Raw genomic sequence first — 57671 nt, 5'->3', positions numbered from 1 at the left:
TAGGAAAATAAGGTGGTGACCAAGAATAAAGGTCAATCTGTCTGGATCGTCCCACTCGAAGTCGAACTTTTTAGCTCTGGCTGAGTCAGGATAATTACCTAGATCTCCTTCATATCTCATTGAATGCAAGAGTCCTCCTGCACCAAGTACTCCTGAGAAAATGAGGTGTAATACAGCTACTACTGTGCAGCCATAAGGTTCAGTAATAACCCCATTAGAAACACCACCTATGCCAAGTCCAGCAAGATGAGGCAAACAAATAAGGTTTTGATTACCCATCGGAATAGATGAGTCATAACGAGCGAGTTCGAAAAGAGTGAACGCACCTGCCCAGAACATCATCAAACCTGCATGAGCTGCATGAGCGGCGATGAATTTTCCTGAACGGTTTGTCACCCCAGAGTTACCCGCGTACCAGTCATAGGTAACGTTTGGGTTCCCGTAGGTCTGCACGAGAAATAATTATTAAGGGCGTATATAAGATATTTGAGTCTTCAACAAACGTGTAATACCTTCACATTGCTTAGTAATATTGTATTTTTTATACAACCAAACTTATTTATAGTTACCACCAAACTTTAATAGTTGTTACTCTTTTGGAGGTTGTCGTGGTTTATTTGCTATGGGGTAGGATGGTTCCTACGATTTGTCAGTTATAAAATGCTCCAAGACCTAAGAGGTAAAGAGATTTGTGCAATTCAACTATTAAAAAAATCCTACTAGAAAACAAGCAATTTGATCATATTGCAAAGTCGCAAAACAAAAAATTAATTATATGCCTTGGTTTATTGGGAGATTTCGATAGTTTTGAATATGTTCAATCCTTGATGCAGAAATGGGATGAATTGTTAGAGCTAAAAATTGATTTGCTGGTTTTAGCAATTGGAACAGAAGAATCTAAACGAAAATTTTGCTCTTATACAGGTCTTCCATCTAATAAATTATCAGTATTTCAGAATTGCAAGATTCATAAGCAATTAAGGCTTTGTTATGGTCTTAAACTCCCAATAGGAAATCTGAATAATCTTATTTTGATGTGTTTAGGAGTAAACTCTCCTGGAACACTTGCAGAAGTTCTTAGAGGTTATATAGGAGATAAAAGGTCAAGCAGAATTTTTAATGAGGATGATGAAATTTCATTATTTAAATTAATTAAATTTAAAGGTAAGGTTTTTGATTCACTAGGAGATAAGAATTGTATGAGGCCATTTGAATTGGCATCTCTTAGGCTTCTAAACATGATAGAAGTGTTTAAATATTGGAATATTTATATGTTTGACCATAATTTCCTCACAAATCGATCAGCAACTTTTCTTCTAGACCATAATCTTGATTTAATATATCAATACAAATCTAATTCTTTACTTACTTATTCTGAAACAATGTCAAATCCATTATCTTTTCTTAAAAATAAGAACTAGTACTGATGGCTTTTAACAATTGTACCTATTGTGGTTCAGCAAGACTTATCGCCGATAGAGCACTAGCAGGCAAGATAATATGCGCCGACTGTGGCAGGCCATATGTTAAAAATAGATCTCTTTTTATAAGATCAAGAAAAAAAGGAAAAGGCCTAAAATCATCTCTTGCACTTATTTCGCTTGTAATCATTGTACTCATTGTAATAATTAATAATTAGGGGTGCTTCTCCAATAATTATCATGTCTATAAACTTTTATCTTAGTATCAAATAGTTTGCTTAAAGATTCAGAGTTTAGCATTTTATCTGGAGTACCAGAGCTAATAATTACCCCTTGCTTAATAAAAATAACTCTTTGAGTCTCTGGGATAATATTATCTAATGTATTAGTCGTATAAAGAAGAGTAGTATTTGTATTTGCCAGATTGCTCAATAACTTTATTATATCGTAACTTGACTTTAAATCGAGCATTGCTGTCGGTTCATCAAGTACCAAAACCTTTGGATCGTTAGTAATAGCTCTAGCAATGAGAACCTTTCTTTTTTGCCCATCAGATAATTCAGAATATTTTTTATGTGATATTTGCGCAAGATTGAGTTCATCTAATATTTTCGAAGCCTTTGACTCATAAATATCAAGTGGAATTGTATTTTTATTTATACCAATAGTTCCATAAAACCCTGATATAAGTATATCCTTAACCTTTTGACTTCTACTTATCCGCAAGTCAATATCGCTTTTAACAAAAGCTACATTCTTCCTCATATCCCAAATATTAATAAGCTCATTATCAAATATTTTCAAATATGAGCCATTTTTTACTACTGGATAAAATAAACGACCAATGGTATTAATAAGAGTAGATTTTCCAGAACCATTAGGACCTATTACAGCACAATGCTCATTCAAAGCTAATTCTAGTGATAGATCTTTTATTATTGACTCTTCGCCTATTCTTATTTCAACATTTTTAAATTGCAACCAATTAGACTTCATAGGAGTCTTTGGCTCCATATTACGTAAAGTTGCCAACTTGACCAGGCGAAAATTAATAAGTATAACCAATTAAGCCAAGCAGGGCGAGTATTATTTGACATACCTATTCTTTATTTAGATTAATAAGAATGCGAGCCCTATAGGAATAATTAGCCTAGCTATTAACTTAACCACAATTTCCCTGTTGTTTTTTTCTGCTAGTATTTTATTCTCAGGAGGGTATAACATAGCTAATTCTTGATGGACACTATTTGTGTCACTTTTAATTGGATGTATGTCCCATGGCTTATCCTCATTTAGGGAGTTTTTGTACCAATCCCAATAATATTGGATCATTTTATCTTCTCCTAAAAGCTTAACATTGTCCTTTTCTATATATCCCATTTGGTCATTAAATGTTTGAGTCCTTAGAATCATATAGTCTTCGGCAAAAACCTTATAGAATATTCTATGCTGAAGATTTTTAAATAGAATTAAACTATTAAAGAAATTATTTTTAAGGAACTTCCTGTAATGCCGAACTATAACTCTTGCTTGATTCTTAGCAAGGGGAATATGATCCAGAACTTGAATATACCGTGATTCCTCTGGATTACCCTTGTAAATTATAATCCGACCAGGTGGAAGAAATTTGATCCTTATAAATTCACCTTTATCCTTTTCCTTGTATTTATACTTGCTTTCTATTTGATTGCTGTCTCGTGTTATTTCTTGATTGAAACTTGTAATAACATTTCTGTTAACATCGGCATCAGGTATAGTTTCTCCATGAACCCAAAATAAGTGAAGTATGTCTAGGTGATTCTCAACTATTCTAGCCCAATCACATTTAAAATCTACTATAACTTCTTCAAATTTATACTCCTCTGTTTTAAATCCATAGGTGTTAAGTATTTTTGAATCTATATTTTCTTTAACTTCTATTTCTTCAAGGTTTGTAGATGAACTACCAGTATAATTTATAAATATATAGTCTCCTACTTCTTTGCATAAGTACTGATAGAGATGTATCTTAGTTGCATAATTATTGTAATTGCTGTCAACTATATGATTGCAGGTTATCCTACTTAAATTGGTGCACTTTCCTGTAGATGAGAATTTCGCGCCATGGTAAGGACAAACAAGTTCTCCGTCTATAATTTGGCCTCCTCGGAACGAGGCCCCTCTGTGTGGGCATAGATCTTTTATACACCTTAAATTTGAATCTTTATCTTTATATATCATCAACGGTTCATTGAACATAGTAAAGAAATAAGGATCATCCCCACTTATTTCTCGAATACTACAAACTGCATACCAACCAAGAAGACCACTCTTTAACTGATTGGTAGGTTGTTTAGATTTATGAGTCTTTTTCTCATTACTAGTATTTTCGAGCAAATTCTTTGTTATGGAAGCACCATTGCTCAACTTAACTTTATTAAATTGTTGAAACCTGTCATCTTCCATAGCGTTCTGCATTATTAAAGCTAGAGAAAAGCTTTAACAAGGAAATAATACTACCTTTTTGAAGCATAAAAGGTCATATCACCAAGAAAACAGTTGTTTCTGTAGTGTTGTTCAATCTTTTTAGATAATTTATATGTCTGTATGTTTCAATTTGTTTTAACTACAGCTCTCGAACTCTTTTTACAAGTAAATCGTTATACCTCTATTTTGCTTCAATTGATTCTACGTAATCAGTTGCTTCTTCTAGGTTGTTGCAGAATTTACATGTTCCTAGATAACATCCAAGATATCTAAGAAAAGATCTTTTGCCTCCTGTAAGCTGATATTTATGAATGGTTCCTCCTTGAGGTGTTGAAATTACAAGCTGAGGCAGTGGTGACATGAAGAAATTGCTTTTTTAAAAAATGCTATTTATTGACTGGAAAAGCAATAGGTATATTTACCCCCTGAACTTCATGCATTAATTGGAGGACTCTGATTATCTTCATATATATCTAATGGTCTACAGATATCAATAAATTTATTGTAATTGAATTATCAATATTCAAGTAATACTAGTTAATAAAGGCATTTATACGGTAATCCTTGTTTCAGAAATAAAAATAACGCTAGTCAGTGATTAGCGTTTAGTTGGTGGCGGGGGGGAGATTTGAACTCCCGACCTTCGGGTTATGAGCCCGACGAGCTACCAGACTGCTCTACCCCGCGATGCTCTCTAAGCATACATCTGACTTGTTACTTATTCACTGTTAAGTGTGTTTTCCTGAAAACGTAACTCGCCATGTACTTCTAGTTGTACTCCAGTATTAAGACATAGGTTTTTCTCTTGTAATTCTTGCAGTCTTGTTGGAGTAAGCCAATCAAGTTGCTTTAAAAGGTGTAGAGCAACAGCATGCTTTGCCCTTTTAGAGCCATCTTCAACTTTAATTGCTATGCCCATACCTTCTCCATTACGACCTAAACATTGAATACCTTCGGCACCTCCTTTGCTTATGAGTTGACCATGAGCACGCATTATCAATTCAGTATCAAAGCTTTCGTTACCAGCTAAAAGGATTGGATTTGATGTAATTGCTCTGTTTACTTGCTCTAAGTCCGCATTTTGCGAATTACTTAATTGTGCATAAAGCAAAGCCATCTGAGAAATACTTAGTTTCAGGGTTGGTGCTCCACAATCATCTCTTGCTACAACAAATTCGTCAGATGGGATACGTAATAAATCAGAGACTCTTCTAAAAATTTCTTTTTGCAGAGGATGGTCAACTTCTAGGTAATTTTCAAGCGGCCAGTTCATTTTTTTACATGTAGCGAGAAAGGCTGCATGTTTTCCAGAACAATTATGCTCCAACCTGCTTTTCCTACCCTCTGGTATTGGACATTTTAAGGCGTCAACTTCAATTTCAGAATTCCAGAGGATTCGAAAACCTTCTCTTGCATGCAAAGTAGTACCTGAATGAGAGCCACAAGCAATTGCTATGGATTTATCAGAACAACTTGTTTTTTCAACCGTTCCACTATTAATAAAAGGAATAACTTGAAAAGGTTTTAAAGCAGAACGGATAAATGTCTCATAATTTGTATTACCTGCACCCATTAAAACTCTACCTTTGGAGTCACAGACTACTGCATGCACCCTATGGATAGACTCAACTATAGACCCTCGTAATAACCTTACTTCTATTGGTTGAATTGTAGTGCTCATTGGATTAAAAGCGCTCTCTTTATGATAAAGCAGTTAGCTCGTTATTCTTGGTAGAAAGTTGTATATTAGTACTGAAATAAGTAATATAATAAAATTGAATTGAAAGCATTTCTGGACAAAACTAATTATTGGCTTTACTTGAAATTCTGCTATTAAGGCATCTCTCTTTTTCATTTCTGCTGTTTTTTGCCACTTCTGACCATCATGCCAATCTGATTCTTCGTATACCACAATATCTGATTGCAATCTCTTATATATATATGACCACCCTAGATATAACCTAGAGATAAGTAAAAGTGGGATAATACATGAAGATAAAAATACAACAGTTATAAGGTGGGTTATATGAGTATTAAGAATTATACTTCCGGTTGCTATTATATAAGATATAATAATAGATATTATCCATATAATTAGTATAAAACGATATAAATCTCGCTTTTGAGAAACTGGAAGCTTGAAAAACCAGGATTGTTTTATCTCAATAAATTCATTGAGTGGTATCTGTTCCTTAGGAACTGGTGATGGAAAGCTATTTTTCATTACTATATATAGGAGATTCTATATTTAATTTCTCACCATTACTCCAAAATGATTCCAGTTCATAATAACTTCTTTCTTTAGGTTGAAAAATATTTACGAGTACATCTCCATAATCTAGTAATGCCCACTTTCCTTCTGACGTCCCCTCCTTTCGTATAGGGAGTAAATTAGCTTCTTCTTCCAGACGGTCCTCCACTGATTTTGATATTGCTTTGACTTGAACATCTGATAACCCTTCAGTTATTAAAATCCAATCTGCAAGGCTTGACACCTTATCGATATTTATAACTTGAATATTTCTTGCTTTTTTATCCTCACAAGCTTGGATTGCAATGTCCACAATCGATCTGCTATCCATAAACGTTTTCACTAGTTATAGACTGACCAGAGCCTTGTTGATCTGCCATTTCGGCTCTTGCTTTCTCGGCACTTCTTCTTAAGGCCTCTAATCGATCTTCAAAAAAAGCTCTGTTTTTCTTTTTTCTTGTTTTGTCGACTAGTTCCTTCAAGGCTCCGCCTAAACTCTTATACGCGTTTGGAACGCTGTAGCCGAATCTGCAAGCTAAATCTATTGCCCTTTCATCAGCTGCAATTGCATCCTGAAGCCTTTTCTCCGAATTATTTTTTAAGTAAAGCCTATATCCAGCAAACCCCGATAAGCCAAGAGCCATAAGCAATAAAAGGCCATCTTGAACCCATAATTCACCTATTGCACCACCTAAGCCAATGGCCAATGCTGCCATTTCCCATCCATCCCTTGGAATAGTGTCGTTTTGAATGCGACCTACTTCATGCCAAAAAAGTAGATTTCTATGATCAATAGCAAGATTTTCCCATTCCTCTAGATCTAATTGAATTTCTACTTCATCGCTACCAATTTCCTCAAGAGTAATTAAAGGGGGGTCAATAGAAGCAGAAGCTTCAACAAATACCCAGCTTTGATTCTCAGGTGGCAGCAGTCCTTTTAAGCGCTGTAGCTCGCTCATGGTTTCTGGTTTCCAATTTATGCAACTTAGCTAGTATTTATTTGTTACTAGCTTCGTCATTGGGTGATTTGAATCAGTACTTTGTGAAGCTAACCGATTTAGAGCAAATTATTAAATCCAATGCCACGGCGTAAAGATATACGTCGCATTCTCATCCTAGGTTCTGGACCAATTGTGATAGGCCAGGCCTGTGAATTCGATTATTCAGGAACCCAAGCCTGTAAAGCCTTAAAAGAGGAAGGATATGAAGTCGTATTAGTTAATTCTAATCCGGCTTCAATAATGACAGATCCTGAAATTGCCTATAGGACCTATATAGAACCAATAACATCAGATGTCATCGAAAAGGTTATTGAGGTGGAAAGGCCTCAGGCACTCCTTCCGACAATGGGAGGTCAAACGGCTTTAAACATATCTGTAGAACTTGCTGAGAAAGGAATTCTTAAAAAATTTGGCGTAGAACTTATCGGAGCAGATCTAGCCTCAATAAAAAGGGCAGAAGATCGCCAATTATTTAAAGACTCTATGAAGAATATTGGAGTAAATGTATGTCCATCTGGTATTGCATCCAATATTGAGGAGTCTCTTTCTGTAGGAAATACAATATCGACTTTCCCAAGAATTATCCGACCTGCCTTTACCCTTGGTGGAAGTGGCGGAGGCATTGCATATAACAAAGAAGAATTTATATCTATTTGCAAGCAAGGATTGGAAGCTAGTCCAGTTTCTCAAATACTTATTGAAAAGTCTTTATTGGGATGGAAGGAGTTTGAATTGGAAGTAATGAGAGATATTTCAGACAATGTAGTTATTGTTTGCAGTATTGAAAATCTCGATCCTATGGGTATTCACACTGGTGATTCTATAACAGTAGCACCAGCGCAAACATTAACTGACCGTGAATATCAAAGACTAAGGGATTATTCAATAAAAATAATTAGAGAAATTGGAGTAGAAACTGGAGGGAGCAATATTCAATTTGCAGTGAATCCTATTGATGGTGAAGTAATAGTTATTGAAATGAACCCTAGGGTTAGTCGTTCATCAGCTTTGGCAAGTAAAGCTACTGGTTTCCCAATAGCAAAGATCGCAGCATTGTTAGCAGTTGGTTACAGACTCGATGAAATTGTTAACGACATCACAGGTAAAACACCAGCTTGCTTTGAGCCAACAATTGATTATGTAGTCACAAAAATTCCACGATTTGCATTTGAGAAATTCGGTGGAAGTCCTGCAGTTCTGAACACATCAATGAAGTCTGTAGGAGAAGCTATGGCAATAGGCAGATCTTTTGAAGAATCATTTCAGAAAGCATTAAGGTCCCTAGAAGTAGGTCTATCAGGATGGGGATGTGATGGTACTGATCAATTAATTAAGTCAGTTGATTTAGATAAATTATTGAGGACACCTTCACCAGAAAGAATAATGGCAGTTAGAACTGCAATGTTGGAAGGTAGGTCTGATGAAAATATATACAGAATTTCTAATATTGACCCCTGGTTTTTATCTAAACTACGAAACATTATTATAGCTGAACAGTCAATTCTAACAGATAAGAACATAGAGGATGTTAATGAAGAGGAATTATTTTTGCTCAAACAACTAGGATTTTCTGATAGACAAATAGCATGGGCTCTTAGAGTGAATGAATTGCAAATCCGGAGTCTAAGAAAACGGTTTAATATATTGCCAAAATTTAAAACAGTGGATACCTGTGCAGCTGAATTTAGCTCCTCCACTCCCTACCATTATTCAACTTATGAAAGACAAGTTAAAAAAATAGATTTAGACGGAACAATTAATAAGATTGAGCTAGATAGAGAAATTGAGGCAAGCTATACTAATAAAGTTCTTATTTTAGGTGGAGGGCCAAATAGAATAGGGCAAGGGATAGAATTTGATTATTGCTGCTGTCACTCATCATATCAATTTCAGGTAGATGGTTACACAACTATAATGGTTAATAGTAATCCTGAAACTGTTTCCACAGACTATGATACTAGCGATATTCTTTATTTTGAACCATTAACTCTAGAGGATATTTTAAATATTATTGAATATGAGCAACCTAATGGAGTAATCGTTCAATTTGGAGGTCAGACACCACTAAAGTTATCAATACCAATCATGAACTGGCTTAATTCTAGTGATGGAATCAAAACCCAAACAAAAATATTAGGAACATCTCCTATATCTATAGATAAGGCGGAAGATCGTGAGCAATTTGATAAAATTTTAAATGACCTAAAGATTAAACAACCTCGAAATGGTATAGCAAGATCTATTAGTGAAGCTATAGCTATAGCACAAGATATTAAATATCCAATAGTAGTTCGTCCATCTTATGTACTAGGGGGTCGAGCAATGGAAATTGTCTATGAAGATGAGGAATTAGTTAGATATATGAATGAGGCTGTAAAGGTTGAGCCAGATCATCCTGTATTGATAGATCAATATCTACAGAATGCAATTGAAGTTGATGTTGATGCTCTTTGTGATCGTACAGGTAATGTTGTTATTGGCGGTTTGATGGAACATATAGAACCAGCAGGTATTCACTCTGGAGATTCTGCCTGCTGCTTGCCATCTATATCGTTATCAAAAGATTCACAGCTAACTATAAGAAAATGGACCGAGTCCCTATCTAAAGCACTAAATGTTGAAGGTTTAATAAACCTACAATTTGCTGTACAGATAGATACTGAAGGTATAGAGCAAGTTTTTATAATTGAAGCAAATCCAAGAGCATCTAGGACTGTTCCATTCGTCTCTAAGGCTACAGGCTTGCCATTGGCACGTATAGCTACAAGTCTAATTGGAGGCAAAACATTAAATCAACTTGGAGTGACTAAAGAACCAATACCGCCTCTTCAAACAATAAAAGAGGCAGTCATGCCCTTTAAGCGCTTTCCAGGATCAGACAGTGTTCTAGGACCAGAAATGAGATCTACAGGTGAGGTAATGGGCTCGGCTACTGATTTCGGTATGGCATACGCCAAGTCAGAGCTTGCAGCGGGAGAAGCTTTGCCCACGAGTGGGGTAGTGTTTTTATCCACTCATGACAGAGATAAACCTTCCCTCGTTCCTATTGCAAGATCATTGATTGACTTAGGTTTTACCCTGACTGCAACTCTCGGCACTTCAAAATATCTTATGGACGCTGGAGTATTGGTAGAACCTATTCTAAAAGTTCATGAGGGACGACCAAATATAGAAGACCTAATAAGATCTGCACAAATTCAATTAATAATAAATACTCCTATAGGAAGGCAAGCAGCCCACGATGATAAGTATTTAAGAAGAGCAGCTCTTGATTATTCAGTGCCTACATTAACTACTGTTGCAGGAGCGAAGGCAGCTGTCGAAGCTATAACAGCATTGCAAAATCACAAAATAACAATTAATGCATTACAAGACATTCATCATTAATTATTACCATCAATTTATGGGAGTAACTGATTTTAATTTGTCATTTAGTTCTTTTGCCATTGATTGCCTACCATAAGCAATTACTTTGAGAGTGTCTTCATGAAATCTCAGTTGATTATCTGCTATTTGCATACCCTTAATTAATTCTTTAATATTATCTGGTAATGATTTGATGTCGTATCTCTTTCCTTCAAATGTAAGTACTGGCTCTTGATCATTGACAGTTGGATCCTTCATGATGAGTAGATATATTTATGAGTATATATGCTATCCCATATTGCTAATTACATTATCAATCTGCTAAATCTCTTATAAATTGCTTTTCACATAAGTCTCTATACTTTCCTTTCTTACTCATTAATTCATCATGACTCCCGACTTGGACAATACTGCCATTTTCAATATAGACAATTTGATCTGCTTCTTGGACGGTAGATAATCTATGCGCAATTATAAATACAGTCCTACCTTTCATGGCTTGGGACAAACCTGTTTGAACTGCTATTTCTGAGTCTGCATCAAGTGCGCTAGTAGCTTCATCTAATAATAGAATAGAAGGATTACCTAGAATAGCTCTTGCTATAGAGATTCTTTGTAGCTGGCCCCCTGATAAATTTGTTCCTCTTTCTTCTATAAATGTGTTGTATGAGCTACTCATTTCTGATATAAATTTATGGGCATTGGCTAATTTTGCTGCATTGATAATCTCTTCCTCTTTAAATGATCTACCAAAATTAATAGCTTCAGAGATTGTTCCAGATAAAATGTTTACTCTTTGAGGAACTATAGAAATTTTTTTTCTGATATCATTTATTTTTATCCCTTGAAGATCTATATTATTAATAGTTATCGTGCCATGTTTAGGTCTAATAAATCTTAGTAATAATGAGAATATAGTACTTTTACCTGATCCAGAGGGTCCAACAAGGGCTACAATACTACCAGTCTTTATATTTAACTTTATATTATTAATAACTTGTGGACCATTACTATAAGAAAAACATACATTATCAAATATAATATCTGATTGAGAAGAGATAAGGGTTGATCCAATGTGACGATTATCAATGTCCATTGGTTCTGTTTCAATTTCTAATAAACGCTTTAATGATGCTTGGCCTTGTTGAAGCTCATTGAAATTCGTAGTTAAATGACTTATAGGATCAATTAACATAAGTAATGCTGCAAAGAAACTGCTAAACCCTTCTGAATCAATACCTCCATTCTGAATTCTGAAGGCTCCAATAGCTAATATCAATAAGATGCCAAGTGCCTCAATAAAGCCAACTACTGGATGTTGTAGAGCTAATAACTTAAGTGATTTGTATCTTGCTCTTCTATGTTGTTGAACCTGTACATTAAATTTAGATTGAAACCATTCCTCTACGCCAAAGGCTCTTATTAGAGGAAGACTCTGTATACCTTCTCCCAATAATCCAGCAAGAGTACTTACTTGTTTTTGGCTTTTTTCTGAGGCTAGAAGTACTCTCTCTCCAAAATTACCTACTAGTAGTGATATGACAGGAGCTAAAATTAAAGTAGCTAAAGCTAATTTGTAATCTAAATAAAGCATATATCCAAATACTGCGACAAGTTGAAATATACAAGGTGTTGTGTCTTGAATTGTTTTATAAATTACTTCTCCAACTCTATCTGCATCCTCTGTAAGCCTATAAGCAATATCACCTGAAGATAACTTTTCAAGGGATTGAACTTCTATCCTTTGGAGCTTGGCAAATAGATCTTGACGAAGCTCCTGACTGATTTTTAGTGATGGGCCAGCTAAAAGTATATCCTGGCTAAATTGAGCTATTTTTTGGACTAAAAAGACTACTAAAGCTTGAATAATTATCTGTATTACTAATTCCAAATCTCCAATTCCAATCGCTGGTATTAATTTCCCTGCAAGCCATGCAAGAACAGGCCAGCAGATAACATATATAAGCATTGAGATTCCGCCCCAAATCAATTCCTTAGAATGTGGAATTAAACTGGGGAGAAACCTTAGGAAGCTATTAGCAGATTTAGAGATCATTCAATCCAATAAACAATTAGGAGATGTAAGGTACTGCAAATGAAACTATATCAATTTCTTAAATGGAAATGTCTAACCAATAGTGGTGGACAAGCTAAACACCTTATTAGCACAGGGTCCGTAAGTGTTAATGGTCAAATAGAGACCAGACGAGGTAGGAGACTTATACATGGTGATTTAGTATCTTTTGGCAATATTCAGGAGATCTTTTCGGATGAAGATCCTTCAGGCCGTAAGTTGGGTAATTGAGATCAGCAGGTTAGGTGCGTGAGCAAAACGGTAATCGCAGGCAACTGGAAAATGCACATGACATGTGCTCAGGCAAGAGATTTTATATCTGCCTACCTTCCTTTGATTAAGAACGTTCCTAAAGGCCGAGAATTAGTTCTTGCACCTCCATTTACAGCTATATCAACATTGTCTGAAATATTAAAAGGATCCAATGTATCTTTATCCAGTCAAAACGTTCACTGGGAGGACAATGGAGCCTTCACAGCAGAAATATCTCCCAAAATGCTCTTAGAGCATTCCGTGTCATATGCAATAGTTGGCCACAGTGAACCACGAAAATATTTCAGTGAGAGTGATAAACAAATAAATCTAAGAGCTAAATCAGCTCAAGCAAATGGCTTAATACCAATAGTTTGTGTTGGTGAGACTATTGAACAGAGAGAGAGAGGAGAGGCTGAAAGGGTTATAAGAAGACAGGTAGAGCAGGGTCTTGAGGAAACAGATAAGAAGAAGCTCATTGTTGCTTATGAGCCAATTTGGGCAATTGGTACAGGTAAAACATGTGAAGCAAATGAGGCAAACAGAATTTGTGGGTTGATAAGACAATGGGCCAATTGCCCGGAAATATTAATTCAATATGGTGGCTCAGTTAAACCTGGAAACATAGACGAGATTATGGCTATGAGTGATATAGATGGAGTTCTCGTTGGAGGAGCTTCCCTCGATCCTGAAAGTTTCGCAAGGATCTCCAATTACAAAGTTGAATAACAATACGATCTGGCCGTCCGGGTGGGGTCAAAGAACCGCAGTGATGGCAATTATAAATATTACCCCTGACTCATTTAGTGATGGAGGTAAATATTTAATAGAGGAAGAAGCTTTGAAAAGAGCTCTAATGTCAATTAAAGATGGCGCAGACGTAATTGACTTAGGGGCCCAAAGTACTCGTCCAGGTGCAAATATTATTAGCCCAGATGAAGAATTAAAAAGACTATTACCTATACTAAAATCTATACGTTCAAAGTTACCTAATTCAATTATATCTGTAGATACATTTCATTCAAGTGTAGCTGAGAAGGCTTTAGAAGAAGGGGCAGACTGGATAAATGATGTTACTGGTTCTAAATATGATAAAAGAATGGTTGATGTATTATCTAGTGGAAATTTTCCTTACGTTTTAACACATAGCAAGTCTAACAATAAAACCATACACTCTCAGGCAGAATATAACAATGTAGTAGAGGATGTTTATCAGAGTTTAATCGAATTAACTGATAATGCAATCTCGAAGGGCATTCGTGAAAAAAATATTATCTGGGACCCTGGGATTGGGTTTTCTAAAAACAGAGAACATAATATTCAGATATTAACTAACATTGATAAATTTTCTGGCGGAAATTTTCCTTTAATAATAGGAGCTTCCAGGAAAAGGTTTATTGGGGAGATTATTAATGAGAAAAACCCATTAAAAAGAAATGCAGGTAATATTTCAGTTGTTTGTAAATGTGTTGCGTCAAATGTGGATATGGTCAGAGTTCATGATGTCAAAGAAACTATTCAAACTATTCGCCTAGCCAATGAATTATGGAAGTAATTAATATTATTAGGTATTTTCAGTATTAACACCTTCTATTTTATCTTCAACCTCTTGATATAACTCCTTAAGTTGTTCTATGTTTTCTTCGGATGTATCCCAATATCCCCTTCCATTTACCTCTAGAAGTGTGCCAACTATTCTTCTAAAACTATGCGGATTAAGATCCATTAACCTTTTCCTCATTTCGGGATCATTTATAAAGGTCTCATTGGACTCCTCGTATACAAAGTTATCGACTTGACCGCTTGTTGCACTCCATCCAAGTGTGTAATTAAGTCTATTTGATACTTCTCTAACTCCTTCATATCCAGAATTTAGCATTCCTTCGTACCATTTTGGATTCAATAGTTTCGTTCTTGAGTCGAGCCTAATAGTTTCACTTAAAGATCTTACTTGTGCATTAGCTGTAGTAGTGTCGGCTATAAAACTATTGGGCGTTTTACCATCATCTCTTAGACTTTTTATTAGGTTTGTAGGGTCTGAGTCAAAATAGTGACTAACATCTGTTAATGAAATCTCTGATGAATCAAGGTTCTGAAAGGTTACGTCTGCTGTTTTCATGACTGATTCAAATACATTTCTATTCTGATTCATTTCTCCTGGATTATCTGCATTAAAAGCGTATGTTTTCCTAGATAGGTACATCTCTTGCAATTCATTCTCTTCTTCCCAGGTAGAATTCTCAACCGCTAAATTTACATTTGAGCTATAACTTCCACTAGCATTGGAAAAAACTCTACAGGCAGCATCTCTTAACTCGATTCCCTCCCTTTCTGCTTGCTCAAGAGAATGTTTCCTGACAAAATTATTATCTAATGGTTCGTCAGCCTCTGCGGCCATTTTCACAGCTTGGTCAATTAATGCCATTTGGTTTATAAATAAGTCTCTAAATACACCAGAACAATTAACAACTACATCTATTCTTGGCCTACCTAATTCCTCTAAGGGTATTAATTCAAGTTTATTAACTCTACCTACAGAATCTGGCTTAGGTTTTACCCCTACAAACCAAAGTATCTGAGCAAGTGACTCACCATAGGTTTTAATATTATCTGTTCCCCATAAAACACAAGCTATAGTTTCTGGCCATGATCCCTCATCGGATTTCTGTTTCTCAATAAGCTTGTCTACTACACCTTTAGCGGCAGCAACCGCTGCTGTAGTTGGGATAGATTGCGGATCCAATGCATGAATATTCTTGCCGCTAGGTAATACTGAAGGATTCCTAATTGGATCTCCTCCTGGACCTGGTAGGACATAGTCTCCATCTAGAGCCTTTAAGAGACTTTCCATTTCCTTGTCTGCACAAATTTGTTCTAAGCAAAAACGAAGATATTCAAAAAGGTTATCAAGTTCTTTAGAATCGATTTTTCTAAAACCATTCTGCCGGCATTTTCTTGTCCATGGATTCGATATACTAAATCCTAGATTACTCAAGAACTCTAAGAGTCTTGTTATAAGACTTTTTTCTAAAGTTACTCTTCCTCCTTTACCAGTTAAAGAAAGGACTAAGGATCTAACAGCAATTCTACTTGTTTCAGTTATTTTATTATTTAATTCAACATCAGCTAAAACTCCGTCATTATTACCTTTGTAGATTTCTTCAATATTTCTATTAACAGATTCTGCCAATAAACCAGGCAATGATCTTATTTGCTCTTGTTCTCTTTCAAGAGCTGCAATACTAACTAAACTAGCTATAGCTTCCTCAGCTGTAGGTGGCTTGCCAATTGTATGTAAACCACATGGTAGTAATCGACTTTCTATTTCCATTAATTGCCGATATATAGATCCGACAATTAAATCTCTTTTTTCTTGATCTAACTCTGATGCATCTACTTGAGGAAGATCTACATCTTTATCAAGGTTGCATTGTCTAGAAGTTTCTACAATTGCATTCACTATTTGTATACCTCGAGAACTTTCTCTAAGTTGTTGGTATGAACCAACTAATTCACTTAATTCCTTAAGACCTTTATATAAGCCAGCATTTTCAGCTGGAGGTGTTAAATAACTGATAGTTGATGCATATCCTCTTCTCTTTGCTATTGTCGCCTCTGATGGATTATTAGCTGCATAGTAATAAAGATTAGGCAATCCTCCTATTAAAGAATCTGGATAGCAGGATTCACTCATTCCCATCTGCTTACCTGGCATAAATTCTAGGGATCCATGAGTGCCAAAATGAAGTACGGCATCAGCTTTCCAGACTTTTTCTAGATATGTATAATAAGCTGCAAATCCATGATGAGGACTAGCACTTTTAGAATATAAAAGCCTCATAGGATCACCTTCGTAACCAAAAGTTGGTTGAACTCCAACAAATACATTGCCAAAATGGTGACCATAAATTAAAAGATTTTGCCCATCACTATTCAAATTTCCCGGGGGTTTACCCCAATTTTCTTCTAAGCGATCAGCATATGGAGTTAACCTTTCATATTCATCTACAGTCATTTTGTGCGCTATAGATAATTCTGGAGAACCTTCTATTGCTTCAGGATCATTTATTAGCCTTTCCATTAAAGCCTTAGGACTTCTTGGTAAATCATTAACTTGATAGCCTTTTAACTTCATCTCTTCTAAAACTCTATAAATTGACCCAAAAACATCTAAATATGCTGCGGTACCGACATTTCCTTTATCTGGTGGAAAACTAAATACAGTGATTGCAAGTTTTTTATCTTTCCTTTCTTTGATTCTGAGGGATGACCAACGAATAGCCCTCTCTGCAATAGCATCAACTCGGTCTTGAAGTGTATGAGCTTTGCCTGTAGCGTCATCTCTTCCCGATAAAACGATTGGTTCAATTGCACCGTCAAGTTCCGGAATTGCTATTTGTAGTGCAACTTGTACTGGATGAAGGCCTAAATCACTTCCTTCCCATTCTTGAGTAGTTTGGAAAACGAGAGGTAATGCGACCATATAAGGGCGATTTAATTTCTTAAGTGCTTCAATGGCCTTGGGATGATCCTGTCGTGCTGGACCTCCTACTAATGCAAATCCAGTCAAAGAAACAACACCATCTACTAAAGGCTTATTTTTATTGAGTGGATCAAAAAAGAATGTTTCAACAGGCCTTGAGAAATCAAGTCCACCACAAAAAATTGGTATTACCGTTGCTCCTCTAAATTCAAGCTCTTGAATAATTGCTACATAGTGGGCTTCATCACCAGTAACTATGTGGCTTCTTTGTAGCACTAAACCTATAACAGGACCTTCTCTTGATTTAATAGAAAGATCCTTTCTACTTGTTGTCCAATTCTGATATTCCTTAATGTCTTCAAACATCCTAGGAGCCATCGGATGCCAAATACCTAAATCGGGAAATACTTCTGGTTCATCTACTTCTAGTTGTACATTGTCGGTGGACTCATCTATATTAATTACATATTTATTAGCAAGCATTAACATAAAGTTCTTTAGATTGTCAGGAGTACCTCCTAGCCAATATTGAAAGCTTAAAATGAAATTTCTAGCATCTTGTGCCTTATCAATTGGTAGGTACTTAAGAATAGATGGCAAAGTGTTCAATAGTTTTAACATTGAGTCTTGAAATCCAGCTCCTCCAGACTCTTTCTTCTTCTTCATAAAATCCCCAATTATACTTTTGCTTTGACCTAGTTGTGCCATAGAAAAAGACCCTAGCTTATTTAATCTCATCACTTCAGGCATAGAAGGGAAGACGACTGACGCTTTAAGGTTTTCCTTATAAGGAGCTACTGCCTCTACGACCTTTCCTGCTAAATCCTCGATAAATATTAAAGATCCAATAAATATGTCTGCATTTGAAATGTCAGATTTAAAATCTTTATAATTTTGATCATTTCTTAATTCTTCAATTAAATACCCACTTAACTCAATACCTACTACACCATTCATAGAGTTTATTGATTTAGCTGCTTCTGTAAGAGCATTTTGGTACTGCGGTTCTAGAACTACATAGACAGTTTTAACGATATAACTGTGATTATTACCATCATTTGGCACTACTCTTCTATTTGCTGAACGAACCTGAGTAAACATCGCTCTTTCGACAATGTGCTTGGGACAGCCTACTTTTATAAGGGGCGATACTGTGGTTTTTACTTATGTGCTGTTACAACTAATCTAAACAATCCATATGATTCATTAAAAGCTTTTTGTAATGACTTCATCTGCTACGAACCAAATACCGGTTCTTGTCTCTGGAGCACTGGGGAAAATGGGTTCCGAGGTTGTTAAAACCATTCAACAATCAACTAAGTTTCAATTAGAGGCAGCCATAGACACTTCTCCCAGTCATGAGGATCTTGATGTTGGAGACGTTCTAGGTATTGGTAATTTAGGTGTGACAGTAACTTCTGACCTTGAGGGAAGCTTATGTGCAGTCAGTCAAAAATATAGAGATAGTTCAGTTCCAAATGCACCAGTGTTAATAGATTTTACTCAGCCATCAGTTGTTTATGAGAATACACGTTCGGCCATAGCTTATGGCATTCATCCAGTAATAGGAACAACTGGCTTAACCCAAGATCAGATAATAGATTTAAGCGATTTTGCAAGAAAGGCCTCTATTGGTGGAGCCATAATTCCAAACTTTTCTGTAGGTATAGTGCTACTTCAACAAGCTGCAGCGGCTGCCAGCTCCTTTTACGAAAATATTGAATTAATAGAATCTCATCATAATCAAAAAAAAGATGCTCCTAGTGGTACTTGTCTAAAAACTGCTGAGCTCATAGAAGAGACTGGAAAAAAATTCAACACCTCAAATGTTAAAGAGGAAGAGTTAATTGAAGGCTGTAGAGGAGGATTGAGGCAGAGTGGCATTAATATTCATTCAATACGATTACCAGGTATTGTCGCCCGACAGGAAGTTATTTTCGGTGGAGTAGGTGAAACATATGTTCTTAGTCACAATACAGTTGATAGAGCAGCCTATATGCCCGGTGTAAAACTTGTAGCCTCTAAAGTAAGAGAACTAACCACCCTAGTTTATGGGCTAGAAAGGCTTTTATAATGATCTTAAAACTTAGAAAGGGAGAATTAGAAAAATTAATTCCTGCTGTAGCTACAGGAAAACAATTTAATGCTGCTTCTGGAGATCCAAGAAAGATACTTCAACGATTAATGGTTTCTTCAATTGGTGGAGTAATAACCTTACTGATAAGCCAAAGCCAAGTAACAAGTCAATTCTATCCATTCTGGCTGCTACTAGGAGTAAGTTGCCTTCTTTATATACTCTGGGGTCCAATTCTAGAAGCCAGTAGAAAAAATGCAGAAGTACGGCGTTTACCAGTATCAGCATTATTTGAGGGTGAAGTCATAAATATTTTTACTAAAGAAAAGATAGAGAATAGACATGAGCAAGCTAATAAAAAAGGTGAATTAGAGTTAGTTGAGAATAGACGTACATGGATTTTTTTAGAAATAGGCGATGAAGATGGTTACCTGACTGAAATTAAATTTCCTTTAGAAAGCAAGCATCAGTTAATAAGGACAGGCTCCCTAGTAAGATTGATAATATTTAGCAATAATAGTAGGTTTGAATCTATAATTAAAACAAGCGATGCATGGTTTCCACGCGAGAAATTATGGGCTGGAAGTTACCCATACTTATTAAGGCCAGCCTTCGAAGAATTATGCTACTATAGATTTAGGTAATAATAAACTATAAATTTAAACAGATATAAAATAATATGTATAATTCGTCAAAAATTATAGGAGCAGGGCCAACAGGTATTCTAATGGCAATAGCATTATCTAGATTAAATCTAGATATAGATTTATATGATTTAAATTCGTTATCCTCTATTAATAAAAGATCAAGAACATATGCCTTAACACATTCCACCAAAGACCTTCTAATAGATCTTGGGTTATGGGAAAAGTTAAAACCAAAGTTAATATCATTTAGTAGTCTTATAGTGCAAGATACTGTTATCAATAGGAAGGCTATATTCAGGCTTAGCGATTTAAGAGTAGATAATTTAAAAGACAACTCTATAGGCTGGATTATAGAGCATTGCCATTTAATGAATGTCTTAACTACTGAATTACAAAACTCAGAAAATATCAGGTTCAAGAATAAAGAAGAAATTTCACCAGAGTTAGATGGCTACGATTTGTGTATAGCAGCAGACGGTCAAAATTCATTATCACGCAGAAATTGGAATATCCTAAGTATGTCAAGGCTATACAAGCAGACGTGTATTACATTTAAGGTTATTTTAAGAGGAACTAGAACCAGTTCAGCTTATGAAATATTTACTAAGGATGGACCTCTAGCCATTCTACCTCTAGGAGGAGATCATTATCAAATTATTTGGAGCGGTCCAGCTCAAATAAATTCAAGAAGACTTGAATTAGACAGGCAACATTTCTTGGACTTATTATCGACTTGTCTACCTACAGGAATAGAACCAGACATACTCATTGATATTCCTCAACAGTTTAAAACATCTTTGTTATTATCATTTCCAGTTACTAATAATAGAAAAATACTTATTGGTGAAGCATCTCACTCTATCCATCCAGTAGGAGGGCAGGGACTTAACTTATGCTATCGAGATGTAGCATACTTTTATAAGTTAATCCAAAAATCTAAAAGTTCTCCTATTTCAAATACCAGCATACTAACCTCTTATAATCTGAACAGAGTACCAGATGTTGTTTTAACTTCACTAATTACTAATGCTTTGATAGTAATTTTCTCAAATAACTACAAACTTCTTTATCCAATAAAAATAATTATTTTTGCTATTTTAAATAGATATAGAATAATAAAGAAAGTAGCTCTCGCTTTAATGACAGATGGTATATTTAAAATGCTACCGTTCAAGTAGAATTAACTAACACTCTATCTATTTTGATTATAACAAGTCAGCCATCCAAACCTCCAAGCAGGAAATTACTAATATACTTAAAAAGTCACTATGGGATAAGCGATAGTGCCATTGAATTAGGTTTAAAGAAGTCAAAGGAAGAGAATGCTCCACTTCCAATAATTCTTTGGTCGTATGGCATCATATCTGTAACAGACTACCAAAATCTATTGGATTGGCTGGATCAGAGTTAATTTAAAGAGTTATGATCAAAAAATACAATAATAGGTTTACAATAGTGCTGTAAATCTGTGTTCACTTTCCAAATTGATAGATCATAACTACCAATTTATAATCTCTGTGTCATCATTAAACGAGGATTAATAATTAGTCTTTCTTCACCGCACATGAATAAGTTCCATGAAAGTTAGTAGCTTCTTTAGTAGTTTAGGAATACCTGCATCAAAACGTCCTATATCAAGGAAGGGTTTCGAGAGGCTTGATCTTCTATTATTGGCAATTGAGTCGATTGATATTAATGGTCCTCAGCTAATAATTTCAGCAGCTAATCAACTAGGTCTTGATAGATTTTTTCCTAATAAAGTAGAACTGTGGAAATTCCGCTGTAACAACCCAATGCGAAGGGCATCTAAGCCCTCCATTCAAACTCAGGAATCAGCTGAGGCATTGATTTCATTAGTATCATTTATATCAGATTATTTCTACCCAAAAATTAGAATCCTTCTTTCCTCTAAAGAACCAGAGAAAATTAATGCTCAGAGATGGCTTTCCTTTAAAAAAAGGTTTAATGAATTAATTGAAGAGAGGATGAATCTTGGAAAAGGAGCAGTAAAAAAGTATCTAAATACCAACGATACCGAATTCTACCGAGATATTATAATTTCTCTTGCACTAAGCTCTGGCCCTGGAGGAATTAATAGGCTTAGAGCATCACTTCTAGACAATACATGAAACAGAATTACAGGTACGATCAGGCTTCAGCAAGGCTTGAACTAGAAGGAATAGCCGATGCTTCCCTAGGTTTAAGTATAGATACGATTTCAATACTTTTACTATGGAGGTTAAAGCTAATTGGTGGCCCTGAATTAGAAGGTAAAAAAGAGCATCTTCAATGCTTTATGAATTCTGTCCTGCAATATTCACGTTATCGCTTATCAGGCATCAAGAAGAAGATAGGCAAGCAAGGAGATTTCGTTACCATTTCACCAAATAATTCTTCAGGTCATTTACTTGTTCTAACAAGTACTAAAGAAGGAGTATCTCCTGTCGAAATAGTCATCGATGATGCGGAACTGACAGATCTAACAAGATGTTTTGATCAACTCAGAACAGATTCAAGAGTACTTATTAATTGGGATATTCCAAAGGAAAAGGGCCTCAATGCTTCCGAGCTTATTTCTAGCAAGCTTCTTCTAAGGTTTTTTTCTGCACCTATTGTGGCTGTAATTTCATTGGTTATATCCTCAACAAGCTTTCTTTTAATACCAGAATTACAACATCAAAACTCACAATACGAGAATGTAAAATCAGGCACAAATTACATTAAGAAATAGACGTCAAGTTGACTATTTCTATTTAATTGTCAAAATTGTAGAGATCTAACAGATCTATAACATATAGATGTATATGACCTCTTCAGGATCAAAAAGAAAAAGGAAGCTCTCCTCACAATATATTTTCAGAGGCAAGTCCGCAAAAAAAAATAAGACTGTACTTAGAAATTTAATAGAAGCGTTAATAATGCTTGTTACTGGCAGTAACCTTATTTTATTCCTTAATACACTTCCCAATGGTTTTAATCTACAAACCTTCTTTTTAGAAATATGGAAAGAGGTCTCTGATAGCTTGACCCAACTAGTTGAATCATTTGCTAAGATTAGTGGAGCCTTTGTCGTATTACTATTACTAGTTACAAGCCTTATCCTTATAATAGGTGGATCAGTACGATTATTTCGAATCCTAATTATGCTTTTAAATACAAATAAAATTAATAATAGTTAAGAGAACTTATAAAGTAGGTAGTAACTCATTATTGTAAAATTACTTTAAAAGATATAATTCTTATAAATTAATACTTCTATTAAACCTATAAAGTAAAACTGACAATTTTTTACTACTCAATACTATGGTTGACTATAGCCATTCTAGAATTGTAGTTATTCTCTCATTAATATTATCAAGTATTCATTTTATAAATCTATACCTTGCTCAATCGTTTTTATGGGTACCCTTAGGAATATGTCTAATATTAAATTTTATTTATATAACCAATGATCTTCAGAAGTTTAAATCATTTTCCAGGTCTATGCAGATTCCCATTTATTTAACTAGAATAGTATTGAGTTTATCTCTAATAATAGTTCTACTGTCTTCTATTGCTTCACTAATTAACATATCTCTTCTTCTTTTTGGCGAAGGAAGTACTGACCTACTAATATTTCTGTGTATATCATCAATATTACTCTTTGGCTCCTCGTTGGGTTTAATCAAGAAATTATTTGTATGAGAGATAGTTACTAATTTTTAAATTATATTTCAAGTATAATCTATTGATATATAAGATATATAATTTAAAAAACACCAAATTTTATGAAATACTCAGTCATTAAATTTAGCTCAGAGGATTGCGGCACATGTCATAAAATGAGTCACTATGATTCTAAGGTCTCGAATGAACTTGAATGTGAATTCATAAATGTTGTACTTCAAGAAACTCAAGTATATAGAAAATATCGTAGGATTTTATTAAAACAATATCCGAATAAGGAAGGAATGGGATGGCCAACTTATTTAATAGTGAGTAATCCTGAAGAAGAATTTACTATTAAAGGAGAGATCAAAGGTGGAATGCAAAAGGGAGATTTTAGAAGCAAGCTTAAAGCAATTATTTCAAAGTAAATTATAATTCTAGGTTTGTTGTAGCATCCTTCATTTTGGATAGCCATTCAAATAGGATATCCAACTGTTTTTCGATGGGTTGATTCGCAAGTCCTCTAAGTAATACCTCCGAAGAAGAATTGCCTTTCTTATATAGTATCCTACTGTGTAAGCTCTTATCGATTCCATTCCTAAGAACTTTAAAAGTAGATTCCTTCATTTTAGTTTCTAAAATAATATTTGGTTTTATCTGCCGAATACGGGAAAATCCTAAACTTTTACCGACTAGTTTAATTTGCATTACTTGCATTAACGAGGAGACAGGTTTAGGCAAGGCACCATATCTGTCTGACCATGCAAGACCCAATTCAATAAGTTTTCCTGATGTATGGCAATCAGTTGCTGCCTTATAAGCTGAAATTTTTTCTTGGTTATCAACTATCCAATTACCTGGTATAAATGCGTTAATTGGTAAATCTATAAGAGTTTCATCAACTTTTGGTATTTCATGTCCTTCTAGATCTGAAATACATTCTTGTAGCATTTCCATATACATATCAAAACCAATTGCTTCCATCTGTCCACTCTGCTGTAGGCCTATTAAGTTTCCAACCCCTCTTATTTCCATATCACGCATAGACAATTGATACCCACTTCCTAATTGGCTAAATTCCTGGATTGCTTGTAATCGTTGCTTAGCTTTATCATTAATTGTCGTATTACTTGGATAAAGTAGCCAAGCATGAGCCTGAACACCACTGCGACCAACTCTTCCTCTTAATTGATAAAGCTGTGACAGGCCAAACTGCTGAGCATCCTCAATTAATATTGTATTAACTCTAGGAATGTCTAAACCGCTCTCAACTATTGTAGTACAAAGCATTAAGTCTGCTTCCCAGTCATTAAAAGCTATCATTGAGCTTTCTAATTCACCTTCATCCATTTGACCATGTGCTATTAATATTCTTATTTTCGGAATCATATTACTTAATTTTGTAGCAATATCAGTTATACCTTCAATTCGTGGGACGACATAAAATATTTGACCTCCTCTATCAATCTCCTGGCATATAGCACTTCTGATTGCTTCTTCCTCATAGGGAATTAAATGAGTTTTAATAGCCCTTCGTAGAGGAGGGGGGGTAGTAATAAGACTCATTTCTCTAACTCCCGATAGACTCATATACAAAGTCCTAGGAATTGGTGTAGCAGTAAGAGTAAGAACATCTATATTTTTTTTAAATTGTTTAATACGCTCCTTTTGCTTTACACCAAACCGTTGCTCTTCATCAACTACTAATAAACCTAAATCTTTAAAACAAACCTTGTTGGAAAGTATTAAATGGGTACCTACAACTAAATCTATAGTTCCGCTTTTCAGTTCTTCTACAATTGCATTCTTTTCTCTTGAAGTCTTGAATCGATTTAAAAGCGCAATTTTAATTGGATAAGGAGCAAATCGATCAGATAACGTACGCCAATGCTGTTGAGATAGGATAGTTGTTGGAGCGAGTAATGCTGCTTGTTTTCCGGATATAATAGCTTTAAAAAGAGCCCTAATCGCTACTTCCGTTTTTCCATAGCCAACATCGCCACAAACAAGTCTATCCATGGGTTTGGGTTTTTCCATATCATTTTTGACATCCTTAATTGCAGTGAGTTGATCATGAGTAGGCTCATATTGGAATGCATCTTCAAGTTCAGATTGCCAAGGAGCATCAGGAGGGAAACTATAGCCCTCAGTTTTATTCCTCTCTGCGTAAAGCCTAATTAAATCTATAGCAACTTTGTTAATTGATTTTCGTGCTTTTTCCTTTGCATTAAGCCAAGCTGTACCTCCTAACTTTCCAATCCTAGGTGATTTGTCAGAAGATGATCTATAGCGGCCAAGAGAACCAAGTTGATCTGCGGCTACACGTAAAGTACCGTCTTGATACTGGACTAATAAATAATCTCTACTTTCTTGAGAGATAACAAATTTTTCTATTTTAATGAATTTACCTATACCATGATTTCTATGTACAACATAGTCCCCAGTTCTTAATTTATTATGATCAATACTTTTACTAGCTGATCTTTTTCTTCTCCTTACGTAACCACTATGACTGACAAGTTGTTGTCCATAAAATTCCTTATCTGTTAGTAGAAGTATTTTCCAAGGAAGAAAATTAATCCCTTCTAAATCAAAGTTTGATGAACTTCTGAGAGCAACAGGTGTATTTTGATCTAGTAATGTCTTAATGCGTAAGCTATCTTTAGAATTTTCTACGAATACTGAAATACAATCGTGTTCATTTAGCAGAGAGCTAGTTCTACTAGGTTGGGCTGAATAAATAAAGATTTTAAACTTATCATTTTGATATTTCTTGAGCATTTCACTTAACCTTCCGAATTGATTTGGATAGGTAAGAATTTGTTTGGAGGAAATATCAAATATATTCTCTCTATTATATTGATCAATAAAATCTGTAGTATCTAAGCCATAAAATCCATTTAGCAAGTCATAATTAGTAGTAAAAGTAGAATGAAGGTTATTTGGAGGAAGAGCTAAATTATTATCATTTAACTCTAAATTAGTTTCTAATTGATGATAGGTTTCTGAGACATGCTCTGTCCAGGCTGTTGAATGGGAATTACATTGATTTGGTTCATCTGTAATAATTAGTGATGAATTATCTATAAAATCTATAAGGGAAGAAGGGCTTGTCCAGGCTAGTCCTAGATAACGTCTTATACCAGAAGGTATTATATTATTTTTAAGCTTATCGATAGAGTCGGCGTCAAAATATTTAGCCAGAATTTCTGGAGTGAAAGAAGATAGCTTATTCGCTATTAATATATCAAAGTTGACCGGTGAGATTATTACCTGATTTATTTCATCAAGAGAACGTTGAGAAACTGGGTCGAATTCCTTTATTTTATCTATATTATCGCCATAAAATTCTAACCGTATTGGAGATTCATAGTTGACCGGATAAATATCCAAGATATCGCCTCTTCGACTCCATTGACCTTCCTCTTCGGTAGTAGTTGTTTTAGAATATCCAAGGTTTGTTAAATTAATGGCTAACTTATCTAGATCAAATATATTTTCCTTAACTAAAGATAGGCATGATGTTAAAAAAGAGTCCTTTGGAGGTAAATGTGGTTGAAGAGCTCTTTCTGTTGTAACTATGGCGATGTTATTAGTATCATTAGAGCAAAGCTCAGTCAAAACTTGTAATTGTCCCCATAATATCTCAGTTGTCGGTGGTATAGATTCATATGGGGAATTTTCTGATGTTGGATATATATAAAGTGAATCCCAAGAGAAATTATTTAGAATTGAATACCATCTTGTTGTTTCTTCTAATGTTGGAACAATGACTATTAGTGGTAGTTTCTCAGCTTTTGAAATTGTGGTTGATATAATAGTTTTAGCAGTTTTTGAACCTCCCGTTAAGATTAATCTGTTATTTCGTTGTATCCGTTCTATTAATTGAGAAGTTAAAGACGATTCTTTTAATTTGTCAATTATTGGTTCTAATGACATAATAATTAATTTTTATATAGGTTTGTTATAATTAGTTCAAGTAGTTAATTTCTTTTCGTTAGAGAGGATTAGGTTAAACATTAGAAGTTGTTTATTGCTGAGGTCGGATCTTGAATATACATTGAAATTATTAAATAATAGTTGTCTGGCCTTATCTAGAGTTAATTTTAAAGTCTTTAATTTTTCGTTGGAGTCTTTAATAAGATGCTCTCTATTAGATAAATGTGAAAAAGATTGAACTGACTCGCCGGTTCTAACATTTTTTAATAATTGAAGGATTAAGTGCATATCGTTAATGTCAATAATTTTATTTCTATTGTTAAATCCTAGAATATTGTTTAGGAATATACTTTCAGACTCTTTGTCCCAACCAATTCTATTAATCTCTTCATCAAGCTGTATCAGTTCATTACTCCAGTCTTCATTATGTACAATCTGATTATTTGAATGACTAGAAATATTAGTTTTAGTGGGTTGTGAATTGTCAGGAGTCTTATCTAAGTTATTCAAAGAATCGGAGTTCTTACCAATCTGGCTATATTTTATTCCATCTGACTCTCTTAACCTAGATTCTATTCGCTTTAGTGCATTATCTTCCGCTTCTTCAGCCGTTTGTCCCTGGCCTAGAGCGGATCCTATCTTCTGATCTTTAACCACTGCTACAACCTTTACTATGACAACCTGAGAATCTGCATAGGATAGTTCTGAATGGAACTGCATAGTATCTTATATTTAAATAAATGTTAGTCTTAATTGTATTCATAACATACAGTAGCTCCTAACAAGAAGCAGAACTTAATAGTTATGGACTCAGCATCATTAGATTCACTTACACCAATACTTGATGGAATAGACCGCTGGGTAGAAATAGCTCCTTTACTACCTCTGATAATTATTTTGGAGATAGTTTTATCCGCAGATAATGCAGTCGCATTGGCTTCAATCACAAGGCAGTTACGAAATATAGAATTACAACGAAAGGCTTTAAATATTGGCATATTTATTTCTCTAATTCTTAGAATGGTCCTCTTAGTTACAGCCAATTATATAATTAGATACTCTATTGTCCAACTTACTGCATCAATATATCTTTTTACATTAGTAATACGCTTTTTCCTTAGTATTGAGGATTCTACAACAAAGGAATCGAGCAGCAAAGAAACTCTCTCCATGTTACAAATTGTAGTTTTGTTAGCTATAACTGATCTAGCATTTTCTATTGACAGTGTTACAGCAGCTGTAGCAATTAGCGACCAATTATTATTAATAATAACTGGAACTGTTGTTGGAGTAATTGCCCTTAGGTTTACAGCAGATTTCTTTATACGTTGGCTAGAAATCTTTGTAAACTTAGAAGCAGCAGGTTATATCGCTGTAGGACTAGTTGCTCTAAAGTTATTTGTACAATCACTTATTTTATCTATAAATATATCTGATAGTTATTTCTTTATAATATTAGCCTCTATATTCTTATGGGGTTTTTCTAGAAAAATTAAGAAAGAAGATAGTCAATAAATATAAATTCTAATCAAATCTTATGCCTATTGATAGGTCTATCTGCTTAGCTAGTATATCAGCTGAAACACTATTTCTTCCTTCCATTTGACCATTTAAAATAAGAATTGGATAACTGGCTGTCCCTACTATAAATCCAAGCTTAGGAATAACAGCTAAAATCTCTCCAGGATAAGAAGAGGTTGATATATAATCAATAATATAAGAGTCATAATTATTTGAAATATAAGTCGAGAAGCTAGGAGTTAAAGGTATTGAGTTATGAAGTTTAATTCTTTTGCCATTAAGTGATGTATATGCAGCAGGGTATAGGCCCATTATAGTTCTATGGATTTCTTCACTTAGTCTTTTCCAGTCTATTTGAAACTCCTTCTTAGTTAATCTTTTGGCATAAATTGGATCACAATTAACTACATCTTGCTTTATAAGCTTAGGGTAGATTTCTACAAGGTTTTTAGTAAAGTGAGATGAAGTCCTTATTAATTCTAGAGCTTCTATAATTGTTGTGGCGGACAAACTACTTAGATCAGATGATATCTGGTAAGAGTTTCTTAATACATCAATTGGAAATTCCTTTTGTAAAAGTATGGGACCCGTATCTAATCCTTCTTCCATTAACATAATACAAATTCCAGTTAAAATGTCACCTTCCAATATTGCTCGTTGAATAGGGGCTGCTCCTCGCCATCTAGGTAATAAAGAAGCGTGAATATTCCAACTTCCTAAGGGAGGTGAATCCAGAATCAATAAGGGGAGTATTTGCCCAAAAGCTACTACTAAGTTTAAATCTGCTTTTAAGTTAATTATCTTTTGTTGGATTAAGCTTTCTTGCCTAATATTTTGAGGAGTTAGTACTGGGATATTATTTTCTAGTGCGACAGTCTTTACAGGTGAATGTATAAGTTTATTACCTCTAGACCTCCTTCTATCTGGTTGAGTCACAACACCGACAACATCATGGTCAGAGTTAATTAATGCTTCAAGAATAGGTACAGAAAATTCTGGGGTGCCCCAAAAAACAATTTTCACTTTTCACCTGTAATAGACAACCCATCTACCCAAACATGAGGTGATACACCAGCATGCGTTTTTATCTCGTCTGGTTCAATTTCAATTATTTCTTTCAGTAAGGTTTTAAAGTCTCCTGCTATTGTTGCTGATTCGATAGAGATTTTCTCTCTATTATTTACAAGCCAACCATCGAAGGGGAGAGAAAAAGAGCCTTGGCTTGGTTTAATACCTGCATGTAAAGCCTGTAAACCTTCTATTAGGACAAATTGTGTTCTGTTTGTTCGATGGTCCAAAGAAGAAGATATAGGGATCTCTTTATTCCTGCTTATAAGTAGCCAGTCAGGAGAAACTGAAACCTTTGCTCCTAAACCAGCATGTCCAGACGGCGGTACACCAAATTCTCGTGCTGTTGCTTCTGAGTGAATGAGATTCTTTAATACCCCATTTTTTATTAAACATAAATCTTTAGTAGGTGTACCCTCTCCATCAAATGTGACTGCTCCAAAATTAGATGGATCTAGTCCGTTATCATGCAAAGTAAGCAATGGGTTGGCAACTTGTGTATTTATTGTGCTTTTTGTAGAAAGACTAATACCATCTAATATTGATCTAGCATTAAAGATGTTGCTAAAAGCTGTTAAAAGCTCAAGAAACGCTTCGGGTGAAAAGCAAACAAGATATTTTCCCGTTTCGATTGGCTTATAATTAAGGTGACTAATTGTCTTTTCTGCTGCTTCAGCAACACACTTATCAACATCTATTTCCTTACTTCCATGAGCTAATACTATTGAACCTCCGCTTCTGGGCTTCCTACCTTTCTCTTGAGCCTTTGCATAAAGATATATACTAGATTGAGTATTTCTTAATACTCGAGAAGAACCACTGCTATTTAGATAGACCCTTTCATAATCAGACTCTGAAAATCCATTATAGGGTACTGAATCTATACTGTTATGCTTATTCAAGAGATCTGATTCTGCTTGCTTTAAACGTTCATACAAATATTTAACACCTGTAGCATCTCTAATTGGAATGTTAACAACAGGAAGTAATTCATTACATAATGGTGAAAAGTCTGGTGATTCCTGTGAGTTGCCATATTCACTTGCTTGATATGCTGATGTAAAGGCTTGTTTAAGAGCTTTATAAGAAAGATCAGATGTACTTGTAATCCCTACTAAATTCTTATTCCAAACTCGTATAGTTATCGAACTTCTTTGAGAAGATTTTAACTGTTTAGGTTCACCATTAAATACCTGAACAGAGGTATCAATACTTGAGGATACTCCTATATCCCATTTGTCTATTTTTAATTCTGATGATATTTTATCAATTTTTTCTTTAATATTTGCTTTATTAAGTACAATTAAGTCGTCATTAGTTGTTTTAGTCATTATCTTCCACCTACAGTAATTGAATCAACCTTAATGTGTGGTTGTCCAACAGTTACATTAATGTTTCCACTAACGGATCCACAGTAGCCTGCTGCCAAAGCTAGATCATTAGCACACATAGAGATCCTGGGCATTATTTCTTTAGCTTCACCAATAAGAGTTGCTCCCTTAACCGGTTCTTTTAATTTGCCATTTCTAATTAAATAGCCCTCTTCTACTGAAAAATTAAACTGTCCTGTAGCGCCTACACTTCCTCCCCCCATAGATTTGCAATAAATTCCATTATCAATGCTTTGAATGAGATCCTCTGGTAAATATTTACCAGCACTTATATATGTGTTGCGCATTCTGCTCGCTGCAGGATAAGCATAACTTTGTCTGCGACCACTTCCTGTTCTAGAAAAGCCAGTCCTCATTTCTCCAGCTCTATCACTAATGAATTGCTTTAATATTCCATTTTCAATAAGTATGTTTGATTGAGAGGGCATGCCTTCATCATCCATTGAAATAGAACCAAATGCACCCTGAGTAAGTCCTTCATCTATAGCAGTAACGCTTTGATGAGCAATCTTTTTGTTTATTTTGCCAATAAAAGGTGTAGTTCCTCTTTCTATCTGAGTTGTTTCAAGTAAATGTCCACATGCTTCATGAAAAATCACTCCTCCAAATTTATTCGCAAGAACTACTGGCATTTGGCCGGCATCTACATATTTGGCATATAGCATTTTTTGCGCACTTTCAGAGATATCTCTAGCTGAATCTTCTACATCCCATTCAGACAGTTGCGAAGGATTCCCAGTTGAACCATAGCGTCGGCCTAAGCTCGAACGATATTGCTTATCTACGGCTAAAGCATTCAATCCAATGGATTGATAGAGCCTTAAGTCCCTCCCAAATGTTCCATCACTAGCCGCAACAAATACTTCTTGAATTGATTTGGAATATGTTCCCCGACGTACTTCAAGATGCTTGCCAAGTTTATTTAACATAGATGTCCCTTCGAGAATTTTATGCGTTGCTTCTTTTAATCCTGGGCATTTCAGATAAAGATCTGACTTGATGGGTCCATAAACAGAAAGTTCTTTTAAGCCAATAAAGCGTGAATTATTTAATGAAGTAGCCTCCAGACCCAACATGCTTAGAGCCTGGTCAAGTGCGGTTTTTAAGCCTTTCCTTGACAGATCATTAGTAGACACAAATCCATCTTTACCATTAGAAAAAACTCTCAAGCCAACTCCTCTGCCAAATGATGGAGAAACACTTGTAATAAGGTCTTGCTCAGCCAATACGCCTAAATTATCTACATGTTCAAGGAAAATTTCTACAAGATCTGCTCCTGAGGAAACGCCATAAGCTAGTAACTCTTCTAGATTTTGCTTGAGACCTTCGATGGAAGATTCAATATCAAGAAAATCAGCTTCTAAACTTGAGATTGTAATAGTCAAAAATTTTTCTTCTAGCTTTATATATTACGCACACTCAAGCGAAATCTCATTATTAAAAAAAAATTATTTTGAATTAACAATTTTAAGACCTTGCCATCTAGTATTGCAATAGTCAATAAAAGACCAGTCTTTATGGATGAAATCAGAGATTTATATGCATTGCTTGCCCCTATTGGACAGTTAACTGGCAATGGTCAATTAAGAGAAACTGTCTCAGAGCGAAGGAATAGAAAAGGAGAGGATGTTGCTTTTTGGTATCTTTCTCCTGAGTTAGTGAAAAAGTTCAAATTATCTGAATCAACCCAAGAAGCTGTTATAGCAGATGATCCAACTGCTATTGATTGGGTAAGGCTTCGGTTTGGAGGTGAAGTTAAAACTATTAAACTAGATATAAACCAATTACGTCAAAATGCAATGGAACTTCCTCCAGGTCCTACAGTTAGAGACATTAGTGTGTTTAATTAGTTATTAAATACGCACAAGATTTTATGAACAAAAGCCACAAAATAATAGTACACAATAAGCAAATCAATAGAACAATATCTATTGAAGTCCCTCATGGAGAATACATATTGCGATATTTTGAATCTCAGGGTGAAGATTTACCATTTTCTTGTAGAAATGGATGTTGTACAACATGTGCTGTAAAGGTTCTTTCTGGGGACTTAGATCAAAGCCTAGGAATAGGTCTTTCAAAAGAGATGCAAGATAAAGGTTATGCTCTGCTTTGTATTGCCAAGGCTATTGGACCATTAGAAGTAGAGACACAAGATGAAGATGAAGTTTACGAAAAACAATTTGGCAAATTTTTAAGCGATATGGGAACTAAAGCAGGTAATCCTTTTGATATTTAATAAATATATAGAGTTAATTAATAGAATATAAGTAATTTATTCTAGACTTTTAACTAGATATATTAACTATAACGAACAGCTTGTGTCTTCTCCATTGGCAAGGCAAATTGGCGAGCTATCAATGAAACAAACTTAAGGAAGTGTATAGGCTTAGATAATTTTGAAGCTTTCCTCCATGATCTAAATGCATTTAATATTTCCTTTCTCATTTCTAAGAACCTTCCATCTTCAAAATTATAAACCCAAGGAAATGCATTTTTAGATGTGTTATTGGTTTGGATAATTACTTCCTCATCGAATTTAACAGGATCTATAGCGAGTAATTCATAAAAATCTCCTCTTTCACAGACGGTTAAGGTATGAGTAAGAAAGACTGTCCATAGGAAAAATCTGCTAAGAATTTTGCCTCTAAATCCCTTTGTCATTCCAGGCCAACAACGCATCATCATGTTTATACAATCACCATGACGGTTCTCATCCTGACACCATGGTTCAAAGAAATCGAATAATGGAGCACAAGCTTTATCTGGATGGGCTTTTAGGTGTCTATTTATTAGGATATAGCGCCAATATCCGATTTTTTCAGAAAGATAAAGGGAATAAAGGACCCAACTCAATGGGAAAAATGTGGCAGCTCTTTTTTTGGGTAAATTTGGAAGATCTATGTTTATTCCCTCTTCCTTAAGAGCTCTTCCCAAAAATCCAGCATGCCTTGCTTCATCTCTTGCTAGAAATTGGAAGAATTGGCCAAGTTCTGGTCTCTTGGCTTTTTTAAATCTATTGGATATTTCCTTGAAGAGTAAAAATCCTGAAAATTCTGATACTACTGAGCGTACAAGATAGCTTTCATAGACTGATTTATCCTTTGGCGAAAGCTCATTCAGGCGAGCCAATGAAGCTTTCCTATCAAAATGCTTGAGGTTATAATCAGCTTCCATTTCATTAAACATTGCCTGAAAGTCTCTTCTGGCAATTTCTAAATCTGTTTTAGCAGCCTTATCGAATTCAGTTGTATAAAACCTTGGTGTTAAAAGGTTTTCATCAAGATGTGGAGGCAACTCATTCCTACCCAGTGATCCAGAAACACTAGAAGCAGAGGCTGTTGCAGTCATTATCTCTCCATATCAGAGCCACGATCATACTTCTATACCAAGTATTTTTCCAAAAACTTCACGTAATTGATTATTTGATGTATGAAGAAATACTTTGATTGAACCTCAGAGAAACCAACAAAACTTCTAAGGCTAGTTCCTTCCAAGCCATTTCTGGCCATTTAACCTCTGGAGGGTTCTAGAAATTAATAAGGGCAAGGTAGTCTTCCTTTCATCAATCAAAAAAGATTCAAGAAGACTTGGTTCTGCTCCTGATTCGGATATTGCAAAATTTTTTAAAGAAGAGATTTGATTGGTAGAAAAGCAAATCCAAAACTTGCGATCTTTCGGAAGCTTTGCATAAACCATCCAGCATTTTCCGCCTGTAACTGGCCTTTCGTCCTCTTTAAGTGTTATTACGGGTGCAGAAATGCCAAATTTGTGAAGACTACTCTTAAGGCCTGGGATGAAATGATCAAGAATAAAAACATCAAAAGGCTTTTCTTCAATCTTTAGCGGTTTTTCCTTTACTTCTTGAGTAACTACATTGCTAGAGCTTTCTGATAAAGCTTGGCTGTTATCACCTTTAATCTGGTCTTGATGTGATTCTTCCAAGGCTTGAAGATATTGATAAAAGCATTATAAGCAACTTATATAAATAATCAAAGAACTTTTTTTATAACTATCATAAAATAATTACCAGTCTTCATCCAAGGTTGTCAGCCAGTCATCAACTAGAGGGTATGTACCATTTGAATATTTTTCTTCTATATTCCTAGATTCAGAAGATTGACTTTGATCACTATAACTATTAGTCAAATGATTAGAATGAAGATCGACAAACGAATTATTTTTTGGAATGTTTTCTTCAGACTTCTTTATAACCTTAAAAGGTACTGTTAAAGTAGGTGAAGGATCTCTAACATCTCTTTCTACAAAAAAGTTACCTTCATATTTTGCTTCTGGTTCAGAATCGTTGAATTGACTTTCAATCGATTCATAGATGTTGTTTGTAGGTTTAACCTTAACTGTTCTACTAGTTACAAGATGATACCTAGTAAGGAAAAAGTAAGGCAAGTAGCCGATAAAGAAACTAGAGGTTGAAGCTATTGCTAAGGCGGATGATAAAGGAATTTCTGGTGAAGTCCAAATTAAAAATCTAAGAGAAAATCTTTCTCTTGTATTAATTGCTGATATAAATAATACAATCAATAATGGGCTAAGTGATGCTAAAAGTAGGAACTTGTTAAATTTTTTCACTCTAATAATCCTTCCACCGCTTGATCTTTAAAAGATCAAGGTTAAAAGAATCAAAAAGTCTAACGACTAGAAAGTTAATCATGTCCTCTAGAGAATTAGGTGATCCGTACCATGCTGGAATACAAGGAACTATGTGTGCCCCGGCCTCAGCTAACTTAGTCATGTTTCTTAGATGTATTAAATTGAAAGGACTTTCCCTTGGAGAAATAACAAGTTTTCGGAGTTCTTTCAAGTGAACATCCGCACATCTTTCAATTAAGTCTAAGGCAAATCCGTTAGAGATTCGTCCAATAGTCCCCATAGTACATGGAACAATAATCATCCCATCAGTATGTACACTTCCGCTGGCAATACTTGCTGAATTATCATTCCATTTATAACAATTTAGTTTACCTGAATTTATCTTTAATCTATTCCTCCAGAACTTCTCTTGGCTAGCTGGATCGAAAGGAATCTTTGTATTTGCCTCTGCATCCCAGACTTTATAAGCTCCCTTACTTAAAATTAAGTGAACCTCTAGATTATTCTTTAAAAGAAGTTCTAAAGACCTTTCAGCTATAGGTTGAGCCGAGGCTCCTGTAACAGCAAGAACGATTTTAGTCATGATTATGAAGTTTATCTAATTTACACATTATGAGGATTCTGAGTCTATATCTGCAGCAATATTATCTTTGGTACTCGTTTCTAGATCAATTTGATTTTTTAGAATATCAACGCTAACAACCTTTACAAAAACTTGATCTCCAAGTTGATAGGTTCGTTTATTCTTTCGACCAATAAGCATATTTTGTCTAGAGCGGTATTCATACCAGTCATCATCTAAAGAGCTAACGTGCACAAGTCCTTCGGCCAGAAAGGGATTCAACTCAACAAAAAAGCCATAGCTCTGAACTCCCGTAATTAAGCCTTTTAGAACAGAACCTGTCTTAGCCTGTACAGCCCTAGTCTCTAAAATAGAGATTAATCCAGATTTAAATTGGGAATTTCTCTTAGAAATAGAATTTAGATGAGATATCTTCTTTTGGCTAATATTTTGGCGAATAGTAGCTAACTTTTGATCTGTAAAGACATCTAAATTTGAATCTCTAAGATTAATTTTAGAAGTAAAGTTTGGAGAATCCTTTTGTCGTGACTTAGTATTCCCTTTTGTACCAGTCAAAAGAGAAATAAGAATAAACTGATTGAGAATATCGCAATAGCTTAGAGAAGGGGAGCACCATGGGGACTCTTTATATGTATTGGTTTGCAAAGAACCTTCTAATTGGCTGACATTCGATTGTTCTTGTCCAAATATTTTAAATACCTTATTAGGCAAAATATTCTTAAGAGATTTTTGGATAATAGGTTGATCATTACTATGAGAAAGGGTATGAACAAAATCTGGTAATGAAATCAACCCGTCTTCGTCTAACTCTAATTTAGTGTTTAAAACAACTGCAGATTTTATTACTTCATTATATTGATTTAGATCTAGAGGTTGTTCTTCCAAGTAAATACCTGGGATTCTCAAAGTAGTGTGGTGTATATTCCATATATTATTAGCTGCTCTTGTGATTATATTAATTATAGAGTTAGGATCCGATTCATCTAATGAATCATGCCATGGTTTATATGCATTGCCTGGATTGACAAAATCATGATCAATTAATTTATTTGACTCTAAAGGTTTAGAAGGAAGTTCAAGGTATGCATCTTCTATTAATTTATTTTTTAGGAGTTGGCAAGCAAATAGCAATGTTTCCAATTGGGAAATACTATCTTTAATTGACTTAAGTTTTTGGGGAATAGTTCTAGATCGAGGTTTTCTCTTATTAAGAGTAGTTAAATGCTCTCTAGTGATTAATGCCTTAGGCTTAATCTTACTTAGGTAAAAATTCCAATTGGTATAATTACCATCTTTATCGATATCAAGTTCTAGAGTAATGGCATGATTAGATTTATCTACTTCAAATTTAGATTGATTGAATAAGTTAGTAGGAAGTAAATTGATCCAACTACTACCAAGGCATATAGATTCAGATCTGGCTAATAGCCACTCATCTAATTTATTACCTTGATTTATTCTTTCTCCTACCGTTGGGGAATGTATCCATAACTTAGCTCCTCCATGATAAGGTTCAGTGTATATTGACAAGAGGAATGGTGATTGATCACTTTCCCAACTTGTTAATAATAATGAGTTTTGAGAGGTTAAATCTACTCTGTTTTTTTCGTCTGGGGATTTAAGTGAAACCCTAGGGGGTTTTTCTTCCATAGATATATTATGTTTGGCTTTAATAATTTCTAAATCTCCTTGAGTTCCAGAATTAAGATTGAGTGTCTGAACAATCTCACCTAAAGCATTATATTGAGCAATTGGGTATTTATTTACTTTTACTTTAAATATATGATCTGAATTAATAAGGTTATCTGATATTTTCTTATCACTAGATATTTCAACCTTGGATAGGATCCTTTCATCCAAAGGGGTTGCTAAATAACCAGTCTCAGTTTTATCCAAAGATGCTAAGACATTTTCATTAATTCTCTCAAGAACACACAAAATAGTACCTTCTGGCGACTTTCTTCTAATGCCCTCTTTTAAAATTCTTACTAAAACTTTGTCTCCATGCCATGCATTATTTAAATGTTGATCCCTTATATAGATGTCATCATCGCCATCTTCTCTTACAACAAAGCAATAACCCTTGCTACTGCAGCGTACATTTCCAATAATTGTTGATTCTAATAATACTCTTTGAATAGTATCTGACGTATCCTTCCTTAAAATTCCTAATTTAGATAAGGCTTTTAGGGCTATATCAAGATGATTTCTCTCTAATTTCTTAGTTAGCTTAAGAGCTTTCTCAAGCTTCTTAACTTCTAGACTCCCTTCGCTGGGTAATAATTCAAGTATTCTGGCTACTGAGAGCATAATGAAGTGATGGTTACTGGTTGATTCATATTCAGCAACCTACAAGAATTATATTTCAAAGCGTAGTGTTTTTATACGATATAAATATCAAAACTATTAAAACTTTGACAGGGTAAGAATAATTAACTAAGTTTCTTGGCTTCTGTATGCACTAAGCAAAAGACTTACGCCAATGTACAAAAAACCAATAGCTGCAACCAATTTTAGAATATAGGATGGGATATAAGTAGATATAGACCCACCCGCAAGGGTACCAATTAAGCAAGCTATTACAAGTGCACTAGAAGAGCCAATAAATACTGCTATGGGTTTGTCACTTTTACCACTGATTGCAACTGTTGCAAGTTGTGTTTTATCACCAAGCTCTGCAAACAAAATAGTCGAAAACGTAGATATAAGAATAGGGTCTAGTAATTTCATGGGAAATTAATAATATTGAATCTACTATCTAAGGATTCTATTAACAACCAGAGACCTATAAGGGTCATTAGAGAACCAGCCAAATAACTAAAAAGGCTAGGGGGTATATGCTTTGATATATACCTTCCAAGAAGAACACCAAAAAGGCTTGATAATACTAAAGCAAGAGAAGCTCCTATAAAAACAATTAAGGGGCTACCTGACTCAGCGGAAAGAAGTAACGTAGCAACTTGGGTCTTATCTCCCAACTCAGCTATAAATACAGTTGTAAAGGTGCTAAAGAGGGTAATTGCAAAACTATTAGAAGATTGGTCTTTTAATTCATTCTCAGAAACAGTTGAATCATATTTTTTTATCATAGACTTATGTTGAATTGCTTCTGAGTGTATGTTCAAATCGTTTTAGGACTTGACTCCTGCCTCCATATATGGACCGAATATGTTGCCTACAAGACATAATTGCAACTGTATCTATAGAAGTATTATCTAATTTGAAAATACTTAAAAGATTTTTGACATTGCAAAAATCAGGCCTCTGATTATAAATAGTGCACGTTTTCATGGATTTGTTATAAAAACGACACCATCCATCATCTGCTACTAGGCGTAAATACTGAATAGTTTGTTCTTTAGAAAGTGCCTGAAGTGCTTCAACTCTCTCATGTGGAGCGAGTCTACAACATGCTCCACATGCCCTGATACACTGCCATCTCAGCTTTTGGGCTGCCATACTAAAGGAATATATCTGAATTAAGTGCTATGGAGTTAACAAGCAAATTACAAAAAATATATTTCATTCTCAAAGGATGCTTTAGTAAACTATGCTCTTGGTATAAATACTAACGTCTATCTAAAAAAATGGGAAATCTATTGCCATTTGTTGCTGTAGCACTTGCAGGTCCTGCAATAATAGCTCTTATTTTCTATAGAAGATAATTGCTGATTAGCATTACTGGGTAACCTCTCGATCCAACCCAGACAAAAGAACTAGAAATTAACCCTATTGGTAGTCATATCAATAGGGTTAATTTTCTAATTAAACTATTCCAAGTATTTCGCCGGAAATTGATACCAATCTCCTTATATATTTATTATCGGAAAATTGATTAATTGATTGATCATTAAAAGTTCCTTTATAACATATTTTTTTACCTAGACTATTCTCTATTAGTAAATTACCCTCTGGATCTAATTGGCATTTATAGATCCTATTCATGAGTGCAAAGCTTTCTACCTTAGAATATTCCTTAAAGGAAAAGATAGTTATTTGGTGCTTATCTGTATTAAAATAATTCTCATAATCTATATAAAAAGCAATATCTATACTAGAGGGATAAGTAGTAAATTTATTAGAGTTCCAGTTTATTGCCTTAACTATACTTTTTCCTTGCTTGAGATGTAATAACTGATGACCAGAATAAAAAGTCTCCTTTTTTAATATGGTACATCCACGTGTCCAAAACAAAGGGGCTGGATTTCCTTGCCCAAAAGGTTCAAGTAACTTTAGATAATTACATATCTGATTAGTTATTTGATCAAATTCAACATAACATTCTGGTTCAATAGTTGGTTTTGAATTATTAGACAACCAATGGCTAGCTGATTCATTAAGTTTTGACTGAAGGAGAGATATTTTTTCAGCTTTAATAGTAAAGCCTCCAGCTGCTGAATGGCCGCCAAATTTATGCAAAATCTGTGAACATTTCTTTAGCGCTGCCAATGCATTAAAGGATTTCGGAGATCTGACAGATGCTCTTAAAAAACCGTTTTTGTCGCTGGCAAGTATTGCTGTTGGCCGATTGTATCTTTCCATGATTTTAGCTGCAACAATACCAATAACACCTTGATGCCAGTGGTTCTGAGCAAGAACAATAAATGGGTTGAGTACTTCAGAATTACTTTCTAGAATTGAAATAGCTTCTGAAGTAGTTTGATTACATAAAAGCTTTCTTTCCTTGTTTATATTTTCTATCTTATTAACTATTTCTCGAATAGAAATATGATCCTTCTCTAGAAATAGCTTCAAAATTAAAGAAGGTTCAGATATTCTACCAACAGAATTAATTCTAGGTGCTATTCTAAAGGCAATATCCTCTGTTGTTATATTTTTATTATTCAACTTAGCTTTAGATAAAAGTGATTTTAAACCCTTAGATTTCGTATTTATAAGATTAGGAGTCCAACTTTTCAACCAATAACGATTAGCCCCTTTTAGTTTAGCCATATCAGCTACTGTACCTATACAAAACAAATCCTTGGATAAGGACAATTTATCTGTAGAATTTCTTTTAATAGCAATAGTTTGAGCTATTAGATATGCCAAGCCAACGCCTGCTAAATATTTATAAGGAGATGAGTATGGAATGGTACTTGGATGAATCAAAGCTAATAGATTTGGTAGATTCTCTTTTATCTCATGATGATCCGAGAGAATAACATCTATTCCATATGACTGAGCTAGTTCTATTTCATAGATGGCAGAGACTCCATTATCAACTGTGATAATTAAACGAATACCTTCCCGTCGAATCTTCTCGACGATATTTCTGTTAAGGCCATATCCTTCCTCTTTTCTTGATGGTATAAATGGAATTGGGGATCCATCAAGCCTAAGCAAAAAATCAACCAATAATGACGTACTGGTCATACCATCAGCATCGTAGTCTCCGCATATAGCAATTTTTTCATTATTGTTTATAGCAGAAATTATCCTCTCAGATGCTATGTCTAAGTCTGGGAAATGGTCTGTTGGATCTGGGAGGTCGGGGGGCTCAACTAAATCATTAATATCGTTGATATGAGTAAGTCCTCGCCTTAAAAGAATTGATTTAATTATGTGAGGAATCTCTTTAGGAATCGATTCGGAAAAACATACTGGGAGAGGTGTTATCCACTTAGCTGTTAGATTTCTCAAGAGTTCCTTGCTAGAGTAGTGATGTATGAGGTGTTAATTTACTAATAGACTAAAAATTATATGCAACAGCTTAAAACGGTATTTTGGGATCTCGATGGAACTATAGCAGATACAGAATTAACAGGTCATCGAGTAGCTTTTAATCAAGCATTTAATAAGTATTCTTTAGATTGGAACTGGTCCAAAGACGAATACATTCAACTTTTACATTTCCCTGGTGGAAGGAATAGAATCAAACAATATGCCCTACTAAAAGGACATACTATTACCGATGAACAAATAAAAAGTATTCATCAATCTAAAAAGTATAATTACATAGAATTGGTTCGGAAAGGGTCTATAAAAATAAGGCCTGGCGTTATTAGGTTGTTGAAGGAGTTAAAAGAAAATAATGTCAAACAGTGGATCGTTACATCTAGTGGTAAGTCCTCAGTAAAGGCTTTGCTAGAAGCTTATAAACTTAATACTTTTAGCGGTTATGTTACCTCAGAATTGGTCCAATTAGCTAAACCAAGTCCCGAGTGCTATATCAAAGCTTTGGAGCTTAGCAAAAGTTCCACCCGGAATTCAATTGCTATAGAAGACTCAATTGAAGGGTTGAGGTCTGCATCCCTGGCTAATTTAAATTGTATTGTCACTCTTTCGCCTTGGAGTAAATATAAGGATTCGCTTTATAAAGCTGCAGATATTATAGTTGATCATCTGGGAGACTATAACAAACCATCATATATTTTTAAAGGTTTAGATTCAACTTCTATAATAGATTATAGGACTTTAGAAAATCTACTAAAAAAGTCACTAAATGGTTAAACATAGAACTGGTTATAGCCAATTAATTGACCGTATAAGCGACGAATTTGCATCTTCATTTTCCGGTAGTTGGCGAAAACGCTCTATAGGTCTACTAAGCCTCCTCTTTGGCTATTATCTAGCAAGTAGTTTGTTCGCTTACTACCTACAAAGAACAGGGCAAAGAGTCTTGATAGTTCCTTTAATAATTATTGTTATTGAGTTATTAGTAAGACTTAAGAGGATAGTTAAACAGCCAATAAAGGTCTATTGGCTCTCAATTGATAATATAAGAATAGGAGTTACCTATGCAATTGTTTTAGAAGCATTCAAACTAGGGTCTTAAAAAAGTAGCCAGAAGATCTGTATCTATTCTTCAGCCTCTTCCTGCTCATCAATAGGGTATACAAAGCCTTGAGACCTTCCTGTCAGAACTGACTTACCTAAAGACAAAGCCTTTTGAGCAGCAATGCCTGCCTTGGCTTTCCATATGGAATGTCTCTGATTTCTCTTGCCCTTAGAGGTCTTTTTCTTTGGTACAGCCATTTCTGATCATCAAACCTTTTTAATATAATCCATTCTAGTTAGGCCCTAAGTCAAATCGAATCTATATTTGTAATGGTATCCATATCAAATCAGAAATAAATAAAAACCAACTGCAAAGCTATCTATAATATAAATATTCAACTGTTAATTAAAACAATTAATTAATTGTTCAGAAGAATGACATGTCGAGCTACAGCAATCTTTTAAAAGACATATCCTCAGGAAATATAAGGTCTATAATATATGTACCAGCAAGAAGAGAAGTATATGTAGTTTTTAAGGATGGCTCTTCTTCTAAAGTCCCAGTCCTACCAAATGATCAAAAAATATTGCGTTTAGCCGAAGAGAGTGGAACACAGTTAACAGTAAAAGATATTAGACAGGAACAAGCTGTTGCCTCCTTATTTGGGAATTTAACTATAGTTTTTCTATTTATTGCGGCACTTCTATTTATTCTCAAAAGGACTGCAGGTATTGCAAATAAGACCCTTGGATTTGTAAATAGCAAAGATCCAATAGACGATGCAGAGGGCCCTACAACAAAATTCGATGATGTTGCTGGTATATCTGAAGCATTAGAAGACATCAAGGAAATAGTCACATTTTTAAAATCACCCCAAGTCTTCTCCAAAATGGGAGCAAAAATCCCTAAAGGATTTCTACTCATTGGTCCTCCTGGAACCGGTAAAACTTTGCTAGCAAGGGCTATTGCAGGAGAGGCAAATGTGCCATTTTTCTCAATATCAGCCTCTGAATTTGTAGAGCTCTTTGTTGGCGTAGGGGCCAGTCGAGTAAGACAATTATTCAAAAAAGCATTGGAAAAATCTCCTTCCATAATCTTTATTGACGAAATAGATGCTATTGGAAGGAAGAGGGGAAGTGGAATAGGCGGAGGCAATGATGAAAGAGAACAAACCTTAAATCAACTACTTACAGAAATAGACGGATTTGCAGAAAACTCTGGGGTAATAGTTATAGCAGCTACAAATAGGCCAGACGTATTGGATAACGCCTTAATAAGGCCTGGTCGATTCGATAGAAAAATTGAAATTGGCCTTCCAGACAGGAAAGGAAGGCTTGAAATCCTCTCTGTTCATGCACGAACCAAGCCATTATCAGAGGATGTATCTCTAAACGCAATTGCTCTAAATACATCGGGTTTTTCTGGTGCAGATCTAAGTAATTTGTTAAATGAGTCAGCAATTATTGCAGCAAGATCAAATAAGACGAAAATAAGCAACATTGAGTTGAACCAAGCACTAGATAAACTAACCATGGGTTTAATAAGAAACCCCTTAACTAATTCATCAAATAAAAGAATAATTGCATATAACGAAGTAGGCAAAGCATTGGTTTCTTTTTTAATACCCACATCAGAGAAGTTAGACAAGGTATCTATTCTACCTAGAAGTTCAAAATTAGGTGGTTACACTCGATTTACACCTGATGAAGAGTTATTAGATAGTGGATTAATAACAAAGCGCTACCTTTTATCACGTTTAATACGAACGCTTGCAGGTAGAGCAGCTGAAATCCTAGTTTTTGGTAATCAAGAAATAACGCAGGTTTCGATAAATGAAATATCAGCAGCAACAGATCTTGCTAGAGAGATGATAACCAAATATGGATTTTCAAAGCTAGGACCAGTTTGTCTTGAGATGAATCAAGAAGAAGTATTTATTGGCAGATCTCTTATTAGTCCGTCTAGTTCTATAGCTCAAAAAACAATTACAGCAATTGATCAAGAAGTAATCCTACTGTCTAAGTATTGTCTTGAAAAAGCAATTAATTTACTAAAACCATTCATAAATGAAATGGATTTAATGGTTAACGTACTTCTTGAAGAGGAAACTGTATCAATAGAGAGATTCACTGAAGTAACAGGTATAGAACCACAAATAAATTCAGAGATATAAACTCTCTTAAGATGGTTAAAATAAACTATAAAAACCCTTCAACTTTACTAATATATTTCACCTGTTCCTATATATTAGGAATCTCTACAATAGAGATTTATAGGTATACACAATTTTCATGGAATGATTATTTACCTTATGGGCTTCTTCTTGATATCCTAGTTATAGTGCCTGCATTATTCATAATAGCTTACCTTAACTATTGGAAAGAACAGTGGAGACTTGTTACATATTCTCAAATAAAAATAATAGACTGTAATTCATACATTAAAAGAAAGAACTACACTATTTATCTAGTAAGTTCGACATTGGCATACTTTATATTGTTTATCAACAATCTTTTCATATTTTTATATTCATTAGGCATTGAAGGTAATAGCCTAAAAACTTATTTAGATTACTCTAGGAACAATATACCGAAACTTGATCTATTAATTGGACTTTACATACTAATATCTGCCTTATTAGTAAATAAGTTTACATCTAAAATACTTAGTTTTGTTAGTGGGCTGACCTTTTCTATTGCTTATCTAAACTATTGGAGATATTTACAGGGAGGACATAGTCAGAATCAAGTTGTTATTGAAGTTGACAACTTAATTAGCCATTGCATATTGCCCTTAACGGTGATTCTAGTTTTTATTTTGCTCAACATAGTACATGCTCTAATGAGATATTTGCTTGATGGAGAATCTATATCAGACTGGACTTGTCCTAAGTTCAAAGAGAAGTTTATATTGCATCTATATAGGCTAACTCCACTTATTGGAAGTATCTTCTTCTATTTCTGGGGAACTTTTTAAATTATAGACTTGAGAAATACTCCTTGCTCCCTTCTGGATCTGGCTTCATTGTCTTTTCCCCTGGAGTCCAATTGGCAGGACATACCTCGTCTGGGTTGGCTTGAACATATTGAAATGCTTGAAGAACTCTCAAGGTCTCATCAACATTTCTTCCTACAGGTAGGTTGTTAATAGTAGCGTGCATGATCACACCATCTGGATCGATGATATAAAGACCTCTTAAAGCAACACCCTCTGCATCGTCGAGAACGTTATAAGCCAATGAAATCTCTTTCTTTAAATCGGCAACCAAGGGATAATTGATATCGCCAATGCCTCCATCATTTCTTTGAGTTTGAATCCAGGCAAGGTGGCTAAATTGACTGTCTACAGATACCCCTAAGACCTCAGTGTTCTTACTTGAAAATTCGGAGTATCTATCGCTAAAAGCGGTAATTTCAGTTGGACATACAAAAGTAAAATCTAGAGGGTAAAAGAAAAGCACAACATATTTACCTCTGTAATTTGAAAGTGATATTTCCTTGAATTCCTGGTCTATCACTGCAGTAGCAGTAAAATCAGGAGCTTTCTGGCCAACACGGATACATTCGTTCGTCATCATTGGTTAAGGGGATTCAAATGAAGGTAAGCTTAGAATTTGTTCCCAGACAAAAGTCTAGATTAACTAATATACAGCTTTATGGAAAAATAGCATATAATCTAAGGGTAGATAATATGTTTAGTGAATCCGATACCGTAGTCCTACCTTAGGATACCAACAAATGAAAAAATCTTTTTGGGATAGTACAATACTAAAAAAATATAATTCACTATCTCATTACAGGCTACTATCTCAACTCTTGACTGAATTAAAGTCCTATCCATTGATTAGAGATAATCAAAAGGAAACCCAAGATAAGAAAATAAATAAAGTAGATAATAAAAATAAAGAATCAAAACAGATAAAAGCCAATGAAGACAAAGAAAGAAATGTATCTCAGACCATATATAGTAATATTCAAAATCCTTCAGAAGGTAATAGGTTTTTAACAAAAAAGGAAAGTGAGGCTATCAATTCTATTCAAGAAAATCAGAATAATGTCGAGATGAAGTAATTAGGAATGACCTTAAGTCATCAAAATAGAAGTAAACAAGGATTTATTCTGGAAAGAATTATTTGGGAAGTAAAACTAAAAGCTAATGATATAATTTATAACATTTATTTTAAAGTTAGAAGGTTAATGAATTATCACTAGACTTAAAGATTATGTCAGTGGAGAGACTTGAACTCTCGACCTCAGCGTTATGAATGCTGTGCTCTAACCAGCTGAGCTACACTGACAGGCATATGCCGCAAACTATCATAATACTAAGTGTCAAATTACAAAAGTAATATCAGAACGAATCAGAGGAAAAGCTTTAAATCAGCCTTCTAGGCTAGATTTGGTGGGCCTTGTGCTGAACAACTAGAAAATTTATTGAATATGGAATATAAATTTAATGATGTTGGGAACTATTTATGTTCGTAAAATATAGAAAAGCTAACTTAACTGGTCAACAAGCGCTGAATAAGAAGCTATTGCACATGCAGAAGAGAGATTAAGGCTTCTAACCCCATTACTTCCATCCGAATCTGCCTTGCCAGGCATAGGAATGGAAACCATTAAATCACAGGCTTCTCTTATATCTTCGGGCAGGCCAGTATCCTCTCTTCCGAAAAGCAAAACATCCTCAGGTTTAAAAGTTATTTTATTCAATGGGATACCATCTTTTTTACTAAATCCAATAAGCCGTTTATCTGAGATATGTATTTTAAAAGCAGAAAAATTCTCATGTGTTGTTAAATCAATAAAATCCCAATAATCTAGTCCAGCTCTTTTCAAAAGTTTGCTATCTAAAGAAAATCCAAGAGGCTTGATAAGATGCAGTGGTATTTGAAATGCTGCACATGTTCGCCCAATATTACCAGTATTTTGAGGGATTCTAGGCTCAAACAATGCAACTTTTAAATGGTGAGGCTTAACATTCATAAAAGGATAGTTGATCCGATATCGGTTAAGTTAATAGCTCTTCCATGAAGAACTAGCCAACTATCATGAGCTATATACTCCAACTTATGTACGAGTTCTCCAAGCCTATCTCTAAATAAATTTGCTTCGATAGTGGGAGGAGAAATTCCCCAACCAACCTCTTCTATAACTAGAACTATATGATTTGTAAAGGTTTGAACTAGGCGTAAAAATTGACTTTCTATCGCTGTCCATTCATAGTCATTATAATTTAAATATTTTAAAATAATGCCCCCTAAAGAATCAATGAGAATTGGTTCATTGGATGATATACCTGCAAAAAGAGAGTTAAGATCAATAATATTTTCAATTAGTTTCCAAGAGGATGGTCTTCTTTGCTTATGTTTAGATATTCTATCTAGCCAGTTTATATCTTCTTTATCTGAAAATAGTGTTGCTACATATGTGACATTAGAATAGTCTTGAAGGATTTGTTCAGCCCATTTGCTCTTGCCACTTTTAACTGGACCTGAAACTAATGTAAGTCTACTCTGCTGTAGAGATGCCACTATGAGACTATGTAAAAATAGATAAATTAATGTATGTCTAATTGGATATTATTTTGAAAAATACCACCAGGCTGCTAATGGAGCTGCAACTGCTAAAACAAGAACTCCTCCTACTAAAATAGTGGCTTGAGTGGTATTCATATCTTTTTTTCTAAGAACATTAAAATTAGGATCAACTACTGGGTTGTTAAGAGAAGTTTTCTCTAACTCCTCATAATTTAGTGCCCCTAAATATGTACTTGTATTATTAGAGAAAAAAGGTATAGGAGTATCTGCTTCTGCTAATGAGGGTCTAAGAATGATTAACGAAGCAAAGAAACAAAAGCAGAAGATTCTTATCAATACTTTTCGTAAGTCCAATGTACTTCTGGCAAAGTATATATATTTTGGCACTATGAGGCAATTTTGTCTACAGTTTTAAATAAAAATTAGAGAAGGGTAGATTACCAGTAAAGAATTATAATATAATAACAAAGAGAAGATTAGTCTTCTAGAAGGTATGTATGCCAATGATACTCGTTCTAATAGTCGGGATCCTATTCTCCTTACTTACAATAATAAATTACATTACTACGACTGAGATAACGCCAGCGCTAGAAAGATCTGAAATTCTATCCGCATTGTCATCTGTGTTAATAATATTGATTTATCTATTATCCAAAGGCGTAAGTAGTAAAAAGGAAGAAAGAAGCGACCTATCTTCTAATGAAGGCTTCTACCTTAAAGAGACAATAAATTCGGCAAATAAATTCGAGTTAGCATGGGGAAGTCAAATGATACTAACTGCAACAGCAGCTTCTACAGTACTCGTTTATTGGGATGGTGAAACTATCCTAAGAAGAGGTTTAATAACACAAGACAAGTTTGAGCCTAAAGAAGTTTGCTTAAGGGCAAAGTCAAAAGGGTCACTAATATCTCTTGTAAACACAAAGTTCTACCCTGGAAAAACAGAATTTGATCCAATTGTCAAAGACCTCCCAGCGGTAATAATTGTGCCACTGTTAGACAATGGTTATCTTGTAGTTGGAGGATGGAGTGCCAGATGCTTTACGAAATCGGATGAGAAATGGATTACTGGTTGGAGCGATAGACTTACTAAATGCTTAATTGATAATAAAATTAAATAGGGATAAAAACTTGGCTTTTGACTGGTTGATCGTTGGTGAAAAATTCGAATGTACCAGACTTACCATCCCAAATAGCTGATGAAGCATAAACTTTGAATATCTTTTTTCTCGAATTGTCGGATATGATATTAAAGTCATAAATATCATAAAATGTTATTCTTTCTAGATTTAGATTATAAGTTGCCCTTTTCGAACGAATAGATGTTGTATTGAAATTACCGAAAACATCTCCTAAAAAATTGATTGAAGATTTCTGCGTATGCCATTCAACTTTAGTAGATTTGATAAATATATTTTTGTTTTCTATATTTTGGAGTTTGACATTTCCATCAAGGTACATAATTTTTCCATTGTCATTAATCTTAGAGCTATTTGATTTGATATTATATAATGGCTTTTTTGAATTATAAATTATGATGTTGGCTGTCGAAGTTTCTATTTGCTTATTAACATTGTCAATAATTGCACTAGGGCTTGTCAGGTCAAATAATTTATTGCCTTCTGCATCTGACTGATTTAAATTAAACTTATTGATGGAATATAGGTAATCGTTAGAGTCTTGAGAGCTATGTGTACAAGATGCAATAGAAAAAAATATAAATATTAAAGCAGAAAACTTTAAAATATATTTTTTGGAAAAGCTTTTTAACATCTTTGCTATTCCTCTATTTTTTTGGAAATTGGAGTAGGCTTAGGAAGAATAGAACCTTTTGATAATACTCCCCACTTAATATGGTCAGACCAATTATCTATTTGTTCTGTATATCCTAACTGATTTAATATAGAACTACCAGTATCAGGGATTATAGGGAGCAAAAGCAATCCAATAATTCGACAAGACTCAAGAACATTATATAAATAATATCCTACTAGTTCTTTATTAGAAGGCTCTTTGATTAAAGTCCATGGTTGAGTATTGTTTAAGTAGACATTTGATTCTGTTGCCAACTTTATAACTGTCTCACAGACTGTTTTAAAATCAAATTCCTCATAGGCGAGCAATGAAGAAGTTATTGACTCTTGAGCTAGTAACTTAAGGTTAGAATCTTCTAGATTAATGTCGAAATCAGGTGTTCCATTATCAAACCACTTTCTAGACATTGTAGAGGTACGGTTTAAAAGATTCCCAATAGTATTTGCCAAATCATTATTAACAAGGTCCTGAAATCTTTTTTGTTGAAAATCACCATCCTGACCAAACCTTATGTCACTTAATAAATACCATCTAATAGGATCTTTTCCATACTGTTCAAGAAGCAATTCTGGATCCAGTATATTACCTAAGGATTTACCCATTTTCTGCCCTTCCCTTGTTAAAAATCCATGACCAAAGACTTTTTTAGGTAGTTCTAAACCTGCAGACATAAGCATTGCAGGCCAATAAATAGCGTGAAATCGAAGGATATCCTTTCCAATAACATGGACGCTTGCTGGCCAACCATAGTGGCTTAAATCTGCAAGGTTAATTTTATTTTGCATAGGAAGTAGTGAACTTAAATAACCAAGCAGAGCATCAAACCAGACATAAAAAGTATGGCCTTTATATCCTGGTACAGGTATGCCCCATTCAACATTTTTCCTAGATATTGAAAAATCACGTAAGCCTTTAGAAACAAAATTAAGAATTTCATTTCTTCGGGATAGAGGTTGTATAAAAGAAGGTTGCGCTACTAGGGATTCTATTTTTGATTGATACTTTGAAAGTGCAAAGAATAAATTCTCTTCATCACGCCACTCAAGTGGCTTTAAATGAATAGGGCAACAGGGAGATTTAGAATCAGGAGGATCATCTTTATACTCCTCACATCCTACACAATACCAACCTTGTTGGTTACCTAATAAAATATCACCAGATTTAACTACTTTGTCGAAAAATTGATTAACCAACTCTTGATGGCTGGGAGAAGTCGTACGAATGAAACTTGTATAAGTAATATCCCATTTTTTCCACAATTCCTTATAGTTTAATGATATTTTATCGCAGTGAACTTGTGGAGTGATTTGATGAGATTGAGCTGTACGTTGAATTTTCTGGCCATGTTCATCGACTCCAGTAACAAATTCAACTGTATTTCCTTGAAGGCGTTGGAAGCGAGAATAGGCATCACAAGCAATAGTTGTGTATGTACTTCCTAAGTGGGGCTTGTCATTAACATAATATAATGGTGTCGTTATGGTTATATTCATATCAATTCTAAAATCTGATTTTTAATATAATACCTATATTAGCGAAAAAAAATTGTATTAAAATAAATTCTCTATAAAACCTTGAGCATAATAGAATCTTTTTGAGTATCAATAGATTTAATTGAAACAACTATACGACTTCCTAATGTTGGGTTATTTGAATTAATGAAGTTGCAACTGAGGTCAATTCTTAACTTAGGAATATATATTAGGGCTAAATTTTTAGAAGGGTTTAACCACTTTAAGAAAACAGATTCCCAATCTTTATATTCTGATTGATCAAGCCAATTAAGGCATAATTGTCTTTTAGCTGAACGAAAGCGTTGAATAACTTGCTTATGTCTTAAATTAAATAAATCTATTCTCTCTAATACTAAATCCTCAGATATTTGATTAATGCCTTTAAGGTAATTAAGTATTTGATAATGTGTAAGAAGATCAATGTACCTCCTTAAAGGAGATGTGGCTTGTACATAAGCAGGTAAGCCAAGACTAGTATGTGCTTCAGGGGTGAGACTTATGTAGGACTTAGACAATTGGTTCTTAATTAGAAAATTACAAATGTGCTTATCTATATAGTTATTGGCTTTACTGGTATTTATGCTTATATTTTGTTGATTCTGGACTCTGAATGGGATGCATATTTTATTAGTCTTTGAAAAATCAGCCAATATATAACCAAATAAAATCATTGATTCACTAACAAGTTTTCTTAATCTTGTAACATCCTTAATTTTATGCTTTATAACATTATCCTGAAAATAAAAAATACCTTCTTCTTCTTCTATATTTATTGAACCTTTACTAACCCTATAGCTACGTCTATTTCCCATTAGTATACTTAGATCTATTAATTCCTTTTCTTCAAAAGGCTGTAAGTCTAAAATATCATCAGCATCTTCATAAGTTAAGGCTATAGTGGGTTTTATAATTGTCCTGTATAAATTTGAAGATACAATTTCACCTGCAGAATTAATCTCAGCACTGACACTTAATGCAGCACTAATTCTACCTGGTTTAAGACTTAGCAATTTTGTAACTAAATCATTAGGCAACATATATTCCGGAGATTCTGGCAAATAACATGTTGCTGCTTTTAGCGATGCTTCTATATCTATTGGATCTTCAAAACTAAGATATTCTGCTGGACTAGCTATATGAACCCAGATTTTAGTTGAATTATCTAGATACTCTATGGATACTCCGTCGTCTATTTCTGCTGAATCTATATCATCAATAGTATAGGTTTTAAGGTGAGTTAGGTCCTTATAATCTGTACTAGATAAATTAACTGATGAGTTTAAGATTGATTGTATATAGTCTTTATTTACTACTTCACTATATACATTGGTCATTTTATTAAAATATTAAGTATTTAGCGCCCAATTAATAATAATGAGAAATATTCACCCCTCAGGGTTAACGAAAGGAAGCAAAGCTATTATTCTAGCTCTCTTAACAGCGACTGTAAGATCACGCTGTTGTTGGGCAGTCAAGCCTGTAAGACGTCTTGGAAGGATCTTCCCGCGCTCGGTAATAAACTTTTTGAGTGTTTCAACATCCTTATAGTCAATAGGGTCACCAGGCTTGATTGGTGAAAGCTTTTTTTTAAAAACTGAACTTGGCATATTAAAAAGGTGTGTGGTTAAAAGAGCTACTTGATTTCTTTATGGATAGTCATCTTATTGAGTTGTGGACAGAACTTCTTGAGCTCCAACCTTTCAGTTGTATTCCGTCGGTTCTTTTCTGTGGTGTATCTAGAAACCCCTGGAGATCTCTTCTCCGAAGGGGGGACAGTCCTACACTCAGTACACTCTAAGGTGACAACTACCCTTGTACCCTTCTTAGCCATAAGGATCTAATCTCGCTAGAGAGATGATTGATGACGATATTCAATCTTACAAGCTAACGAGCTCTTTTTAAAAAATACTTCTTAAAAGTAGGATCAACTCATTACAGGGTTCAATATGAAGGCTTCTCTCTCGTGGTTAAAGGAATTAGTAGATACCAGTATGGATGTTGCTGAAATTGCTGAAAAGCTTTCAATTTCTGGTTTCGAAGTAGAGGAAGAAATTGATCTTGGGCTCAAGGTAAAGGGGATTGTTGTTGGAAAGGTTGAGGAGGTGCTACCACATCCAAATGCTGACAAATTAAAAATATGTCGTGTGGACATAGGAACAAAGAAGTCTCTCCAAATAGTCTGTGGGGCTAGAAATGTAAGAGATGGGGTACATGTACTTGTCGCGACAGAAGGGGCCTATCTACAACCGATAAACCTAAAGATAAAAAAAAGCGAACTGAGAGGTGTACTGAGTGAAGGAATGATTTGTTCATTGGGAGAGATTGGCCTTGAATCAGATACGGATGGTATAGAGATTTTAGAAGACAGTTTGTTGAAAATTCCTGAAATAGGCTCTAGCCCAAGGGGAATACTGGGGATGGACGACACAATACTGGACTTAGCTATTACGGCCAACAGACCAGATGGCATGTCAATGGTTGGCCTGGCACGCGAGTTGTCCGCAATAACAGACTCTAAATTAAATCTCCCGAAAATTAAGTCGTTAGTCGAATTTAAAATATTTGAACCAAAGGACCTTAGTGAAGAGGCAATATCATCTAAAGAAATATATAGCTTAAGTTATTTAGAGGGAGTAGACGGTAAAAAGAAATCTCCACTTTGGTTGAAAAATAGACTAGAAAAAGCTGGAATTAGATCTATCAATGCAATTGTAGATATAACTAACTATATTATGCTGGAACAAGGTCAGCCATTGCACGCTTTTGATGCTGATAAGTTAAACATTTTAACTGATAAAGAGGTTACACAGAATGACTTTGGAGTGAGGAGGGCAAAAGCAAAAGAAACATTATTGGCTCTAGATAATAACGAGTATGAGTTAAATCATGAATCACATGTAATAACATGCTGTGATAAAGCAATAGCAGTGGCTGGTATAATAGGAGGCAAGAGTTCGTCTGTAAATGAACATACTAAAAATATTTGGCTGGAAGGAGCCGTTTTCACTTCAACATCAATAAGAAGATCGTCTAGAAAGATCGGTATTAGGACCGATTCTAGTAGTAGATATGAAAAGGGTATTTCAGCTCAAATAACATTAAAAGCTGTAAATAGAGCTGTTGAGTTATACAATGATTGCTTTAAGTGTAGAGTATCAGATGGATTTATTTCTAAGAATTTAACGCCTAACAATTATGAGATAAAATTAAGGAGAGACAGAATACATAATATACTTGGAGCTTTAAAAGTTACAAGTTCTAATAAAAGCGGAAATAAGAGAACTTCAATACAAGATCCGCCTGATAATAATTATACAAAACGAAATTTAACTGACAATGAAATAGAGAATTCTCTAAAGAAAGTTGGATGTGAAATCAAATGTATAGAAGAAGGTTGGAAAGTATCTGTATTAGCAAATAGATCTAACGATTTACAGAGAGAAATTGACTTAATTGAAGAAATAGCACGGTTAATTGGCTATGATAAATTTGACGCTAATTTACCTGATCCTATAAAGCCAGGATATCTTAGACCAAAGCAGAGCTTAGAAAGGACGATTAGAAATTGCCTAATCAATAATGGATTACAGGAAATTGTGTCTTTCTCACTTGTACCAAAAGATGAAACTAATGAACAAATGGTAGCAATATCAAATCCATTATTGACAGAAACAAGTCACTTAAGAACAAATCTATGGGAAGAACATCTTAAAGTTTGCAAGAGAAATATAGATTCAGGTAAACAGGCATGCTGGGTGTTTGAAATAGGTAATGTTTACACGGTTGAGAAAAAAGAAATTTACCAAAAATCTATACTTTCTGGAGCTATTACGGGATATAGATCAATGGAATTATGGACAAATGAGGGAAAGCAGAGGGATATGGACTACTACACTGCTCGAGGGAAAATAACTCAGTTAACTGACCGACTAAAAATTAATGTAGAAGATAGACCATTGAGAAATGATGAAAGATTACATCCAGGAAGATCAGCTGAACTAATTCTTGAGGGAAAAAGATTTGGGGTATTTGGACAAATAAACCCTGAGCTTGCCAACAAATTAAATATAAATAGGTCTACATTTCTTTTCGAGGTGTCTATGGATGCAATGCTAGAAGCTGCAGCGAGGAGGAACAAATGGTTGAGATCATTTAAAGAATTTGCAACTGTGCCTCATATGCAAAGGGATATGGCTGTAATTGTATCTAAAGAGTATCTAGCAGGAGACATAATAAAAAAAATAATGAAAACTGGTACCCCACTTCTTGAAAGCGTAGAACTGATTGACAGATATGAAGGTGGGAATATTGACAGCGGAGAAGTTAGTCTTGCTTTTAGGCTTACCTATAGAAAGAAAAAGGAGACCTTAAAGGAAACAGAGATCAATCCTGTTCATGATCGGATACTGAAAGAACTCGTACAGAGTTTCAAAGTAAAACCTCGAATCTAATCAACAAGGCTTCCCACTTATCTCTTATGAGTCTAAACCTAAGTCTTACAAAAAGTCTAAATTGATACCAGCTAGATAAATGTTAGGTAGTTGCTCTTGGTAGCCTCTCTTTGGAGCAATTAGATTATGAGTAACTGTATATATAACAGTTACTCATAGAGTAAAACGCTTTTATACAAAGAGGTCTTGAAGATGCCTTTTTATTTGGACAAAAAGTGGACGGATATCCATACGATTGGAATTAACCATAATTCTATTTTCATTAAGGTGGCATTTACCATGCATTTGACATTTCTATTTAAAAGAAAAGGCTTTTATCTAATCTCAAGAGAACCAGATGATTATCGCAATAAGACTCATTACTAGACTCATGCGAGGCTTGTGAGTCTAACCAATATCAGACTAGCCCAGCAATAGACTCTATAATCTTAGGTTAGACTTGTTATTAGTCTACTACTAAGTCTAGTCTAAGACAGTTGATTCACTTCTTTCTGTAGAGTTCCTTTAGGAGTTGATAGGCTTCATTGATTCGTCTCATTGTCTCTGTCGATCCCCCGGCATCTGGATGATTAGCGACTGCCTTTACTTTATATGAATCACGGATAGTGGATAATGATAATGATGCTCCAGCCGCAGTGGGAAGGTCGAGTAGTTTGAGCGCTCCATGGATGGTCATAGTAGATTCCAATGTTTGAAAGGAGGTAACGTTATGCCTTCGTTTAAAGCTATTTACAAATCGTCTAACTAATGTTGGAATTCTATTTTTAAGAGTATGAGTAGCAAATGGATCCTCGAGAACCCCTGCTAATACAATAATTCGATCAAATTTCGGTTC

Annotated in this window: 59 protein-coding genes and 2 tRNA genes (2 of these 61 only partly in view); 22 read left to right on the top strand and 39 right to left on the bottom strand. The window is 34.6% G+C overall.

Annotation, left to right across the window (positions count from 1 at the left end; all coding sequences use genetic code 11):
- A protein-coding gene (locus P9211_RS04650; protein ID WP_012195504.1) for a chlorophyll a/b binding light-harvesting protein crosses the window boundary here: on the bottom strand, positions 1-453 show its start. The gene continues 606 nt to the left of window position 1, outside the view; only the first 453 of its 1059 coding nucleotides appear in the window; it begins with the start codon at positions 451-453; its stop codon lies beyond the left edge, outside the window.
- Positions 454-689: 236 nt separating this feature from the next.
- Here P9211_RS04650 and P9211_RS04645 point away from each other — a divergent pair, with 236 nt between their 5' ends.
- Positions 690-1421 (top strand): AhpC/TSA family protein, encoded by a 732-nt coding sequence (locus P9211_RS04645; RefSeq protein ID WP_012195503.1) that lies wholly within the window; start codon positions 690-692, stop codon positions 1419-1421.
- A gap of 207 nt (positions 1422-1628) precedes the next feature.
- Here P9211_RS04645 and P9211_RS04635 read toward each other — a convergent pair whose 3' ends face one another.
- From P9211_RS04635 to P9211_RS04600, 8 genes are all read right to left on the bottom strand, one after another.
- On the bottom strand, positions 1629-2435 hold the full coding sequence (locus P9211_RS04635) for an ABC transporter ATP-binding protein (RefSeq protein WP_049750859.1): 807 nt from the start codon (positions 2433-2435) through the stop codon (positions 1629-1631).
- Between the two features lie 96 nt (positions 2436-2531).
- On the bottom strand, positions 2532-3866 hold the full coding sequence (locus tag P9211_RS04630; protein WP_049750897.1) for a Rieske 2Fe-2S domain-containing protein: 1335 nt from the start codon (positions 3864-3866) through the stop codon (positions 2532-2534).
- Between the two features lie 202 nt (positions 3867-4068).
- Positions 4069-4248: a hypothetical protein gene (locus P9211_RS04625; RefSeq protein WP_012195499.1), complete on the bottom strand. Its 180-nt coding sequence runs from the start codon at positions 4246-4248 to the stop codon at positions 4069-4071.
- Between the two features lie 249 nt (positions 4249-4497).
- Positions 4498-4574, bottom strand: a tRNA-Met gene (locus P9211_RS04620).
- Positions 4575-4605: 31 nt separating this feature from the next.
- Complete coding sequence (locus P9211_RS04615; protein ID WP_012195498.1) at positions 4606-5568, bottom strand: asparaginase; 963 nt, start codon at positions 5566-5568, stop codon at positions 4606-4608.
- A 33-nt stretch (positions 5569-5601) separates the two neighbouring features.
- Positions 5602-6111: a CGLD27 family protein gene (locus P9211_RS10050; RefSeq protein ID WP_012195497.1), complete on the bottom strand. Its 510-nt coding sequence runs from the start codon at positions 6109-6111 to the stop codon at positions 5602-5604.
- Positions 6101-6469 (bottom strand): ribosome silencing factor, encoded by a 369-nt coding sequence (gene rsfS / locus P9211_RS04605; protein ID WP_012195496.1) that lies wholly within the window; start codon positions 6467-6469, stop codon positions 6101-6103. The genes P9211_RS10050 and rsfS overlap by 11 nt, the downstream gene beginning before the upstream one ends.
- Positions 6462-7097, bottom strand: coding sequence for a DUF3318 domain-containing protein (locus P9211_RS04600; RefSeq protein ID WP_012195495.1), 636 nt, complete (start codon positions 7095-7097; stop codon positions 6462-6464). The genes rsfS and P9211_RS04600 overlap by 8 nt, the downstream gene beginning before the upstream one ends.
- Before the next feature lie 120 nt (positions 7098-7217).
- On the opposite strand from P9211_RS04600, the gene carB reads away from it, so the two are divergent.
- Positions 7218-10526: a carbamoyl-phosphate synthase large subunit gene (gene carB / locus P9211_RS04595; protein WP_012195494.1), complete on the top strand. Its 3309-nt coding sequence runs from the start codon at positions 7218-7220 to the stop codon at positions 10524-10526.
- A 9-nt stretch (positions 10527-10535) separates the two neighbouring features.
- Here carB and P9211_RS04590 read toward each other — a convergent pair whose 3' ends face one another.
- Positions 10536-10763, bottom strand: a complete 228-nt coding sequence (locus tag P9211_RS04590; RefSeq protein ID WP_012195493.1) for a DUF6447 family protein — start codon at positions 10761-10763, stop codon at positions 10536-10538.
- Between the two features lie 55 nt (positions 10764-10818).
- A complete protein-coding gene (locus tag P9211_RS04585) occupies positions 10819-12561 on the bottom strand; it encodes an ABC transporter ATP-binding protein (protein ID WP_012195492.1) in 1743 nt (580 codons plus the stop codon).
- A 39-nt stretch (positions 12562-12600) separates the two neighbouring features.
- On the opposite strand from P9211_RS04585, the gene P9211_RS04580 reads away from it, so the two are divergent.
- Genes P9211_RS04580 through folP form a run of 3 tightly spaced genes read left to right on the top strand, consistent with a single transcriptional unit; the run spans position 12601 to position 14386 of the window.
- Positions 12601-12810 carry an RNA-binding S4 domain-containing protein gene (locus P9211_RS04580; protein WP_012195491.1) on the top strand — a complete coding sequence of 70 codons (210 nt, stop codon included), beginning with the start codon at positions 12601-12603 and terminating at the stop codon, positions 12808-12810.
- A gap of 18 nt (positions 12811-12828) precedes the next feature.
- Complete coding sequence (gene tpiA, locus P9211_RS04575) at positions 12829-13560, top strand: triose-phosphate isomerase (RefSeq protein WP_012195490.1); 732 nt, start codon at positions 12829-12831, stop codon at positions 13558-13560.
- Positions 13561-13603: 43 nt separating this feature from the next.
- Positions 13604-14386, top strand: coding sequence for a dihydropteroate synthase (folP, locus tag P9211_RS04570; protein ID WP_041391115.1), 783 nt, complete (start codon positions 13604-13606; stop codon positions 14384-14386).
- Positions 14387-14395: 9 nt separating this feature from the next.
- Here the strand turns inward: folP and P9211_RS04565 are convergent, their stop codons facing one another.
- Positions 14396-18415, bottom strand: coding sequence for a magnesium chelatase subunit H (locus P9211_RS04565; RefSeq protein WP_012195488.1), 4020 nt, complete (start codon positions 18413-18415; stop codon positions 14396-14398).
- Positions 18416-18536: 121 nt separating this feature from the next.
- Between P9211_RS04565 and dapB the strand changes: the two genes are divergently transcribed.
- The 6 genes from dapB to P9211_RS04535 all read left to right on the top strand — a co-directional run bounded on the left by dapB (position 18537) and on the right by P9211_RS04535 (position 22766).
- Positions 18537-19388, top strand: coding sequence for a 4-hydroxy-tetrahydrodipicolinate reductase (gene dapB / locus P9211_RS04560; RefSeq protein WP_012195487.1), 852 nt, complete (start codon positions 18537-18539; stop codon positions 19386-19388).
- Positions 19388-20032 carry a hypothetical protein gene (locus P9211_RS04555; protein WP_012195486.1) on the top strand — a complete coding sequence of 215 codons (645 nt, stop codon included), beginning with the start codon at positions 19388-19390 and terminating at the stop codon, positions 20030-20032. Before dapB ends, P9211_RS04555 begins: the two co-directional genes overlap by 1 nt.
- A 35-nt stretch (positions 20033-20067) precedes the next feature.
- Positions 20068-21213 carry an FAD-dependent monooxygenase gene (locus P9211_RS04550; RefSeq protein WP_012195485.1) on the top strand — a complete coding sequence of 382 codons (1146 nt, stop codon included), beginning with the start codon at positions 20068-20070 and terminating at the stop codon, positions 21211-21213.
- A 23-nt stretch (positions 21214-21236) separates the two neighbouring features.
- Complete coding sequence (locus tag P9211_RS04545) at positions 21237-21446, top strand: DUF2949 domain-containing protein (RefSeq protein WP_041391112.1); 210 nt, start codon at positions 21237-21239, stop codon at positions 21444-21446.
- A gap of 166 nt (positions 21447-21612) precedes the next feature.
- Positions 21613-22164, top strand: coding sequence for a DUF3038 domain-containing protein (locus tag P9211_RS04540; RefSeq protein ID WP_012195484.1), 552 nt, complete (start codon positions 21613-21615; stop codon positions 22162-22164).
- Positions 22161-22766, top strand: a complete 606-nt coding sequence (locus P9211_RS04535) for a DUF4335 domain-containing protein (RefSeq protein WP_012195483.1) — start codon at positions 22161-22163, stop codon at positions 22764-22766. Before P9211_RS04540 ends, P9211_RS04535 begins: the two co-directional genes overlap by 4 nt.
- Before the next feature lie 766 nt (positions 22767-23532).
- Here P9211_RS04535 and P9211_RS09580 read toward each other — a convergent pair.
- Positions 23533-23703, bottom strand: a complete 171-nt coding sequence (locus tag P9211_RS09580; RefSeq protein ID WP_159088376.1) for a hypothetical protein — start codon at positions 23701-23703, stop codon at positions 23533-23535.
- A 99-nt stretch (positions 23704-23802) separates the two neighbouring features.
- On the opposite strand from P9211_RS09580, the gene P9211_RS04525 reads away from it, so the two are divergent.
- Entirely contained in the window at positions 23803-24111 is a 309-nt protein-coding gene (locus P9211_RS04525) for a thioredoxin family protein (RefSeq protein WP_012195480.1), read from the top strand.
- A 1-nt stretch (position 24112) separates the two neighbouring features.
- Here P9211_RS04525 and mfd read toward each other — a convergent pair whose 3' ends face one another.
- Positions 24113-27622, bottom strand: coding sequence for a transcription-repair coupling factor (gene mfd, locus P9211_RS04520; protein WP_012195479.1), 3510 nt, complete (start codon positions 27620-27622; stop codon positions 24113-24115).
- Positions 27623-27658: 36 nt separating this feature from the next.
- Positions 27659-28342 (bottom strand): hypothetical protein, encoded by a 684-nt coding sequence (locus tag P9211_RS04515; protein WP_012195478.1) that lies wholly within the window; start codon positions 28340-28342, stop codon positions 27659-27661.
- 84 nt (positions 28343-28426) lie between these two features.
- Between P9211_RS04515 and P9211_RS04510 the strand changes: the two genes are divergently transcribed.
- Positions 28427-29137 carry a TerC family protein gene (locus P9211_RS04510; RefSeq protein WP_012195477.1) on the top strand — a complete coding sequence of 237 codons (711 nt, stop codon included), beginning with the start codon at positions 28427-28429 and terminating at the stop codon, positions 29135-29137.
- A 9-nt stretch (positions 29138-29146) separates the two neighbouring features.
- Here P9211_RS04510 and fmt read toward each other — a convergent pair whose 3' ends face one another.
- From fmt to P9211_RS04495, 3 genes are read right to left on the bottom strand one after another with little or no spacing between them, the layout of a single operon-like run.
- Complete coding sequence (gene fmt / locus P9211_RS04505; RefSeq protein ID WP_012195476.1) at positions 29147-30166, bottom strand: methionyl-tRNA formyltransferase; 1020 nt, start codon at positions 30164-30166, stop codon at positions 29147-29149.
- Positions 30163-31542: a TldD/PmbA family protein gene (locus P9211_RS04500; RefSeq protein ID WP_012195475.1), complete on the bottom strand. Its 1380-nt coding sequence runs from the start codon at positions 31540-31542 to the stop codon at positions 30163-30165. Before P9211_RS04500 ends, fmt begins: the two co-directional genes overlap by 4 nt.
- Positions 31542-32945, bottom strand: a complete 1404-nt coding sequence (locus P9211_RS04495; protein WP_041391518.1) for a TldD/PmbA family protein — start codon at positions 32943-32945, stop codon at positions 31542-31544. The genes P9211_RS04500 and P9211_RS04495 overlap by 1 nt, the downstream gene beginning before the upstream one ends.
- Before the next feature lie 132 nt (positions 32946-33077).
- On the opposite strand from P9211_RS04495, the gene P9211_RS04490 reads away from it, so the two are divergent.
- On the top strand, positions 33078-33452 hold the full coding sequence (locus tag P9211_RS04490; RefSeq protein ID WP_225866219.1) for a hypothetical protein: 375 nt from the start codon (positions 33078-33080) through the stop codon (positions 33450-33452).
- A gap of 23 nt (positions 33453-33475) precedes the next feature.
- The gene (locus P9211_RS04485) at positions 33476-33841 is read left to right on the top strand and encodes a 2Fe-2S iron-sulfur cluster-binding protein (protein ID WP_012195472.1); all 366 of its coding nucleotides are present in this window, start codon (positions 33476-33478) and stop codon (positions 33839-33841) included.
- A 62-nt stretch (positions 33842-33903) separates the two neighbouring features.
- Here P9211_RS04485 and acsF read toward each other — a convergent pair whose 3' ends face one another.
- From acsF to recJ, 9 genes are all read right to left on the bottom strand, one after another.
- Complete coding sequence (acsF, locus tag P9211_RS04480) at positions 33904-34953, bottom strand: magnesium-protoporphyrin IX monomethyl ester (oxidative) cyclase (RefSeq protein WP_012195471.1); 1050 nt, start codon at positions 34951-34953, stop codon at positions 33904-33906.
- A gap of 132 nt (positions 34954-35085) precedes the next feature.
- Positions 35086-35547 carry a DUF2996 domain-containing protein gene (locus P9211_RS04475; RefSeq protein ID WP_012195470.1) on the bottom strand — a complete coding sequence of 154 codons (462 nt, stop codon included), beginning with the start codon at positions 35545-35547 and terminating at the stop codon, positions 35086-35088.
- 81 nt (positions 35548-35628) lie between these two features.
- Positions 35629-36192, bottom strand: coding sequence for a hypothetical protein (locus P9211_RS04470; protein WP_012195469.1), 564 nt, complete (start codon positions 36190-36192; stop codon positions 35629-35631).
- 1 nt (position 36193) lies between these two features.
- Positions 36194-36796, bottom strand: a complete 603-nt coding sequence (locus P9211_RS04465) for a flavin prenyltransferase UbiX (protein WP_012195468.1) — start codon at positions 36794-36796, stop codon at positions 36194-36196.
- Between the two features lie 27 nt (positions 36797-36823).
- Positions 36824-39106: an RNB domain-containing ribonuclease gene (locus P9211_RS04460; protein WP_012195467.1), complete on the bottom strand. Its 2283-nt coding sequence runs from the start codon at positions 39104-39106 to the stop codon at positions 36824-36826.
- Positions 39107-39232: 126 nt separating this feature from the next.
- A complete protein-coding gene (locus P9211_RS04455) occupies positions 39233-39526 on the bottom strand; it encodes a TMEM165/GDT1 family protein (protein ID WP_012195466.1) in 294 nt (97 codons plus the stop codon).
- Positions 39523-39885: a TMEM165/GDT1 family protein gene (locus P9211_RS04450; RefSeq protein WP_012195465.1), complete on the bottom strand. Its 363-nt coding sequence runs from the start codon at positions 39883-39885 to the stop codon at positions 39523-39525. Before P9211_RS04450 ends, P9211_RS04455 begins: the two co-directional genes overlap by 4 nt.
- Positions 39886-39889: 4 nt before the next feature.
- A complete protein-coding gene (locus tag P9211_RS04445; RefSeq protein ID WP_012195464.1) occupies positions 39890-40255 on the bottom strand; it encodes a YkgJ family cysteine cluster protein in 366 nt (121 codons plus the stop codon).
- A gap of 306 nt (positions 40256-40561) precedes the next feature.
- Positions 40562-42439, bottom strand: a complete 1878-nt coding sequence (gene recJ / locus P9211_RS04440; RefSeq protein ID WP_012195463.1) for a single-stranded-DNA-specific exonuclease RecJ — start codon at positions 42437-42439, stop codon at positions 40562-40564.
- A 60-nt stretch (positions 42440-42499) separates the two neighbouring features.
- Between recJ and P9211_RS04435 the strand changes: the two genes are divergently transcribed.
- Positions 42500-43249 (top strand): HAD-IA family hydrolase, encoded by a 750-nt coding sequence (locus tag P9211_RS04435; RefSeq protein WP_012195462.1) that lies wholly within the window; start codon positions 42500-42502, stop codon positions 43247-43249.
- Complete coding sequence (locus P9211_RS04430) at positions 43242-43574, top strand: DUF565 domain-containing protein (protein ID WP_012195461.1); 333 nt, start codon at positions 43242-43244, stop codon at positions 43572-43574. The genes P9211_RS04435 and P9211_RS04430 overlap by 8 nt, the downstream gene beginning before the upstream one ends.
- Positions 43575-43597: 23 nt before the next feature.
- Here the strand turns inward: P9211_RS04430 and rpmF are convergent, their stop codons facing one another.
- The gene (rpmF, locus tag P9211_RS04425) at positions 43598-43774 is read right to left on the bottom strand and encodes a 50S ribosomal protein L32 (protein ID WP_012195460.1); all 177 of its coding nucleotides are present in this window, start codon (positions 43772-43774) and stop codon (positions 43598-43600) included.
- Positions 43775-43956: 182 nt separating this feature from the next.
- Here rpmF and ftsH point away from each other — a divergent pair, with 182 nt between their 5' ends.
- Positions 43957-45690, top strand: coding sequence for an ATP-dependent zinc metalloprotease FtsH (ftsH, locus tag P9211_RS04420; protein ID WP_012195459.1), 1734 nt, complete (start codon positions 43957-43959; stop codon positions 45688-45690).
- Between the two features lie 11 nt (positions 45691-45701).
- Entirely contained in the window at positions 45702-46493 is a 792-nt protein-coding gene (locus P9211_RS09855) for a hypothetical protein (RefSeq protein ID WP_012195458.1), read from the top strand.
- 1 nt (position 46494) lies between these two features.
- Here the strand turns inward: P9211_RS09855 and P9211_RS04410 are convergent, their stop codons facing one another.
- On the bottom strand, positions 46495-47094 hold the full coding sequence (locus P9211_RS04410; RefSeq protein WP_012195457.1) for a peroxiredoxin: 600 nt from the start codon (positions 47092-47094) through the stop codon (positions 46495-46497).
- Between the two features lie 160 nt (positions 47095-47254).
- Between P9211_RS04410 and P9211_RS04405 the strand changes: the two genes are divergently transcribed.
- On the top strand, positions 47255-47587 hold the full coding sequence (locus P9211_RS04405) for a hypothetical protein (RefSeq protein ID WP_012195456.1): 333 nt from the start codon (positions 47255-47257) through the stop codon (positions 47585-47587).
- Positions 47588-47740: 153 nt separating this feature from the next.
- Here P9211_RS04405 and P9211_RS04400 read toward each other — a convergent pair.
- The 4 genes from P9211_RS04400 to P9211_RS09100 all read right to left on the bottom strand — a co-directional run bounded on the left by P9211_RS04400 (position 47741) and on the right by P9211_RS09100 (position 49410).
- Positions 47741-47814 (bottom strand) — tRNA-Met (locus P9211_RS04400).
- Between the two features lie 199 nt (positions 47815-48013).
- Positions 48014-48502: a tRNA (cytidine(34)-2'-O)-methyltransferase gene (locus P9211_RS04395; protein WP_012195455.1), complete on the bottom strand. Its 489-nt coding sequence runs from the start codon at positions 48500-48502 to the stop codon at positions 48014-48016.
- On the bottom strand, positions 48499-49050 hold the full coding sequence (locus tag P9211_RS04390) for a bifunctional adenosylcobinamide kinase/adenosylcobinamide-phosphate guanylyltransferase (protein WP_012195454.1): 552 nt from the start codon (positions 49048-49050) through the stop codon (positions 48499-48501). Before P9211_RS04390 ends, P9211_RS04395 begins: the two co-directional genes overlap by 4 nt.
- Positions 49051-49098: 48 nt before the next feature.
- Positions 49099-49410, bottom strand: coding sequence for a hypothetical protein (locus tag P9211_RS09100; RefSeq protein WP_049750858.1), 312 nt, complete (start codon positions 49408-49410; stop codon positions 49099-49101).
- Positions 49411-49553: 143 nt separating this feature from the next.
- Here P9211_RS09100 and P9211_RS04380 point away from each other — a divergent pair, with 143 nt between their 5' ends.
- Complete coding sequence (locus tag P9211_RS04380) at positions 49554-50177, top strand: cofactor assembly of complex C subunit B (protein WP_012195452.1); 624 nt, start codon at positions 49554-49556, stop codon at positions 50175-50177.
- On the opposite strand, the gene lptC is transcribed toward P9211_RS04380, so the two are convergent.
- From lptC to rpmG, 5 genes are all read right to left on the bottom strand, one after another.
- Positions 50170-50829 (bottom strand): LPS export ABC transporter periplasmic protein LptC, encoded by a 660-nt coding sequence (gene lptC / locus P9211_RS04375; RefSeq protein WP_012195451.1) that lies wholly within the window; start codon positions 50827-50829, stop codon positions 50170-50172. The genes P9211_RS04380 and lptC overlap by 8 nt on opposite strands.
- Positions 50830-50834: 5 nt before the next feature.
- A complete protein-coding gene (gene metG / locus P9211_RS04370) occupies positions 50835-52364 on the bottom strand; it encodes a methionine--tRNA ligase (protein ID WP_012195450.1) in 1530 nt (509 codons plus the stop codon).
- A 71-nt stretch (positions 52365-52435) separates the two neighbouring features.
- Positions 52436-53719: a ribonuclease catalytic domain-containing protein gene (locus P9211_RS04365; protein WP_012195449.1), complete on the bottom strand. Its 1284-nt coding sequence runs from the start codon at positions 53717-53719 to the stop codon at positions 52436-52438.
- Between the two features lie 51 nt (positions 53720-53770).
- Complete coding sequence (gene rpsR / locus P9211_RS04360) at positions 53771-53992, bottom strand: 30S ribosomal protein S18 (protein ID WP_012195448.1); 222 nt, start codon at positions 53990-53992, stop codon at positions 53771-53773.
- Positions 53993-54018: 26 nt separating this feature from the next.
- Positions 54019-54216 carry a 50S ribosomal protein L33 gene (gene rpmG, locus P9211_RS09320; RefSeq protein ID WP_012195447.1) on the bottom strand — a complete coding sequence of 66 codons (198 nt, stop codon included), beginning with the start codon at positions 54214-54216 and terminating at the stop codon, positions 54019-54021.
- A 115-nt stretch (positions 54217-54331) separates the two neighbouring features.
- Between rpmG and pheT the strand changes: the two genes are divergently transcribed.
- Positions 54332-56836, top strand: a complete 2505-nt coding sequence (gene pheT / locus P9211_RS04355; RefSeq protein ID WP_012195446.1) for a phenylalanine--tRNA ligase subunit beta — start codon at positions 54332-54334, stop codon at positions 56834-56836.
- Positions 56837-57317: 481 nt separating this feature from the next.
- On the opposite strand, the gene P9211_RS04350 is transcribed toward pheT, so the two are convergent.
- Positions 57318-57671: the final stretch of a molecular chaperone DnaJ gene (locus P9211_RS04350; RefSeq protein ID WP_012195445.1), read on the bottom strand. Its footprint extends 708 nt past the window's final position; the window shows 354 of its 1062 coding nt (coding positions 709-1062); its start codon lies beyond the right edge, outside the window — the gene reads right to left on this strand; its stop codon occupies positions 57318-57320.

Source organism: Prochlorococcus marinus str. MIT 9211 (genome assembly GCF_000018585.1).
In the GTDB taxonomy this organism is placed as follows: Bacteria; Cyanobacteriota; Cyanobacteriia; order PCC-6307; family Cyanobiaceae; genus Prochlorococcus_D; species Prochlorococcus_D marinus_B.
The sequence above is the reverse complement of the archived record's forward strand: the minus strand, read 5'-3'. Positions and strand labels throughout refer to the sequence as shown.

Excerpts from the sequence above, each read along its gene's own strand:
- P9211_RS04635 (WP_049750859.1), bottom strand. The coding sequence starts at position 2,435 with ATGGAGCCAAAGACTCCTATGAAGTCTAATTGGTTGCAATTTAAAAAT.
- P9211_RS04630 (WP_049750897.1), bottom strand. The coding sequence starts at position 3,866 with ATGGAAGATGACAGGTTTCAACAATTTAATAAAGTTAAGTTGAGCAAT.
- P9211_RS04625 (WP_012195499.1), bottom strand. The coding sequence starts at position 4,248 with ATGTCACCACTGCCTCAGCTTGTAATTTCAACACCTCAAGGAGGAACC.
- P9211_RS04615 (WP_012195498.1), bottom strand. The coding sequence starts at position 5,568 with ATGAGCACTACAATTCAACCAATAGAAGTAAGGTTATTACGAGGGTCT.
- P9211_RS10050 (WP_012195497.1), bottom strand. The coding sequence starts at position 6,111 with ATGAAAAATAGCTTTCCATCACCAGTTCCTAAGGAACAGATACCACTC.
- rsfS (WP_012195496.1), bottom strand. The coding sequence starts at position 6,469 with ATGGATAGCAGATCGATTGTGGACATTGCAATCCAAGCTTGTGAGGAT.
- P9211_RS04600 (WP_012195495.1), bottom strand. The coding sequence starts at position 7,097 with ATGAGCGAGCTACAGCGCTTAAAAGGACTGCTGCCACCTGAGAATCAA.
- carB (WP_012195494.1), top strand. The coding sequence starts at position 7,218 with ATGCCACGGCGTAAAGATATACGTCGCATTCTCATCCTAGGTTCTGGA.
- P9211_RS04590 (WP_012195493.1), bottom strand. The coding sequence starts at position 10,763 with ATGAAGGATCCAACTGTCAATGATCAAGAGCCAGTACTTACATTTGAA.
- P9211_RS04585 (WP_012195492.1), bottom strand. The coding sequence starts at position 12,561 with ATGATCTCTAAATCTGCTAATAGCTTCCTAAGGTTTCTCCCCAGTTTA.
- P9211_RS04580 (WP_012195491.1), top strand. The coding sequence starts at position 12,601 with ATGAAACTATATCAATTTCTTAAATGGAAATGTCTAACCAATAGTGGT.
- folP (WP_041391115.1), top strand. The coding sequence starts at position 13,604 with ATGGCAATTATAAATATTACCCCTGACTCATTTAGTGATGGAGGTAAA.
- P9211_RS04565 (WP_012195488.1), bottom strand. The coding sequence starts at position 18,415 with ATGTTTACTCAGGTTCGTTCAGCAAATAGAAGAGTAGTGCCAAATGAT.
- dapB (WP_012195487.1), top strand. The coding sequence starts at position 18,537 with ATGACTTCATCTGCTACGAACCAAATACCGGTTCTTGTCTCTGGAGCA.
- P9211_RS04555 (WP_012195486.1), top strand. The coding sequence starts at position 19,388 with ATGATCTTAAAACTTAGAAAGGGAGAATTAGAAAAATTAATTCCTGCT.
- P9211_RS04550 (WP_012195485.1), top strand. The coding sequence starts at position 20,068 with ATGTATAATTCGTCAAAAATTATAGGAGCAGGGCCAACAGGTATTCTA.
- P9211_RS04540 (WP_012195484.1), top strand. The coding sequence starts at position 21,613 with ATGAAAGTTAGTAGCTTCTTTAGTAGTTTAGGAATACCTGCATCAAAA.
- P9211_RS04535 (WP_012195483.1), top strand. The coding sequence starts at position 22,161 with ATGAAACAGAATTACAGGTACGATCAGGCTTCAGCAAGGCTTGAACTA.
- P9211_RS04525 (WP_012195480.1), top strand. The coding sequence starts at position 23,803 with ATGAAATACTCAGTCATTAAATTTAGCTCAGAGGATTGCGGCACATGT.
- mfd (WP_012195479.1), bottom strand. The coding sequence starts at position 27,622 with ATGTCATTAGAACCAATAATTGACAAATTAAAAGAATCGTCTTTAACT.
- P9211_RS04515 (WP_012195478.1), bottom strand. The coding sequence starts at position 28,342 with ATGCAGTTCCATTCAGAACTATCCTATGCAGATTCTCAGGTTGTCATA.
- P9211_RS04510 (WP_012195477.1), top strand. The coding sequence starts at position 28,427 with ATGGACTCAGCATCATTAGATTCACTTACACCAATACTTGATGGAATA.
- P9211_RS04500 (WP_012195475.1), bottom strand. The coding sequence starts at position 31,542 with ATGACTAAAACAACTAATGACGACTTAATTGTACTTAATAAAGCAAAT.
- P9211_RS04485 (WP_012195472.1), top strand. The coding sequence starts at position 33,476 with ATGAACAAAAGCCACAAAATAATAGTACACAATAAGCAAATCAATAGA.
- acsF (WP_012195471.1), bottom strand. The coding sequence starts at position 34,953 with ATGACTGCAACAGCCTCTGCTTCTAGTGTTTCTGGATCACTGGGTAGG.
- P9211_RS04465 (WP_012195468.1), bottom strand. The coding sequence starts at position 36,796 with ATGACTAAAATCGTTCTTGCTGTTACAGGAGCCTCGGCTCAACCTATA.
- P9211_RS04460 (WP_012195467.1), bottom strand. The coding sequence starts at position 39,106 with ATGCTCTCAGTAGCCAGAATACTTGAATTATTACCCAGCGAAGGGAGT.
- P9211_RS04455 (WP_012195466.1), bottom strand. The coding sequence starts at position 39,526 with ATGAAATTACTAGACCCTATTCTTATATCTACGTTTTCGACTATTTTG.
- P9211_RS04450 (WP_012195465.1), bottom strand. The coding sequence starts at position 39,885 with ATGATAAAAAAATATGATTCAACTGTTTCTGAGAATGAATTAAAAGAC.
- P9211_RS04445 (WP_012195464.1), bottom strand. The coding sequence starts at position 40,255 with ATGGCAGCCCAAAAGCTGAGATGGCAGTGTATCAGGGCATGTGGAGCA.
- P9211_RS04435 (WP_012195462.1), top strand. The coding sequence starts at position 42,500 with ATGCAACAGCTTAAAACGGTATTTTGGGATCTCGATGGAACTATAGCA.
- P9211_RS04430 (WP_012195461.1), top strand. The coding sequence starts at position 43,242 with ATGGTTAAACATAGAACTGGTTATAGCCAATTAATTGACCGTATAAGC.
- rpmF (WP_012195460.1), bottom strand. The coding sequence starts at position 43,774 with ATGGCTGTACCAAAGAAAAAGACCTCTAAGGGCAAGAGAAATCAGAGA.
- ftsH (WP_012195459.1), top strand. The coding sequence starts at position 43,957 with ATGTCGAGCTACAGCAATCTTTTAAAAGACATATCCTCAGGAAATATA.
- P9211_RS09855 (WP_012195458.1), top strand. The coding sequence starts at position 45,702 with ATGGTTAAAATAAACTATAAAAACCCTTCAACTTTACTAATATATTTC.
- P9211_RS04410 (WP_012195457.1), bottom strand. The coding sequence starts at position 47,094 with ATGATGACGAACGAATGTATCCGTGTTGGCCAGAAAGCTCCTGATTTT.
- P9211_RS04405 (WP_012195456.1), top strand. The coding sequence starts at position 47,255 with ATGAAAAAATCTTTTTGGGATAGTACAATACTAAAAAAATATAATTCA.
- P9211_RS04395 (WP_012195455.1), bottom strand. The coding sequence starts at position 48,502 with ATGAATGTTAAGCCTCACCATTTAAAAGTTGCATTGTTTGAGCCTAGA.
- P9211_RS04380 (WP_012195452.1), top strand. The coding sequence starts at position 49,554 with ATGCCAATGATACTCGTTCTAATAGTCGGGATCCTATTCTCCTTACTT.
- lptC (WP_012195451.1), bottom strand. The coding sequence starts at position 50,829 with ATGTTAAAAAGCTTTTCCAAAAAATATATTTTAAAGTTTTCTGCTTTA.
- metG (WP_012195450.1), bottom strand. The coding sequence starts at position 52,364 with ATGAATATAACCATAACGACACCATTATATTATGTTAATGACAAGCCC.
- P9211_RS04365 (WP_012195449.1), bottom strand. The coding sequence starts at position 53,719 with ATGACCAATGTATATAGTGAAGTAGTAAATAAAGACTATATACAATCA.
- rpsR (WP_012195448.1), bottom strand. The coding sequence starts at position 53,992 with ATGCCAAGTTCAGTTTTTAAAAAAAAGCTTTCACCAATCAAGCCTGGT.
- rpmG (WP_012195447.1), bottom strand. The coding sequence starts at position 54,216 with ATGGCTAAGAAGGGTACAAGGGTAGTTGTCACCTTAGAGTGTACTGAG.
- pheT (WP_012195446.1), top strand. The coding sequence starts at position 54,332 with ATGAAGGCTTCTCTCTCGTGGTTAAAGGAATTAGTAGATACCAGTATG.